The organism is uncultured Thiocystis sp. (assembly GCF_903866365.1).
Taxonomy (GTDB): domain Bacteria; phylum Pseudomonadota; class Gammaproteobacteria; order Chromatiales; family Chromatiaceae; genus Chromatium.
On record NZ_CAIPNF010000036.1, the window covers coordinates 1 to 50,435 of the forward strand.

General features: G+C 63.1%; 37 protein-coding genes and 1 tRNA gene. 14 read left to right on the forward strand and 24 right to left on the reverse strand.

Translation table 11 applies throughout. The features are described from left to right. The 4 genes from QZY07_RS02000 to bchF all read right to left on the reverse strand — a co-directional run. The coding region (locus QZY07_RS02000; protein ID WP_295399432.1) for a DUF3479 domain-containing protein at nt 1–1,172 on the reverse strand (1,172 nt) is incomplete at its 3' end. Continuing rightward, nucleotides 1,147–2,739, reverse strand: a complete 1,593-nt coding sequence (gene bchB / locus QZY07_RS02005) for a ferredoxin:protochlorophyllide reductase (ATP-dependent) subunit B (RefSeq protein ID WP_295399433.1) — start codon at nt 2,737–2,739, stop codon at nt 1,147–1,149. The genes bchB and QZY07_RS02000, both read right to left, overlap by 26 nt. Before the next feature lie 4 nt (nt 2,740–2,743). Continuing rightward, nucleotides 2,744–4,027 carry a ferredoxin:protochlorophyllide reductase (ATP-dependent) subunit N gene (locus QZY07_RS02010; RefSeq protein WP_295399466.1) on the reverse strand — a complete coding sequence of 428 codons (1,284 nt, stop codon included), beginning with the start codon at nt 4,025–4,027 and terminating at the stop codon, nt 2,744–2,746. Further along, the gene (gene bchF, locus QZY07_RS02015) at nt 4,027–4,539 is read right to left on the reverse strand and encodes a 2-vinyl bacteriochlorophyllide hydratase (RefSeq protein ID WP_295399434.1); all 513 of its coding nucleotides are present in this window, start codon (nt 4,537–4,539) and stop codon (nt 4,027–4,029) included. Before bchF ends, QZY07_RS02010 begins: the two co-directional genes overlap by 1 nt. A gap of 375 nt (nt 4,540–4,914) precedes the next feature. Here bchF and ppsR (QZY07_RS02020) point away from each other — a divergent pair, with 375 nt between their 5' ends. From ppsR (QZY07_RS02020) to QZY07_RS02035, 4 genes are all read left to right on the forward strand, one after another. After that, entirely contained in the window at nt 4,915–6,372 is a 1,458-nt protein-coding gene (gene ppsR, locus QZY07_RS02020; RefSeq protein ID WP_295399435.1) for a transcriptional regulator PpsR, read from the forward strand. A 182-nt stretch (nt 6,373–6,554) separates the two neighbouring features. Next, a complete protein-coding gene (gene chlG / locus QZY07_RS02025; protein ID WP_295399436.1) occupies nt 6,555–7,457 on the forward strand; it encodes a chlorophyll synthase ChlG in 903 nt (300 codons plus the stop codon). Nucleotides 7,458–7,646: 189 nt separating this feature from the next. Further along, a complete protein-coding gene (locus QZY07_RS02030) occupies nt 7,647–8,888 on the forward strand; it encodes a geranylgeranyl diphosphate reductase (RefSeq protein ID WP_295399437.1) in 1,242 nt (413 codons plus the stop codon). Then, nucleotides 8,881–9,153 (forward strand): hypothetical protein, encoded by a 273-nt coding sequence (locus QZY07_RS02035; protein WP_295399438.1) that lies wholly within the window; start codon nt 8,881–8,883, stop codon nt 9,151–9,153. Before QZY07_RS02030 ends, QZY07_RS02035 begins: the two co-directional genes overlap by 8 nt. Before the next feature lie 63 nt (nt 9,154–9,216). Here QZY07_RS02035 and QZY07_RS02040 read toward each other — a convergent pair whose 3' ends face one another. Both QZY07_RS02040 and ppsR (QZY07_RS02045) read right to left on the reverse strand, forming a co-directional pair. Continuing rightward, nucleotides 9,217–11,385: a GAF domain-containing protein gene (locus QZY07_RS02040; RefSeq protein WP_295399439.1), complete on the reverse strand. Its 2,169-nt coding sequence runs from the start codon at nt 11,383–11,385 to the stop codon at nt 9,217–9,219. A 16-nt stretch (nt 11,386–11,401) separates the two neighbouring features. Continuing rightward, on the reverse strand, nt 11,402–12,784 hold the full coding sequence (gene ppsR, locus QZY07_RS02045; RefSeq protein ID WP_295399440.1) for a transcriptional regulator PpsR: 1,383 nt from the start codon (nt 12,782–12,784) through the stop codon (nt 11,402–11,404). Nucleotides 12,785–12,988: 204 nt separating this feature from the next. Between ppsR (QZY07_RS02045) and QZY07_RS02050 the strand changes: the two genes are divergently transcribed. From QZY07_RS02050 to radC, 6 genes are all read left to right on the forward strand, one after another. Further along, nucleotides 12,989–13,065 (forward strand) — tRNA-Arg (locus QZY07_RS02050). A gap of 169 nt (nt 13,066–13,234) precedes the next feature. Continuing rightward, on the forward strand, nt 13,235–15,232 hold the full coding sequence (locus QZY07_RS02055) for a class I SAM-dependent DNA methyltransferase (protein WP_295399441.1): 1,998 nt from the start codon (nt 13,235–13,237) through the stop codon (nt 15,230–15,232). Continuing rightward, entirely contained in the window at nt 15,229–16,410 is a 1,182-nt protein-coding gene (locus QZY07_RS02060; protein ID WP_295399442.1) for a PDDEXK nuclease domain-containing protein, read from the forward strand. The genes QZY07_RS02055 and QZY07_RS02060 overlap by 4 nt, the downstream gene beginning before the upstream one ends. Then, nucleotides 16,407–17,699, forward strand: a complete 1,293-nt coding sequence (locus QZY07_RS02065; RefSeq protein ID WP_295399443.1) for a restriction endonuclease subunit S — start codon at nt 16,407–16,409, stop codon at nt 17,697–17,699. Before QZY07_RS02060 ends, QZY07_RS02065 begins: the two co-directional genes overlap by 4 nt. After that, entirely contained in the window at nt 17,692–20,613 is a 2,922-nt protein-coding gene (locus tag QZY07_RS02070; protein WP_295399444.1) for a DEAD/DEAH box helicase family protein, read from the forward strand. The genes QZY07_RS02065 and QZY07_RS02070 overlap by 8 nt, the downstream gene beginning before the upstream one ends. Before the next feature lie 3 nt (nt 20,614–20,616). Beyond that, the gene (gene radC / locus QZY07_RS02075) at nt 20,617–21,279 is read left to right on the forward strand and encodes a DNA repair protein RadC (RefSeq protein WP_295399445.1); all 663 of its coding nucleotides are present in this window, start codon (nt 20,617–20,619) and stop codon (nt 21,277–21,279) included. Nucleotides 21,280–21,413: 134 nt separating this feature from the next. On the opposite strand, the gene QZY07_RS02080 is transcribed toward radC, so the two are convergent. The 7 genes from QZY07_RS02080 to queA form a co-directional block, all read right to left on the reverse strand. Beyond that, nucleotides 21,414–22,175 (reverse strand): type III pantothenate kinase, encoded by a 762-nt coding sequence (locus tag QZY07_RS02080; protein WP_295399446.1) that lies wholly within the window; start codon nt 22,173–22,175, stop codon nt 21,414–21,416. 94 nt (nt 22,176–22,269) lie between these two features. After that, nucleotides 22,270–23,262, reverse strand: coding sequence for a bifunctional biotin--[acetyl-CoA-carboxylase] ligase/biotin operon repressor BirA (gene birA / locus QZY07_RS02085; RefSeq protein WP_295399467.1), 993 nt, complete (start codon nt 23,260–23,262; stop codon nt 22,270–22,272). A gap of 7 nt (nt 23,263–23,269) precedes the next feature. Then, the gene (locus QZY07_RS02090; protein ID WP_295399447.1) at nt 23,270–25,108 is read right to left on the reverse strand and encodes a peptidase M61; all 1,839 of its coding nucleotides are present in this window, start codon (nt 25,106–25,108) and stop codon (nt 23,270–23,272) included. A gap of 114 nt (nt 25,109–25,222) precedes the next feature. Further along, nucleotides 25,223–25,495, reverse strand: coding sequence for an RNA-binding protein (locus tag QZY07_RS02095; protein ID WP_014777231.1), 273 nt, complete (start codon nt 25,493–25,495; stop codon nt 25,223–25,225). Between the two features lie 203 nt (nt 25,496–25,698). Then, entirely contained in the window at nt 25,699–27,018 is a 1,320-nt protein-coding gene (locus tag QZY07_RS02100; protein WP_295399448.1) for a DEAD/DEAH box helicase, read from the reverse strand. Nucleotides 27,019–27,437: 419 nt separating this feature from the next. Then, nucleotides 27,438–27,842, reverse strand: a complete 405-nt coding sequence (locus tag QZY07_RS02105; RefSeq protein WP_295399449.1) for an H-NS histone family protein — start codon at nt 27,840–27,842, stop codon at nt 27,438–27,440. A 201-nt stretch (nt 27,843–28,043) separates the two neighbouring features. Further along, entirely contained in the window at nt 28,044–29,069 is a 1,026-nt protein-coding gene (queA, locus tag QZY07_RS02110) for a tRNA preQ1(34) S-adenosylmethionine ribosyltransferase-isomerase QueA (protein ID WP_295399450.1), read from the reverse strand. 165 nt (nt 29,070–29,234) lie between these two features. Here queA and QZY07_RS02115 point away from each other — a divergent pair, with 165 nt between their 5' ends. Continuing rightward, on the forward strand, nt 29,235–30,446 hold the full coding sequence (locus QZY07_RS02115; RefSeq protein ID WP_295399451.1) for a DUF1343 domain-containing protein: 1,212 nt from the start codon (nt 29,235–29,237) through the stop codon (nt 30,444–30,446). On the opposite strand, the gene QZY07_RS02120 is transcribed toward QZY07_RS02115, so the two are convergent. Together QZY07_RS02120 and QZY07_RS02125 are read right to left on the reverse strand one after the other, a co-directional pair. Beyond that, nucleotides 30,427–31,881: a HAMP domain-containing sensor histidine kinase gene (locus QZY07_RS02120; protein WP_295399452.1), complete on the reverse strand. Its 1,455-nt coding sequence runs from the start codon at nt 31,879–31,881 to the stop codon at nt 30,427–30,429. The two genes, QZY07_RS02115 and QZY07_RS02120, sit on opposite strands and share 20 nt — an antisense overlap. Continuing rightward, nucleotides 31,878–32,552 carry a winged helix-turn-helix domain-containing protein gene (locus QZY07_RS02125; protein ID WP_295399453.1) on the reverse strand — a complete coding sequence of 225 codons (675 nt, stop codon included), beginning with the start codon at nt 32,550–32,552 and terminating at the stop codon, nt 31,878–31,880. The genes QZY07_RS02120 and QZY07_RS02125 overlap by 4 nt, the downstream gene beginning before the upstream one ends. Nucleotides 32,553–32,880: 328 nt before the next feature. Here QZY07_RS02125 and QZY07_RS02130 point away from each other — a divergent pair, with 328 nt between their 5' ends. The 3 genes from QZY07_RS02130 (at nt 32,881) to QZY07_RS02140 (ending at nt 35,204) form a co-directional block, all read left to right on the forward strand. Next, nucleotides 32,881–33,456 carry a copper-binding protein gene (locus QZY07_RS02130; RefSeq protein WP_295399454.1) on the forward strand — a complete coding sequence of 192 codons (576 nt, stop codon included), beginning with the start codon at nt 32,881–32,883 and terminating at the stop codon, nt 33,454–33,456. Nucleotides 33,457–33,697: 241 nt separating this feature from the next. Beyond that, nucleotides 33,698–33,895 (forward strand): hypothetical protein, encoded by a 198-nt coding sequence (locus QZY07_RS02135; RefSeq protein WP_295399455.1) that lies wholly within the window; start codon nt 33,698–33,700, stop codon nt 33,893–33,895. Between the two features lie 442 nt (nt 33,896–34,337). Continuing rightward, a complete protein-coding gene (locus QZY07_RS02140; protein ID WP_295399456.1) occupies nt 34,338–35,204 on the forward strand; it encodes a crotonase/enoyl-CoA hydratase family protein in 867 nt (288 codons plus the stop codon). Nucleotides 35,205–35,322: 118 nt separating this feature from the next. On the opposite strand, the gene QZY07_RS02145 is transcribed toward QZY07_RS02140, so the two are convergent. The 9 genes from QZY07_RS02145 to ruvA form a co-directional block, all read right to left on the reverse strand. Then, nucleotides 35,323–37,887: an ATP-binding protein gene (locus tag QZY07_RS02145; RefSeq protein WP_295399457.1), complete on the reverse strand. Its 2,565-nt coding sequence runs from the start codon at nt 37,885–37,887 to the stop codon at nt 35,323–35,325. A gap of 2 nt (nt 37,888–37,889) precedes the next feature. After that, nucleotides 37,890–39,026 (reverse strand): HD domain-containing phosphohydrolase, encoded by a 1,137-nt coding sequence (locus tag QZY07_RS02150; RefSeq protein ID WP_295399458.1) that lies wholly within the window; start codon nt 39,024–39,026, stop codon nt 37,890–37,892. A gap of 206 nt (nt 39,027–39,232) precedes the next feature. Next, nucleotides 39,233–40,162 (reverse strand): 2-hydroxy-3-oxopropionate reductase, encoded by a 930-nt coding sequence (locus QZY07_RS02155; protein WP_295399459.1) that lies wholly within the window; start codon nt 40,160–40,162, stop codon nt 39,233–39,235. Then, a complete protein-coding gene (gene glcF, locus QZY07_RS02160; protein WP_295399460.1) occupies nt 40,159–41,385 on the reverse strand; it encodes a glycolate oxidase subunit GlcF in 1,227 nt (408 codons plus the stop codon). Before glcF ends, QZY07_RS02155 begins: the two co-directional genes overlap by 4 nt. A 9-nt stretch (nt 41,386–41,394) precedes the next feature. Continuing rightward, entirely contained in the window at nt 41,395–42,477 is a 1,083-nt protein-coding gene (gene glcE, locus QZY07_RS02165; protein ID WP_295399461.1) for a glycolate oxidase subunit GlcE, read from the reverse strand. A 119-nt stretch (nt 42,478–42,596) separates the two neighbouring features. After that, complete coding sequence (locus QZY07_RS02170; RefSeq protein ID WP_295399462.1) at nt 42,597–43,037, reverse strand: type II toxin-antitoxin system VapC family toxin; 441 nt, start codon at nt 43,035–43,037, stop codon at nt 42,597–42,599. After that, nucleotides 43,031–43,330, reverse strand: coding sequence for a type II toxin-antitoxin system VapB family antitoxin (locus tag QZY07_RS02175; protein WP_295399463.1), 300 nt, complete (start codon nt 43,328–43,330; stop codon nt 43,031–43,033). The genes QZY07_RS02170 and QZY07_RS02175 overlap by 7 nt, the downstream gene beginning before the upstream one ends. A gap of 82 nt (nt 43,331–43,412) precedes the next feature. Further along, nucleotides 43,413–49,592: a PAS domain S-box protein gene (locus tag QZY07_RS02180; protein WP_295399464.1), complete on the reverse strand. Its 6,180-nt coding sequence runs from the start codon at nt 49,590–49,592 to the stop codon at nt 43,413–43,415. 102 nt (nt 49,593–49,694) lie between these two features. Beyond that, the gene (ruvA, locus tag QZY07_RS02185; protein WP_295399465.1) at nt 49,695–50,306 is read right to left on the reverse strand and encodes a Holliday junction branch migration protein RuvA; all 612 of its coding nucleotides are present in this window, start codon (nt 50,304–50,306) and stop codon (nt 49,695–49,697) included. Nucleotides 50,307–50,435 lie beyond the last annotated feature (129 nt).

Below are 50,435 nucleotides of genomic sequence, written 5' to 3' on the forward strand. Positions count from 1 at the left end.
ACCATGGAGCCGGTCGCGCCGTCGAGTTCCGGGATCGCGACCATCATGGTCGCCTCGACCGGGAGCAGGCCCTGATTGGAGCCTTCCCACTGGTCGAGGGTCTGAAACTCCACCGCCAGGGTCGAGAGATAAGGCACGTCGAGACGAGCAAGAATCTCCTCGGCGGCCTTGGAATCGTTATAGGCGGGGCCGCCGACCAGCGAGAAACCGGTCAGCGAGACGACCGTATCCACGGTCGCCTGTCCGTCCTTCATGAAGAATTTTTCGATCGCCGGGCGCGCGTCCAGGCCGCTGGCGAAGGCCGGCACCACTTGCAGCCCGCGCGCTTCGAGCGACTCGATCACGCCATTGTAATGACCCGCGTTGCCCGCGAGCACATAGGAACGCATCAGCAGCAGGCCGACCCGCCCCTTGGGCTTGGCGTTCACGACCGGAAGCTGGGCGAGTTTGTCGGAGATATGGCCCTTCATGCGCGGGTGATAGATCCCGACCTCGGGATATTCGACCGGGGCGTCAACCTTCAGGGTGCCGCGCAGATGGCGGCGCGGACCGTCGGCATAGCGATCCACCAGGAAACGGACCATGTTGCCGAGGTTTTCGTCGGAACCGGCGAGCCAGTATTGCAGGGTCAGGAAATAGGCACGGACATCCTGGGCGGTGCCGGGGATGAAGCGCAGCAGCTTGGGGATGCGCCGCAGCATGGACATCTGCTGGGCGCCCGTGCTCTGCTTGCGCTCCTTGTTGCCGCGCAGCCGCTTGAGCAGGGCCATGGGGCCGCCCGGCGTGCCATCCATCGCGAACCCGCCCAGACGGGTCATCTTCATCAGCTCGGAGGCCGACATGCAGGCGATCATGGCGTCGCAGTGATCGCGACGGGCCGCCATCGCGGACAGGATCGGCTTGAAGTGATCTTCCATGACCAGCATGGTGGTCATGACGATGTCGCCCTCGGCGATATCGGCCAGACAGCGCTCCAGCGATTCGGGCGATTCGGCCCATTCGGTGGCGGCGTGCAGATTCAGGCGCAGACCCGGCAACTCGCGCTGCAGCGACGGCAGCGCGCGCTGCGTCGTCCCCGAGAGATGCCCGTCGAGATTGACGATGACGACGCGCACCGGCGTCGCATCGGAAGATTTGGCACGCATCTCAGCGACCGAAGTGCGCTTTGGCATCGTAGAGCGTCTCCACGGTAATGGTTAGGATCCCTCGTTCCTGGGCGAATCGCTCGGTGTTGCGACGCGCCTTCCCGCGCACGAAGAAGGGGATCTTTTTCAGTTCCTGCTCGGCTTCCGATGTCCAAGCCATGATGTTTTCGTCGGTCCCGACGGCCGTCTCCGCCGCTGCGGACCCGGTGTCCCGCGAGGGTTCCTGACTGGCCTGACCCGCCCTGGCGCCCGGCCCCAGATGTGATGGCGTCGCGCCATCGTGAAACTCGAAATCCTCCCGGAACATGGTGATCAGGTGCTCTTCAAGCCCCATCATCAAGGGATGGACCCAGGTATCGAAGATGACGTTCGCACCCTCGAACCCCATCTGCGGCGCATAGCGGGCCGGGAAGTCCTGAATATGCACCGGCGCCGAAATGACCGCGCAGGGAATGCCGAGCCGCTTGGCGATATGGCGCTCCATCTGGGTGCCCAGCACCAGCTCGGGGTGCGCCTCGGCGACCTTTGCCTCGACCTCCAGATAATCGTCGGTAATCAGCGGCTCCACGCCATAGCGCTTGGCCGCCTCACGCACCTCGCGGGCGAATTCGCGGGCATAGGTTCCCAGCCCCACGACCGTAAACCCGAGTTCCTCGGTCGCGATTCGCGCCGCGGCCACCGCGTGGGTCGCGTCGCCAAAGATAAACACGCGCTTGCCGGTCAGATAGGTCGAATCGACCGAGCGCGAGTACCAGGGCATTCTAGACCAGATCGGCTCCCGCGTGGCACTGACATCGATGTCGGCAACACGCCCGACCTCCGCGATGAAATCACGGGTCGCGCCAATCCCGATCGGCACCGTCTTGACCGTCCGTTGGCCGAACATGCGCTCCAACCAGAGACAGGCTTGATCGGCCAGTTCGGGATAGAGACAGACATTGAAGTCAGCCTCGGGAAGACGCAGCAGATCCTCCGGGGTCGCGCCGAGCGGGGCCACGACATTCACCTCGACGCCGAGCGAATCCAGCAGCCGGGTGACCTCCACGACATCGTCGCGACAGCGGAACCCTAGCGCCGACGGTCCGAGCAAATTCGCCAGCGGACGCGCGCCCGTCTTCCGCAGCTCGCGCTCGGCGCCCGGCGCGGGCACCCGACTCTTGAGCAAGCCGCGAACCAATTGATAGAAGGTCTCGTTGGCACCCCAGTTTTCCTTGCGCGCATAGGCCGGCAATTCCAGCGACAGGACCGGCACCGGTAACCCCATCCCCTGTGCGAGCGCACCCGGCTGATCCTGGATCAGTTCCGCCGTGCAGGACTCGCCGATCAAGATCACGCGGGGCGCGAAGCGATCAAAGGCCGCCTGGATCGTGCTCTTCACCAACCCGGCGGTATCGCCGCCCAATTCGCGCGCCTGAAAGCTGGTGTAACTGACCGGTGGGCGCTGTCCGCGCCGCTCGATCATGGTGAAGAGCAGATCGGCGTAGGTGTCGCCCTGAGGCGCGTGCAGGACGAGGTGGACCCCTTCCATCGAGGCGGCGATGCGCATCGCGCCGATATGCGGTGGTCCTTCATAGCTCCAGAGCGTCAACTGCATGAGATCAAACCCGCAACAAGGCGCCGCGCGCCAGCGGACGCGCGAAAAGTTCAGCCAGATCCGCCGCCTGATCGAAACCATGCACCGGCGTGAAGACCAGCTCGATCGACCATTTGGTCCGCAATCCCTCCGCTTCCAGCGGGTTGGCCAGACCGAGCCCGCAAACAGTGATGTCGGGTCGATCGGCCCGTACCCGGTCGAGCTGAAGATCGACATCCTGCCCCTCGGTCAGACGCACCCCAGCCGGTAACAGCGCAAGCTCGGACTCCATGAGCTGCCGGTCCAGGAAGGGCGTCGCCACTTCCACAAGCTCCATGCCGCATTCGCGGCTCAGGAAACGCGCGATCGGGATCTCAAGCTGCGAGTCCGGCAGGAAGGTGATCCGCTTGCCGGTCAGCGCCTCGCGTTGACGCACCAGACTGAGTTCGGCGCGGGCGACCGCCGGAGCGGTGACGGTTTCCAGCCGGGCTGCCGGAATCCCCCAGGCATCCGCCGCCGCCCGCAGCCAACCGAGCGTCCCCTCGATGCCGAAGGGATAGGGCGCGGTCAACAGGGTCGCGCCACGCCCCTGGAGCGCGCGCGCCGTCTCGCCCAGAAACGGCTGGGCCAGCAGGAGACGGGTTCCGCGACCCACGGGCGGGAATTCGCTCGCCCGGCGCGGCGGCAGGAAATGCACCGGGCCGATGCCGAGTTCGGCGAACAGTCGCAGGAACTGATCCTCGACCACGTCGGGCAGGGTTCCCACCACTAGCAGCGAGCGCTCGGTGTCCGCGAGCGCCGGGAGTTCAGGCACCAGCGACTTCAGACAGGCATCCTCGCCTTGGGTAAAGGTCGTCTCCAACCCGCTTGCGGAATAATCGAGCACCCGCACCCGGCCCCGATAGGCATCGGACAGACGCTCGGCGGCCTTGGCGAGGTCCAGCTTGATGACCTCGGACGGACAGGAACCGACGAGAAAGAGCGTTTTGATGTCGGGACGCCGCTCCAGAATCTCGGCGGCCACGCGATCCAGCTCCTGATTGCAATCGGCCAGACCGGCCAGATCGCGTTCCTGGAGAATGGCCGTGGCGAACCGCGGCTCGGCGAAGATCATGACGCCCGCCGCCGACTGCAACAGATGGGCGCAGGTGCGCGAACCGACGACCAGAAAGAAGGCGTCCTGGATCTTGCGATGCAGCCAGACGATCCCGGCCAGTCCGCAGAAAACCTGACGCTGACCGCGCTCGCGGGTGACCATGGACGCATCGCAGCCCTCGGTCGGTGTGCGTGGGGAGATGTCGGCGCCCATCATTCCGTCGCCTCGGCAAAAACGCCATCGCGGCGCGCCGCATCCAGCCGCGCGGCGCGCAGTTTGATCAGGAACTGACCCGCGTTGATCACATAGGTCGCATAGGCCGCCAGCGCCAGGAGCATCTGCCCCTGCACGTCGACCATCTGGGTGATCAGCGCCACCAGATAGGCCGTATGCAGCGCCAGCACCAGCATGCTGAAAACGTCCTCCCAGAAAAACGCCGGAGCAAACAGATAGCGACCGAAAACGACTTTTTCCCAGATCGAGCCCGTGATCATGATGGTGTACAGCACCAAGGTCTTGATCACGACCGAAATCGTGGCGATCCCTTCGCCCTCGCCGGTCACCAGGTAGCGAATCACCAGATAGAGGCTGACCAGAAAAACGATAAACTGGATCGGCGCCAGAATCCCCTGGACCAATGTCCATGGCGATTCGTCCCGCCGCCGACGCTCTTCTGGGGTGTAGAGTGGCTGGCGCGGGGTTGATTGAGGTTGGTGATGGGTCATCTCTAGGCCGGACTCGCTGGACATCCTTTAAATCTTCACTGAACCGTATGCAGAAATCTAGTCTGCTTTCAGGCATGCGTCAACCAAGCTTTACGTAAACCTGACTTGACAACTCCGCGCAAGCCATCACAATAGGCTATACGAAACTGATCACGGAGGTAATGCTCTCTTGTCGACGGCGGCCTGTCTCCGTTCTGGTTGGGCAGGCGAAACCGAAGTGAACAACTCGATGACGCGATACGGCCGCTCTGACAACAAGAGTCCGTTTCCAAGTTAGTTGGGTTTTTTTTAGGATTAATCCGGCAAATCTGCCGCTGCTGTCCCTGAGCTTGGGTCCACAGGGCACGCCTAGAGGCACTGGAGGGTCTGGTCGTCGTGAGTCCGTTCAGAGCCCCAAAGGAATCGATCGGCGTCCTTGACGCCGACACGGCGGCGGCCTTGGTCGAAGGCACGGCCGACATTGCCGTGATTGTCGATCATAAAGGCATTGTCAGCGATATTGCCTTTGGCAGCGACGACTTGTTGTCGGACATCAACGTGGACTGGGTTGGGCAGCCCTGGCTCTCCACCGTCTTGCCAGAAAGCCGTGCAAATCTTGAAGCGCTCCTCGAAGAATCCAATCATCAAAGCGTGACACGTTGGCGGCAGGTCAACCATCCGTCGTTGCGAGGAACCGATATCCCCGTTCAGTACCGAGCGCTACGCCTCGGGAAAAAAGGTTCCGTCGTGGCAGTGGGCAGGAATTTGCAAGGCATGGCGGCCCTTCAGCAGCAACTGGTCGACGCCCAGCAGGCGCTGGAACGCGACTATTGGCGCTTCCGTCAGGTCGAAACCCGTTACCGACTCCTGTTCCGGATGGTCTCGGAGGCTATCCTCATCATCGACGCACCCACGCAGCGCGTCGTTGAAGCGAATCCAGCCGCGGGGCAGCTCCTCGGCGAAACGCCCACCCGCGTGATCGGCCGGCCATTTCCCGAAGGATTCGATACCGAAAGCACGCAAGCCATCAATAGCCTGCTGGCGGGCGTTCGTGCCGCCGGTCGCGCCGACGATGTCAGGGCGCGCCTGATCGACAGCTTGCAGGAATTTCTGGTCTCGGCCTCTTTGCTGCGTCAGGAAAACGTGACTTTTCTGCTGGTGCGACTCTCGCCGCTGCTGGCCGACACGGCGTCAACCGCCATGCCCGAAGCCAAGGCCCGCTATCTGCGGGTGCTCGAAAACGCGCCCGATTGCGTGGTCATCACCGACGCGGACGGTCGGATTCTGACCGCCAACAGCACCTTTCTGAGCCTGGCTGAAATCGCCACCGAGCAACAGGCCAGGGGCGAATCGCTCGACCGCTGGCTGGGTCGGCCAGGAGTTGACCTTAACGTGCTGATGGCCAACCTGCGCCAGCACTCGACCGTGCGACTCTTCGCGACCATGCTCCGCGGAGAGTATGGATCCACGACCGAGGTCGAGATCTCCGCCGCCGCGGTCCGCAATGGCGAACGCCCCTACTTCGGCTTCTTCATCCGCGACGTGGGACGGCGCCTGAGCACCGAGCAGCCCCCAAGCCCCGAGCAGACCCGCTGGCTGGACCAGTTGACCGATCGGGTCGGACGGGTGCCGCTGAAAGAGCTGGTCCGCGAATCCACCGACACCATCGAGCGACTCTGTATCGAAGCGGCGCTGAAATTGACCGGCGACAATCGCGCCTCGGCCGCCGAGCTGCTGGGCTTGAGTCGGCAAAGCCTCTACGTCAAAATCGACCGCTATGGCATAGCGGCCGACCACACGACCGAGCTGCACGCGCCCGACAAAAAAATCGCGCACAAATCGCGTCCAGAGTGACATGCGCTACTGCGCATGTCACTCAGCCTCGTGGTGACTCACGGCGATCGGCGAGACGCGGTTTAACGGTTCAAAATAACCGATTGAAGCCGTGTCGGCTTAGACCCTGGTTGGATCGATTGCAACCGATCCGATGGATAAACAACGCAGACCGCGCCGGGCGCGGTTTAACAGGCTCCCGCATGAATCGACCGACGCCCGCAGTAACCGCCAGCTACCCGGCTCCATCGGCGATCTTCGAGGTGCTCCATCCCATCACCTGGTTTCCGCCCATGTGGGCCTTCAGTTGCGGCGTGGTCTCTTCCGGCCAGCCCATCCTGGCGCAGTGGCTGGTCGTCATCGCCGGCATCGTCCTCGCGGGGCCATTGATGTGCGCTACCAGTCAGGTCGTCAACGACTGGTACGACCGCGATGTCGACGCCATCAACGAACCGCATCGTCCGATCCCCTCGGGGCGCATCCCCGGACGCTGGGGGCTGTATCTCTCGCTGATCTGGACCACGGTCTCGCTGCTGCTCGCCTACGCCCTTGGCCCCTGGGTGTTCGGCATGGCCCTGATCGGCATGGCCATCGCCTGGGGCTACAGCGCCCCGCCCTTCCGCTTCAAGGGTAACGGCTGGTGGGGCAACCTGGCGGCTGGCATCTCCTACGAGGGACTGGCCTGGATCACCGGCGCGGCGGTCATGATCGGCGGCGCGCTGCCTGACGGGGAGATCCTCGCGCTCGCCCTGCTCTACAGCCTCGGCGCCCACGGCATCATGACCCTCAACGATTTCAAGGCGATCGAGGGCGACACCCAGATGAATGTCCGCTCGCTGCCGGTTCAGCTCGGCGTCGACGGCGCCGCCCGCGTGGCCTGTCTGGTGATGGGCCTGCCGCAGGCCGTGGTCATTGCCCTGCTCTACTCCTGGGACAAACCGGCCCACGCCATCGCCGTCGGCGTGGTGCTGCTGATCCAGATCGGACTCATGATCCGCTTTCTCGGCAGCCCCCGCGAACGGGCGACCTGGTTCAGCGGACTGGGCGTCAGCGTCTATGTCACCGGCATGATGATCAGCGCCTTTGCCGTGCGTTCGCTGGGCTAGACCATCATCCTGAATGACGATTTGAACCGCAAAGAACGCGAAGGCATCTCGGCAAGACCAACCGCATGGGCGAACCAATCGAGCTATCCGCCATGTTCACTCTTTGCGTCCTTTGCGCCTTTGCGGTTCCCAATATTCACTGTCGGTTTTCGCATCAACGCGCACATCTCTTCACCAACGGGATCTTCCATGGCAAACCTCGAAACCTTTGATGCCGTCGTGATTGGCGGCGGGCCGTCCGGCGCGACCGCGGCGACCGACCTGGCCAAACTCGGCCGTTCCGTGCTCCTGCTCGATCGCGCCGGACGCATCAAGCCCTGCGGCGGAGCCATCCCGCCACAGGCCATGCGGGATTTCGACATCCCCGAATCCATGCTGGCGAATCAGGTGAATTCGGCCCGCATGGTCTCGCCCACCGACCGCACTGTCGACATGCCCATCCACGGCGGCTATGTCGGCATGGTGGATCGCGAACACTTCGACGAATGGCTCCGGGAGCGCGCTGCCGCGGCCGGGGCCGTGCGCCGCGTCGGCACCTTCGAGCGCATCGAGCGCGACAGCGACGGCACCGCGCTGGTCTGTTATCGCCCCGGCCAGGGACGCAGCGACAGCCCCGCCGAACAGGTGCGCGCCCGTGCCGTGGTTGGCGCAGACGGGGCGCATTCGGCGGTCGCCAAGCAATGCATTCCCGGCTCGGAGGGCATGAAATTCGTCTCCGCCTACCACGAAATCGTTCGCACCCCGCCCAACGGCGGCGCGGCCGACTTCGACGGCACGCGCTGCGATGTCTACTATCAGGGCGACATCTCGCCGGACTTCTACGGCTGGGTCTTCCCGCACGGCGACACCACCAGCGTGGGCGTCGGCACCGCGGTCGAGGGCTTCTCGCTGCGCTCGGCCTGCACCGAACTGCGCCGTCGCGCAGGACTTGCCGAGGCCGAGACACTCCGTCGCGAAGGCGCGCCGATTCCGCTCGAACCGCTGCGCCGATGGGACAATGGACGCGACATCGTGCTGGCCGGCGACGCCTCGGGCGTGGTCGCCCCCGCCTCCGGCGAAGGCATTTATTACGCGCTGGTCGGCGGGCGCCTGGCCGCCGAAGCGGTCGCCGAGTTCCTGACCACCGGCAAGGCCAGCGCGCTCAAGAACGCCCGCAAACGCTTCATGAAGGCGCACGGCAAGGTGTTCTGGGTGTTGGGCATCCTGCAGCGTTTCTGGTACGCCAGCGACAAGCGGCGCGAGCGTTTCGTGAGCCTCTGCGCGGACCCGGATATCCAGTACCTGACCTGGGAGGCGTACATGAACAAGCGCCTGGTCAAGGCCCGGCCTGGCGCGCATCTGCGCATCTTCTTCAAGGACATGGCGCACCTGCTCGGCATCGTCTCGCCGATCTCCAGCCAGCCGTCCAAGAACGCCGCGCGCCATGGCTGAGTTCTTCGCCAGCGGCCGGGTGATCGATCTCATCCTGGTCCTGCTGCTGATCGAGGGTGCCGCGCTCGCCATCCTTCACCACCGAACCGGCCGCGGCATCGCGCCCGCCGATCTGGCGGGTTTCCTGCTCTCCGGATTCTTTCTGATGCTCGCGGTGCGCGCCGCGCTGGTCGGTGCCTGGTGGGGCTGGGTCAGCCTCTGTCTCACCGCCGCGCTCCTGACCCATCTAGCCGATCTTCGACATCGCTGGAAGCGGCCAGATTAGGCGATTACCAAGAAACGTCATCCCATTGACGTGTCTTGGGCGACCTCGCGTTTAACTGGAAAATCACCTTGCTTTCATCTGCCCCGCATACCACACGAGATGTTCCAGCAACTCGGTCGCCCGCGAGACCGAGGTCTGGACCCCATCGACCATCGCCGGCACACGGGCCGGATCGACGCCATCCGTGACTTCCAGCGCCGCAAGTTGGGCGTTGTTCACGAGGGCGGAGAGCAGGTTGCGATACACGGGATCGGCGGTCGAGTTCAAGGGCGTGCGCAGGATCTTCTGCTGCTCCAGGATGCCCGCCTGAAACCGTTGCCGCGCCGCTTCCGCCGCCTTGCGGGCGGTCAGATCGGTGAGCAGAAACACGAATCCCAACACCCGGCCGGGCGAGGAGAACACCGGATCGGCCCGCAGCAAAAACCGCTGCTCGCCCTGATCGCGGGTCGCCAGACAGACCTCGCCGCGCCAGGGACGATGGTGATGCAGCAGATCGCTGACCCGCTGCTCCCGGTCGAGCGGCTCCGTCAGGCGCTTTAACAGATCGTCGAGACAATCGGGCGGCGCCCGCTCCGACCCCAGAAGCCGCTCCAGCGACTCGGTCGCCAGCAGAATCACCCCATCGGGCGCGGCGATCAGAATCGGCTGATCCGCGACCCGGATCTGCGAACGGACCTGGGCAAGCTGCGCCTGGGCGATCAGCACCCGCACCGACCGAAACTGCTGGATGACATCCGCGACCGACTCGCCGATCAGACGCGCCGCGGTTCGATTGGCCGAGGTCCAGGGGCTGGAGGTGCCCTCGACCACCTGATGCCATTGGCTGAAGGAACGCCGGGGGGACAATTCGGCCGGATCGTCCCCGATGGCAAGCGGCTTGAACGGATTTCCCGCCCAGGTCACGGTGCGGATGCGCTCGGGACGGAACCAGAGCAGATACTCGCCGGGGCATGTCGAGATCGGGATGGCCAGCACCCCGCTCGCCACCGACTTCACGGCGGCCAGCCGCGGCGCCTCCCGCCCCAGCGCGGCCGTCGCCATCACCGGCGCGCTCGGCTGTCCATCCAGCCAGGCCGCGATCTCGCGCAGTTCCAGCGTCCCCGGCACCTCGCCGGTGGTGAGTACCCGGCCATCGTAGAAGAGCGCGGCGCCGGCGGCCTCCACCGGTTGCAGCAGCGACTGCGGATGATCGAAGAGGGCCGAGGTCCAATCGCCCTCGCGCGCAATCCCCTCGATCATGCGCTGTTCCAGACGCCGCACCGAGAGTTCGGCCTGCGCCTGGACGAAACTCTCCAAGGCCGCGATCCGGGTCGCAACCGCCTCCGCGAGCAACTCGCACGCGGCGCGGATCTCGTATTGCACGGTCCGGGACGTCCGGTGATGACAGGCCACCATCCCCCATAGCCGCCCCCCGACCAGCAGCGAAGCGACCAGGGTCGCCTTCACACCCATGTTGCGAAGGTATTGAAGATGGATCGGCGACAGACTGCGCAGCGCGCACAGCGACAGATCCAGATCCTCGCCCGTCAGGGGCGAGAGCCTCGGCAGGAGCGGAATCGGGGCGTCGTCTACATCAACCAGGAGACGGATGCGATTGCGCTCGTAGAGACGGCGCGCGATCTGGGGAATATCCGAGTCCGGATAGCGGTTCCCGAGATACGGCTCCTGCTCGGGCTCGCAGCATTCGGCAAAGACCTCGCCATGACCCTCATCGTCGAACCGATAGACCATGACCCGATCGTAACCGGCGATCTCCTTGAAGATCCGCGCGGTCTCGTCGCAGAGCGCGGGCAGCGTGGGGGCGTCCATGATGGTCTGCAACGCCGCCTGCACCGGTCCGAACAACGCCACCGCCGGCCCGGCGGGCTCGAACTCGACCACCAGTCCGCCGGTCGGCGGGCGATGCAGCAAAATGTCGAACGCCTGTCGCGAGCGCCCGACAACACCGCGCAACACCAAGGGAATGACGTTGAGCGGATCGTTGAGGTGCGGGCGGATGCGCTGTTCCAAACCGCCGCCCAGATCGTCGAGGGACCAGCCGAGCAGACTCTCCCCGACACCGAACGCCTCGCCCGCATTGGCGCTCGTCTGCACGATGTCCAGCCTGGGCTCGCGCACCACCAGCAACACGCCCCGCGGCTGGATGGAGGCGGCATGCTGAATCTGTTCGCGCTCGCAAGTCGACAGGCTGGCCTGCCCGAAGGCGGGAGAAGACGCGACACCGGGGTTCAAGTGGACTGGGCTCCCATCATGCGGCATTGCCATGCGCGGCGCGCGCGGATTCGGTATCCAACCCGTAACGGTTCAGCTTGACATAGAGGCTTTGACGGCTCAATCCAAGCAGTTCGGCGGTGGCGGTCCGGTTGCCTCGGGTCGCTTCCAGCGCCTCCTCGATATAGTAACGCTCCACCACGCCCACGGTCTCCTCCACCAGCGTGCGCAGCGAATGCTTGCCGATCTGCCCGGTCAACGCGCCCAGACGATCGCTCAGGCGATCGGCGTGGCGCGGCGGCGACAGCCGGCGGCCCACCGCGCGGATCAGGACGACGACGAACTCCGGATCGGTTTCCCGATTCCCCGCCGCGGAAATCTCGACATCCGTCTCCGTGCCCAGTTCGCCATGCAGGACGGTCGCGAACATCCGCACCGCGCCCAGGCGCTGCACATTCGCCATCAGCACCGTCAGATCGGCGCCCGGATGGCCGAGCCAGCGCCCGAGCGTCTCATGGATCACCGAACTCTCGGTCGGCATCTGCAGCAGATCGAGACAGCCTTGATTCGCGCGCTGGATCAAGCCCAGCCGATCGGTGATCGCGAAGCCATCCGGCAGGCGCTCCAGCAACTCCTCCAGCGGCAGCGTCCGCGCCAGTGTGACGCGCGCCTCCGCTACGCCCGCGACCGCCTCGGTCGGAGACAACTGCAAGAGATACACGGCACCGGACTCCGACGACAAAAGCGAGGCACGCACCATCCAGGCCACACGCGGCGTCCCGAGCTGAAGCAGAACCCCTGGCGCCTGCCCCTGCTCCGCCACCCGATTCAACATCGCTTGCAAGGCATCCCGCTCGGCGGGCAGCAGCGCCGCCAGAAACTCCTGCCCGGCGGCGGTCACTGGCGGCGTCAGGCCCAAGGCCGCGGCGGCGACCGGATTCGCCTCGACGATCCCGAGCGTACTGGCGCGCAGCAGCAACACGGCATCGGTCGAGGAGCGAAACAGCAGCCGATAGCGCGTCTCGACCTCGCGCAGCTTCCAGTAATCGCGCTCCATCGTCTGTTGCGCCTCGACGAGTCGCGACTGAAGCTCGGTCACGGCCTGCAGGCTGCGGCCGATCGCCACCAGACCGGCCTGCCCGCCGAGACGCACTGCGGTATATTCGATCGGCAACGCGCGCCCGCTCGGAAAGCGCTGCGTCACCTGGCGAAAGGCCGACACCCCGCTGACCGCGGCATCCTCGACCAATTGGCGCAGGCTCTCGCCGCCACCCGGCTCGACGGTCTCGGACCAGTGACGCCCCACCCAGGCATCCAATCCCTCGTCGGGGAAGCTCGTCGACAGCGCGGCGCGACGAATCACCCCCGCGCGATCAAGGAACAGCGTCACGTCAGGTTGCGGCAGGTTTCGGATCGTCATGGTCTCTCAAGGCTCGGCGTCAATGGATTGGATGGTGCGACGCACCAAATACCCTGACCGCTTGGAGTCGAACCCTGCCCAAATCGTTCACTCCGCAACGAATTTTATCGACTATCAATTCCGGTCGGGACATAGCCCTTGAGGACCGCCTGCGATAAACTGTCAATTCCAGGGTTCGACAGCGACCCAGGATCTTGTCACAACGCCCTCGTAGCTCAGTTGGATAGAGCGATCGCCTCCTAAGCGGTAGGTCACAGGTTCAATTCCTGTCGAGGGCACCAAATACCCATTCCAAGACGCTTCCAAGGCCGGCCTAAGTGCCGGTTTTTTCTTGCTTGTTTGTTTCATGGCGTCCAACGTTGTCGATTGACAGCCAAGACCAACTAAGCACAACATCCCGGCCGATACCGTACACTCAATTGGACGGCAACCATGAAGACAGGATAATGAATGGCGCTCTCGCTCAACAAGCCCAAGCTCGACAATCTCGCGTCCGACATCTGGAAATCCGCCGAGCGGCTGCGCGGCAAGTTCAAATCCTACGAGTATCAGGGCGTCATCCTGCCCATCATCGTCATCCGCCGCCTGGAGTGCGTGCTCATTGACTGGCGGGCGCAGAAGTCCGCCGAGGTGTTGAAGAACCGGCCCCAGCTCACCGGGAAGGAACTCGCCAGGCTGGTCAAGGAACTGGAATTGAATCCCAGACAGTGTCCCTTTTCAAACATCACCGACTGGACGCTCCGCTCGGTCCACGAAGAAGACCATGCCCTGCTGGAGGAAAATTTCCGCGCCTACATCAACGGCTTCTCGAAGAACGTCGATGACATCATCGAGCACTTCAACTACCACGCCACCATCGGCCAGATGGTGAAGCTCAACCGGCTGGCCCCGATCCTCAACCAATACAAGGAGCTTGCGCTCGGCCCCGACCAGCTCTCCGGCCTGGAGATGGGCTACATCTACGAGGAACTGCTGCGGCGCTTCTCGGAACAAAGCGGTGACGAGGCTGGGGAGCACTTCACCCCGCGCGAAGTCATCCGTCTGATGGTCGAGTTGCTGGAGATCCCCATCCCGGACCGGCACCTCTCCATCTACGATCCCGCTAGCGGTACGGGTGGCATGTTGTCCGTGGCGAAGGAGCACCTGCTGGAGCGCGCCGAGACGCCGGAGGAAAGGGCGCGGGTCGAGCAATTCGTCACCGTTCACGGACAGGAACTGTCACCCACCAACTACGCCGTCTGCCAGGCCGACCTCCTCATCAAGAACGACCGGCAGGCGACCGGTCAGCTCGGTAACTCGCTCATCCCGCACGATCCGCACGGCAGGGAGCCCGGCGACCAGTGGCCGGAACCCAAATGGCGTTTCCACCGGATGCTGAGCAATCCGCCCTTCGGCGTCACCTGGGGCGGCAAGGACGGCTACGAGCGGGAGGCCCGCAAGCTGGAGCGGACCCGCTACCAGGCCGGGATGCCGCGCGTGAACGACGGCGCCCTGCTCTTTCTGCAAACCATGCTGGCCAAGATGGCGCCGGTCGAGCAGGGCGGCAGCCGCATCGCCATCATCTTCAATGGCTCGCCGCTCTCCAATGGCGACTGCGGCTCGGGCGAGAGCGAGATCCGCCGCTGGATTCTGGAGCACGACTGGCTCGACGCCATCGTCATGCTGCCCGATCAGCTCTTCTACAACACCGGCATCTTCACCTACATCTGGCTGCTGCGAAACGACAAGCCCGCCAGCCACCAGGGCCGCGTCATGCTCATCGACGCCCGCCAGCAGTTCGAGAAGGAGCCGAAATCCTTTGGCAACAAGCGCCACCGCATCAGCGATGCCCACCGCGCCTGGATCGAGGCGCGCTACACCCAGGGCTGGGCCGAGGGCGACGCCGACGAACAGGTCCGGATCTTCCGGTGCCAGGACTTTGCCTACCACAAGGTCAGCGTCGTTTTCTGGCAGACCGATGAGCACGACCAGCCCGCCATCGTCACCGAGCCTTACGAGAAGGCGTTCACCGCCGCAAATCTGAAGAAGGAGCAGGACTTCCATGCGAGCGATTTGAGCTTTCGCGTGCGGGTGAAGGCGAAGGGCGAGGAAAAGACCGTCGCCTTCACCCTCAAACCCAGTGACAACGCCGCCAGGATCTTCAAGGCGGCCTTGGCCGACGCCGACGAGACGCTCGCCGTCGAATGGACGCACCGGCATTACGTGCGGGACGACGAATACATCCCGCACGGCGAGGATATCGCCGCCTTCCTGGAGCGCGAAATCGCCAAGCCGATCATCCGCTGGGAGGAGACGAAGAGAGACGGCAAACCCGTCCTCGGCTACGAAATCCTGCCGAACAAATACTTCTACCGCTACCAGCCGCCCACGCCCGCGAAGGACTTGCTGGCGGAGTTCTGGCGGCTGGAGAAGGAGGCCGAGAAACTATTGGAGGGACTTGCCCGATGAAACAGCCCGCCACCACCGCCCTGGCCATCAGCGCCGATTACCGGCGGTTTGTCGAGGAACTGAAGGCCCGGGTGCAATCCGCCCGCCTATCAGCAGCTCGGGCCATTACCCACGAGGCCATCCTGCTTTACTGGGACATTGGCCGGGGGATTGTGGAAAAACAGCAAACCCATAGTTGGGGCGATTCCGTGGTGGAAATGGTCGCCGCCGATCTGCGGCGGGCCTTCCCTGGGATGAGGGGCTTCTCGGCCAATAATTTGTGGCTGATGCGCCAGTTCTATTCGGAGTATTCGGCCGCTGGATTTCTTGAACAGCTTGTTCAAGAAATTGCGGAAGATAACCGCCATGACCCTCGGCAGACCAAGCCCGTCACGCAGCCGGACGATCGCTCAAGCAGACTTCCACTGTCGGCTAGAGTTCTTGAACAGCTTGTTCAAGAAATTCTGCCCGCCGTCCCTTGGGGTCATCACGTCGAAATCGTCAAGAAGGTCAAGACCCCCGCAGCCCGCCTCTGGTATCTCCGGGCTACATCCCGTTTCGGTTGGTCGCGCAACGTCCTGCTCAACCAGATCAAGGCCGGGGCCTACGAGCGCGCCGTCACCGAGAAGAAGACCCACAACTTTCCGCTGGCCCTGCCGGAGTACCTCGCCGAGCAGGCGGACGAGATGCTCAAGAGTTCCTATAACCTGGAGTTTCTCGGCATCCGTCGCGAGGTGAAAGAGCGGGAGCTGGAGGACCGCCTGGTCTCCCGCCTGCAAGCCTTCCTGCTTGAACTCGGCTACGGCTTCTGCTTCGTCGGGCGCCAATACCGGCTGGCGCTGGGCGAAAAGGAATATTTCATCGACCTGCTCTTCTACCATCGTTTCATCAAGGCCCTGATTGCCTTCGAGCTGAAGGTCGGCCCCTTCGAGCCGGAACACGCGGGGAAAATGGATTTCTATCTCAACCTGCTCAACGACCGGGAACGCGGCCCCGACGATCAGCCGTCCATCGGGATCATCCTCTGCGCGGAAAAGGACGACGTGGAAGTCGAATATGCCCTACGCAGCAAAGCCAATCCCATCGGCGTCGCCTCCTATGAGTTGCAGTCGAAACTGCCGGGGGAATTGAAAGGGAAGCTGCCGACCGCCAAACAGCTTGCGGATGTGGTGCGGATTGAGATGGAGGGTGAGGTATGAACACCGCTCACGACAGTTTTCTGAACGATTTACCGCAAGGATGGAAATTTGACCGGTTCAAAGATATTGTCTCGCTTCGTAACGAAAAGACGGATGAAGCGAGTGCGGAAGAGGATTACCTCGAACTTGAAGACATGGATTCCGGCTCTGGCCGAATCCTGAGCCGCCGGAACACGCTTGAGGTTGGCAGCGCCGTCACGCGGTTCAAGACGGGTGACGTGCTTTTTGGAAAGCTGCGCCCCTACTTGGAAAAATACTGGGTCGCCGAGTTTGACGGCAAATGCACGGGCGAGATTTTGGCGTTCGAGCCGCAGCGGATTGCAAGTCGCTTCCTGTTTTACTGCCTTGGGTCGCGGTGGTTCATTGAGCGATGTAACGCGCTCGCCTACGGCGCCAAGATGCCTCGTGTCAGTTGGCCGACTCAACTGGCACAGTTCAACTTCCCGCTCCCGCCGCTCTCAGAGCAACAGCGCATCGCGGCTTATCTGGATGCGAGTTGCGCGGCGATTGATGCGGCGGTGACAGCCAAACGCCGCCAAATCGAAACCCTCGGCGCGGTGAGGGAAAGCATCATCGAGACGGCGGTTACGAGGGGCCTTGATAGCAATTCCAAATTCCGGGTGATCAATCATGACTGGTTAGGGTCACTTCCGGAGCATTGGGCAGCGGTTCGCATCAAGCGGGTAATTTCACATCTTGACTACGGCATTTCAGTCAGCAGTCAACCAGAAGGCAAATATCCAGTGCTCAAGATGGGCAATATCCAATCTGGTGAGATCGTTTTCTCGAAGATGGAGTTTGTGGATGAAGTTGCCGAGGAACTCTTGCTGGAAAAGAACGACCTGCTCTACAACCGCACCAACAGCCCTGATCAGGTGGGTAAAGCCGCTCTGTTCCTTGGCTGTAAAGGGGACGAGGTGACTTTCGCCTCCTATTTGGTCAGGCTGCGGGTCAATCACCGTATTATTCCCGAGTTCCTCAACTATGCGGTGAATTGTGCTGGCTTCCTTGCCTTTGCACGTCGCTTGGCCATCCCGTCGGTACAGCAGTCGAATCTGAACTCAACCCGTTACGCGAGGATGTTCATCCCGTTGCCGCCTATCTCTGAACAACGCTCCATCTGTCAGCACCTTCGGGAAAAAGTCGGCGAGATGAAGTGTGTGGTGAACACCATCGAATCCCAAATCGCCACCCTCACCGCCTACCGTAAATCCCTGATCCACGAATGCGTCACCGGCCAGCGGCGGATCACGGAGGCGGACATCAACCGGGTCAAGGCGCATGGCTAAACGGACGAAGCCCCCGGAACTGACCTTTCAGCAACACCTCGCGGAGTACCTCGTCCGCGAGCACCAGTATGGCGTGCTGGAACAGTCCGACATCACGGATACCGAGCATGGCATCGCCGAAGATCAGCTCTGGGCCTTTCTCAACGCCAGCCAGGCCGATACCCTGAAGACGCTGGCGGACGATTACGGCACGGACGCGCGCGAGGAAGTTTTCAAGGCGCTGCGCCAGGCGCTGGAGCATACGCCGCTCTGGCTGTTGTTCCGCCAGGGCTTGCCGGTGCGCGGGCTCAGGTTCCAGCTCTATTACCCCAAGCCGCGGTCGGCGGAGAGCGCCGGCGCCAAGGGCTATGCCGAGAACCGCATCACCTTCCGCCCGCACTTCTACTTCGGCGAGGCCAACCAGGAGATCGATTTCGTCATCTATCTCAACGGTCTGCCCATCGTGGCGCTGGAGTTGAAGCACGAGGCCAATCAGAACGTGCATGACGCGGTGGCGCAGTTCGCCCGGCGCGACCAGGCGCACCGGATTTTCCAGCATCCCTTCCTCTACCTCGCCGCCGACACCAGCGACGCGATGGCCGCCACCGACCCTTGCCGCGAGGAGAACTTCCGCTGGCACAACATGGGGCTGACCAACACCCCGACGAATCCCGACGAGTATCCGGTCGAGTTCCTGTACCGCGAGGTGCTGTCGCGGGATCAGCTGCTGGAGGCGCTGTCGTTCTTCCTCCTGCGCGTGCCCGCGCGTGACGCCGAGGACGACAAGCCGGCGCGCCCGGCCTTCACCCTCTTCCCGCGCTATCACCAAAGCCGCCTGGTGCGACGGGTGGCGGAGGACATCGCGGCCCACTTCGCCACGGCGGGCGATATCGGCAAGAAGTATCTGGCCAACCATTCCGCCGGCAGCGGCAAGACGCTCTCCATCTGCTGGCTGGCCGACCGTCTGCACAGCCTCTTCAGGCCCGGCAGCAATGAGAAGCTGGTGGACATCACCTTCATCCTCACCGACCGCAAATCGCTCGATACCAACATCCGCGAGGATATCGACAAGTTCACCCACATCAAGGACGTGGTCGGCATCGCCAGGAAGGCCGACGACCTGCCGCGTTTCCTCAGGGAGCGGCGGTCCATCATCGTCACCACCCAGCAAAAAATGGCCTGGGTGCTGGAGGAGATCCAGCGCAACCCGGCATTGAAGACGCTGCGGGTGGCCTTCCTGATCGATGAGGCCCACCGCTCGCAGGACGGCCAGATGGGCGCGGCCATCCGCCTGCCGTTTCGCAGGGAGGGCGAGCCGGACCAGGACGCGCCCGAGGAAGATCCCGAAGAACGGATCGCCAGGGTCATCCGCGAGCATGACCTGAATCAGTTGTTCGTCGCCTTCACCGCCACTCCGGCACCGGCCACGGTGTCGATGTTCGGCCAGCCGTTCGACAGCTACACCGAGGCGGAGGCCATCGCGGAGGGCTACATCGTCGATGTGGCGGCGAGCATCATCTCCTACAGGACGCTCTACCACCTGCATTGCCCCATCGTCCCGCAACCGGACGAGGAGCGGCTCTACCCCAAGGGTGTGGTGTCCAAGGCGCTCCAGAATGTGGCCTTTCAGGACGACGGGCTGATCCAGTACAAGGCCGAGGTGATGCTGCGTCTCTTCGAGAAGGACGTGAAGCCGCTCATCGGCGGTCGCGCCAAGGCGATGATCGTTACCTCGTCGCGCGTCGCCGGTCTGCGGTATTTCCACATCCTCAAGGAGAAGCTCAGGGAGCGCGGCGCCGGCGACAAGGTGCTCTATGCCTTCTCGGATTTCGTCCATCCCGAGACCAACGCCGCCATCAGCGAGCACGCGGTGAATGAACTGGCGACGGGCGAGTTGATCGAAGACCGCTTCGAGGGCGACGACTACCGGCTCATGGTGGTGGCGAACAAATTTCAGACCGGCTTCGACCAGCCCCTGCTCGCGGGCATGTTCCTCGACAAGCCGGTGCTGGATCGCAACGCGGTGCAGACGGTCTCGCGGCTGAATCGCTGTCACCCCGGCAAGCAGACGGTCGTGGTCGTGGACTTCACCAACAACGCCAGGCAAATCCTCAAAGCCTTCGCCAAATATCGGCAGGGCACGCCCTTCGAGCCGGAGGAACCGGATCGAGAGACCTGCCTGAAACTGCATGCGGAGATTCTCGCCGCGGGCGTCTTCACCCAGCAGGACGCCGCTGACCTGCTCGCGCTGATCGGGAGCGGGACGGATGCGCGGGTGCAATTCCAGGTAAACGCGCTGCGGGTGCGCTTTCAGGCCAAACTCTCCGATTGGGAAGGGCGCAAGGCGTTCGTGTCACTGCTGGCCCGCTTCGCGAAGCGCTTCCATTTCCTCAGCTGCTTTTTCACTTATTCGCCGGCGATCAAAGAGTTCGTCGCCTTTGCCGAATGGGTCGGCCCGCAGCTCATCAAGACCGGAACGGTGTCCGAGTTGATGCAACAGATTCGCGCCACCCTGGTCACCAAGGCGGCGGTGCAGTATCAGGGCGTGATGACCGGCGGCGGTCCGGTGAAGCTCCAGCCGGGCAAGGGAAAAGGCGGCACGGGTCCGGTGCCGGTCAAGGCATCCGTGCGGGACGTGATCGAGCAGATTCGCGCCACCTTCGACATCACGGACGAGGAGGCGCTCTACATCAAAGAGGTGACGGCAGAGAAGATCGCCGACCCGGCGATCCGCGCCACCGTCCAAACGCATCGCGACAATCGTCTTTACCTCGACGGACCCTATCGCGGACAAGTCAACGGAGACATTCAGACGACCTACGATACGCGCGGGCGCTACGACGAACTCGCGGACCCGAAGTACACCGACACCGGCGGTATCTTCGACATCATGGCGGTGACCGTCATCCAAACCCACCTGGCCGAAGCCGCCTGACCCATGGGCAAGACCATCCAGGACATGCCCGCCGCCGACCGACCGCGCGAGAAGCTCTTGCGCAAAGGTGCTGCCGCGCTGAGCGACCAGGAATTGCTCGCCGTGCTTCTCGGCAAGGGCACGCCGGGAATGGATGTCATGACGCTGGCCGCCAAGCTGGCACGGCTCATCGACGAGAAAGGACTGAACGTGACAGCCGAAGAACTCTCGCGGTTCGCGGGGGTCGGCGATGCCAAGGCGACGTTGATTCTTGCCGCCATCGAATTCGCCCGCCGCCGCATCAAACCGGAAGGCGCGAAGATCGTGACCCCCGCCGACCTGTTACCCCATGTCCGCCACTACGCCGACCGTAAGCAGGAGCATTTCCTCTGCGCCAGCCTGAACGGCGCGAACGAAATCCTGAACATCCGCGTGGTGTCCATTGGACTGATCGATCGCAGCTCCGTGCATCCACGCGAAGTCTTCGCCGATGCCCTGTCCGACCGCGCCTGTGCCGTCATCGTCGCCCACAATCACCCCAGCGGTGGCGTGGAACCGTCGCACAGCGACATCGACATCACCGCCCAACTCAAGGCGACGGGTGAAATCGTCGGCATCGAGCTGCTGGACCACATCATCTTCAACAGGACCGGATACTTCAGTTTCCTGGAAAACGGAAAGCTGTAGGTCGATGTTCTGCCGCGCCTCTCGAAAGGGGCTGATCGAGCGCTTTCATCCTGAAAATGTAGAGCGCATTGCAAGCCCTTGTTTTCTTGGCGCCCTTTGCGCCTTTGCGGTTCAACCGGATTTAGGATCAACGCTCAAGTCTCGTTTTCGGCCACCTGGAGCAAGCCGCGCAGCACCAGATCCGGAATTTCCTGAAACGGCCGATCGAGAGCCGACCGCAGCCGTTGCGCATCGCCGCCCGTCAACAGCAGGCGGGGAGTCGCGCCGGCCAGTTCGACCAGACGATCCAATAAGCGCCCCGCAAGCGCGGCAATTGCCTGGACACTGCCGGCGGCCACTGCGGTGCCAGTATCCTGTGCCCAGGGATCGCCGGCTGGCTCGGACTCGATACGTGGAATCTGAGTACCCGCCAGAAGACTGTTGCGCATCATCTCGATGCCCGGAAGGATCAGACCGCCCAGATGGCGGCCATCGGCCAGCAGCAGGTCGAAGGTGGCCGCGGTTCCAGCATCGAGGATCAGCGTGGCCTGCCGTGGCGCTGTCCCGACGCCTTCGAGCACCGGCGCGTGGGCCGCGATCAGCGTCAGCCAGCGATCGACCCCGAAACGCGCTGGCTCGGCATAGGCGATCCGCACCCCGCCGAAGTCGGCGCGGGTATTAACGAACTCCGGATCCAGACCCCAGTAGGCGCGGGCCACCCGCCGCAGCGATTCCGCCACCGCCGCTCCGCCGACATTGCTGACGAGGATGCGCGCGGGCGCCCCGATCGCTTCCCAGTCGGCAAGCAGATCCAGCGGCACGCCGCCGCCATGGCGCAGAATCCGCACCTCTCCAAGCCGTCCGGCCTCCTGGGTGGTCCAGCGCAGATTCGTGTTTCCAATATCCAGCAATAACATTTAGGCGATTTCCGGAAAACCTTTTTCCCATTGAGACGCAGCGAATGTCACGAAATCCACCATGAACAACACCGCCGATCATGCCGGACGTAAATTACATTCGCAAACTCACCTCGCCGGCCTGAAACCGTTTGAGTCCTTCGGCGGTTTCCAATTGCAGGGAGCCATCGCTGGCGATTCCGGCATGAATGCCCTCGATCCCCCGATTTGCGCCCGTCTCGGCCCCGATCAGCAACCGGACCGGTTGGCCCAGAAAGGCATCGAAGTCGCGCCACTGGTCGAGAAAGGGTTCCAGCCCCTCGCGGTCGAAGGTCTCCAAGGCCGCCAGCAATGTCTCCAGCAGCCGCGCCGCCAGTTCATTGCGGCCGAGTGGACGCCCATCCAGCACCTGACGCAAATCCGTCCAGGGTTGATCGATGTCGCTCCCCTGCGCCGGATCCATGCGCAGATTGATGCCGACCCCAACCACCAGATGGCTCGGTCCCTGCGACTCGCCCGCCACTTCCAGCAGCAGACCCGCGAGCTTGCGGCCATGCCAGAGTAAATCGTTCGGCCACTTCAGGGCCAGATCCCTGGCCCCAGCGGTCCGCAGGACATCCGCCACCACGGCGCCGGCGGCCAGACTCGCCCCGCCGAGCGCCGAAGGGGCCAGGGGCGTGCGCCACAGCAGGGAGAGATAGAGATTGACGCCAAACGGCGAGACCCAGACGCGGCCCCGCCGTCCGCGACCGGCGCTCTGGCGCTCGGCCAGACAGGCGGTGCCGGATGGCGCGCCAGCGGCCGCCTCGCGCATCAAAAACGCATTGGTGGAATCGATCTGGTCATGGATGTCCAGGCGCGCCAGTCCGGCGTGTCCCGCCAGCGACAGGGACGCCAGAATGCGCTCGGCATCCAGGAGTTCGAGTGGCGCGGGCAGACGGTAGCCCCGTCCGCGCACGGACTCCAGCGCAAGTCCGTAGTGCGCGGCGGACTTGCGCAAGGCTTTCCAGACCGCGACGCGGCTGATCCCCAAATGCCGGGCAATCGCCTCGCCGGAATGATACCGACCGTCGGCGAGCAGGCGAATGAGCGCGAGATGACGTTCCACGGCAGGCTCACGCAAGGCTGGCAAGCCAGGCGGCGCGGACCTGCGCGACCCTGTCGGACACGGGATCCAGCAGCGTCAGTTCGCAGGTATCGGCGCTCGCGGGCTGGGGATCGGCGGTCAGGGTCAGCAATTCGTCGCGCCGGAACAGATGCAGCGGGACGCCGCCGGGCTGTCCGGCGGCGCGCGCGACCAATCGCTCCAGGTTGTCGGCGGTCGCGCGCAGGCCGTCGACCGCGATCAGCAGATCGCCCGGCGCCAGACCGGCGCGTTCGCCCGCGCCGCCCGAGATGACGTGCTGGATCGCCGCCTCGGAGCCGTTCGGGCGCAGACGCACATCGAGCGTCGGGGTGGGGTCGATGGGGTCAAAGCGTTCGACGCAGCCGCCGGTATCCTTCGGCCCCTGAGTCGGACGCAGACGCATCCCGACCCCGACGGTCGCGAGCAGCCCCGCCAGGTCGATGTCCTCGGTGGAGTCCAGCGCCTGGGCGAAGAATCCATCCAGGTCGAGAACGGAGACGGCGCCGGCGAGCGCTTCCACGCCACGCTCCGGCACGCCGATGCCGGTGCGCCCGTGGCAGCGCCAGAGTTCGCGCATGACCTCGTCGAGCGAATGGACGCCGCCGGTCTCGTGACGGATGGTCAGATCCAGGGCCAGCGCGATCAGCGCACCCTTGGCGTAATAGCTGACCAGCGCATTGGGCGCGTTTTCGTCCGGCTTGTAGAACTTGGTCCAGGCATCGAAGCTGGCTTCCGCCAGGGTCTGGACATGACGCCCCGGACTGCGCATGACGCGGGTGATGGTCGCGGCGAGCAGGCCGAGATAGGTCTTGTGGTCGATACAGCCGCTGCGCGCCAGCGCCAGCTCGTCGTAATAGGAGGTAATGCCCTCGAAGGCCCAGAGCTGACGGGTATGAACCTCGCGATCCAGAGCGCCGTCGATGAACACCTGGGGCCGGATGCGCTTGACCTGCCAGAGGTGAAAATATTCATGGCTACAGAGTCCGAGCAGACGCTGGTAGCCCTCGGACGGCTGGTCGTCACCTGGCAGGGGCAGGTTGTCGCGCGGGCAGAGCAGGCTGGTGGAAAAGCGATGCTCCAGACCGCCATAACCTTCGCCGACCACGGTCAACAGAAACAGATAGCGATCGATCGGCAGTTCGCCGAAGAGCGCCGACTGCTGGGTACAGATCCGTGTCAGATCCTGGAGCAGGCGTGACTCGTCAAGCTGGCCCCGGCCGCTGATCGCGATCCGGTGCGGTACCTCCTGGACCCTGAAGGACAGCAGCCGGAAACGGCCCATCTCGACCGGATGATCGATCAGATCGGCATAATCGTCGGCCTGATAGCTCCCGAACCCCAGCGGCGCGGCGTCCAGCGGGCGCAGGCTGGTCGCTACCCGCCAGTCCTGACAGTCGACATCGTCCGGTGGCGACAGTTCGACCCGGCAGGGGCGGTCTTCCAGACCATGGACGCGCAGCAGCAGACTCGCCCCATTGAAGTAGGCGTGGGTGGTATCCAGATGCGCCGCGCGGACCGACAGTTCCCAGGCAAAGACCTGATACGCAACCGTCACGGCACCCGTCACGCTTTCACAGAACCAGGTCTGTTTGTCCAGCTTCTCCAGCGCCAGGGCCTGACCGTCCGCGGTCCTCGCGGTGACGCCAAGGAGGTTGCGCGCGAAGTCGCGGATCAGATAGCTGCCCGGAATCCAGGCCGGCATGGAGAGCGTCAGCCGCCCGGCCGGCGGACGCGCAATAAGGATCTCGACGCGAAAGAGATGGGCTCGCGGAGCATCCGGCCGAATGCGGTAGGTCAGGTCGAAGGACCGGGGCAGAGGATCGGGCATGGCGGACATCCGGCTTGAGGAACGAGCCGATACGGTAACAAAAAAATGCCGTCGGATGCGCGGACGCATCCGACGGCATTCTCCGGGGCGCGGCGCCCCGGGGCTTGAGTCGGCTTACCAGCGCGGCCCGCGTGACGGACGTTCCCCACGCGGTTTGGCTTGGTTCACCTTCAGGTTGCGGCCTTTCAGCGGGGTCTCGTTCAGACCCTTGATCGCGGCATCGGCCTCGGCGTTGTTCGGCATCTCGACAAAGCCGAATCCCTTGGAGTCACCGGTAAATTTATCGGTGATCAAGTTCACGCTGGAGATTTCGCCATACGCACCAAAGGCGTCACGCAGTTCCTCTTGGGTCACGCCGTAGGCCAGGTTGCCAACATAAATATTCATTATTCAGATTCCATTGGAAAGGGCATTGAAGAGAAAGAGAGAACGGTCGAAAAATCAATGCGCAACTGATTCGACAGTCTATGTCTCCAACCGCTGGAGACGAAGCTTGTAAGGATGATCGCAGCGGAGGCGCGCTCGCGCGTGAACCTCCCCGAGCCAGACAATACTTGAAAAACCTGGCTCACAATATCCGTATCTCTACGCTAACGCGAGGGCTTGGCCTGAGAAGCCGCATGGGGTCGAGCACGACGCCCCGGTTTCGGTCCCTGCCCTACCCGCGGAGTCGCGTGCGCCCGCACCACCGGCCGATTCTGTCGACGCGCCGCGCCATTGGCATCGGCGCCGCCACGCCGCCCCCCCGGACCCGGCTCGGGATCGCAGGGCGGGGGCGTCAAGGATGGCTCGAAGCCCGCCACTGGATTCAGCGTAATCTGACGCCCCAGCAGGCGCTGGATGCCTTTGAGCAAACCCATCTCGTCATGGCTCACCAGCGAGAGCGCCTGGCCGCCGGCGCCCGCCCGACCCGTGCGGCCGATTCGGTGGACATAGTCCTCGGCGACGTTGGGCAGCTCGAAATTCACGACCTGAGGCAGATGCGCGATATCCAGTCCGCGCGCGGCAATATCGGTGGCGACCAGTGCGCGCACGGCCCCGCGCTTGAACTCATCCAGGGCGCGGGTTCGCGCGGATTGGCTTTTATTGCCATGAATGGCGGTCGCGGTAATTCCTTCCCGACCCAGATGCTCCGCGAGCCGATTCGCGCCGGCCTTGGTGCGGGTAAACACGAGCACCTGGTTCCAGCCTTCGCGTTGAAAGAGATGTGCCAGCAGATCGCGTTTGCGTGACTTATCGACCGGGTGCGCGGCCTGCACCACGGTCTCGGCGGCCGTATTGCGGCGCGCGACTTCGATCAATTTGGGACGCGTGAGCAGATTCTCTGAAAAACGCCGCATGTCGTCGGAATAGGTCGCGGAAAAGAGCAGGTTTTGACGCCGTTCCGGAAGCAGATTGATGATGCGCTTGACGTCATGAATGAAGCCCATATCGAGCATGCGGTCGGCTTCATCGAGCACCAGGATTTCGATGCGGGATAAATCCAGCGTGCGCTGACCGGCATGATCGAGCAAGCGGCCGGGCGTCGCCACCAGGATATCGACGCCACGATGTAATTGATTGACTTGCGGCTGCATTCCAACACCGCCGAAAATAACGGTTGAACGCAGTGACAAGTGAATTCCGTAGGCATGCACGCGTTCGCCAATTTGAGCGGCAAGCTCACGGGTCGGCGTCAGGATCAACGCGCGCGGCTGGCGCTGCGGATGTCCTTTTTCGGCGAGCAATTGCAACAGCGGCAAAACGAATGCGGCGGTCTTTCCGGTTCCGGTTTGAGCGCCGGCGAGCAAATCATGACCCGCCAGAATCACGGGGATAGCTTGTGCCTGAATTGGCGTGGGGCGGCCATAACGCTGCGACGCGACAGCGCGCAGCAAATCGGCCCGAAGACCGAGTGAATCGAATGACATGAAAACTCCTGAAACCAGCCTAACCCATTCATTAGTCATGGGGCCGGTCTAGGCGAAAAAGAGGGGGCGTTCGAGGTGATGCCTGAGAGAACGAGAGGATTCAGCCGCGAGACGACGCATCGACCGGATGATGCGAAGCCGTCAGTGTAATCGCTCGCTGGATGAAAAGCTAGTTGCCTGATCGATATTTGTTCTTTAGTAAGGATCCGCAACGTTCAAGCGGTCCGGAGACATGACGAAAACGTAATGACCGACAAGCATTCAAGCAAATGAGATTGTCCGTTCACCCGTCGGCAAGCCTGGAGCGAACGGAAAACCCTTACACATGAAAACTTTACGTGACGGATACCACCGCAACATTCACTGGTATCGTAGAGATAACTAATGATGAAGCGGCGTTTCAGCACACGCAAATAACATTAGCCTTCAATGGCCTGAAGCGAATTTGCCTTGAATGCCACACGATCCGCCTTGGACCCTGGATCGTAACCTTGTTCCTGCATCTTCTGCTTCATCCAGCCGGGTAAAACACCGCGCACATAAATATTATCGGCATTATCCGGATCGACATAACGGGTATACTGACGATCGCTGACGAGCTTCCGCGCCGCCCCCATGCCACGTCGGCGCTTCGGCGCCACCAACGGTAATATTTCTTCGAATCGATAGCCGTTCTTTTCGATGATATTCCTGATCTGTTGAATAACATCGTCTTTACCCTCCTGGCGACGAACTTCCAGGATTCGATTCAGCTCCGCCTGCTTGGTCTCGGCTTCCTCAAGCTGGCGTCTGATCTCATCAACGCTAAGGTCAGCGTACTCCACGTGCGATACCTCCAATACTTGCGATAAATCATGTTTCAACTGTACGCCGGCAGAAATGACCGCGCGTATTTATAATTTATGCAATTCTTAATAAATGTCAAGAAGCCTATTTCAATATTTTGAAGTCACAGGATCTGCGCGCCGGCTTGAAAGCCGTTTAATGAGCCAGGATTTCTGCTTTGTCAAATTGGCGAGCCGCCCTTAATCGGGATTCCGTTGTGTGAGGAACATCGCATCCCCATAGCTAAAGAAGCGATAACGCTCGGCAACCGCATGACGATAGGCGCTCATCATCGGCTCATAACCTGCAAACGCGGCAACCAGCATTAATAAGGTCGACTCGGGCAGATGAAAATTCGTCACCAAGGCATCGACGACCCGAAAGCGGTAGCCAGGACGAATGAATAGCCTGCTGTCGCCCCGGTAGGGCTTGAGTTGACCGCTGGCGGCGGCCGTTTCCAGACTTCGAACGCTCGTCGTTCCCACTGCCACGATCCGTCCACCCAACTGACGCGCCAACTCGACCCGCTCGCATAGCGTCTCATCCACCTCCAGCCATTCGGCATGCATTTCATGGTGGTCCAGATCATCCACTCGAACCGGCTGAAAGGTTCCCGCGCCAACGTGAAGCGTGACTTCTGCCCGGCCGATGCCGATTTCGCCCAATCCTTGCAACATGGCGGCATCGAAATGCAGCCCCGCGGTCGGGGCCGCGACCGCCCCCTCGCGACTGGCATACAGCGTTTGATACCGCGCCTCGTCGGCGACATCGTCCGGGCGCTGAATGTAGGGCGGCAGGGGAATATGGCCATCCTTGGCCATGATCTCGGCAAAGGTTGCGTCGCGCGCGCGCAGCCGGAAAAGTTCGCCTTCGCGCAGCATAACCGTCAGGCATGCCCCGCCGGTCAATGTGATCGATGAACCAGGTTGCGGCGACTTGCTCGCGCGGACATGAGCCAGCGCCTCGTCAGGCTCCAGCAAACGCTCGACCAGGATTTCCACCTGCCCGCCGGTCGCCTTGCGCCCGAACAGTCGGGCGCGCATGACACGGGTATTGTTGAAAACGAGCAGGTCGTTTGGCCGCAGCAGACGTGGCAGATCGGCGAATCTCCGGTCACATGGCTCCCCCCCCTCCAGGGTCAACAGTCGCGCTCCGCCGCGCTCGGCGAGCGGACGCTGGGCAATCAACTCGGGTGGGAGGTCATAGCGAAAATCGGAACGGCGCATCGAATTAAACCGCGCCCAGCATGGCATTCATGATTGATGCATCTTGAAATCGCTGATAACTCTGGATATGAACCGCGGTGACGCCCGACCTGGCATGCGGCTTCGCGACTGATTTCAGACTATCATGCCTGGCCTGCCGCACGCCCCGACTGAGGTTCGTTCCCTATGATAAAACTCGGCATTGACCGCCTGCTGGAAATTCCTGATCTGCGTAAACCCCTTTGGGGCCAGCGCGTTGCATTCCTGGGCCATCCCGCCTCGGTGACCGGGTCGGGCATGCACAGTCTGGATGCGCTCATGACCTTGGGCGAACTGAAAATCGTGGCGGCTTTTGGCCCACAACACGGCATGCGCGGCGACAAACAGGACAACATGGTCGAAACCCCCGATGCGTTCGACCGGCGCCATGGCATTCCCGTCTACAGTCTCTACGGCCATGTACGGTATCCGACCGCGGACATGCTCGACAGTTTCGACGTACTCCTAGTCGATCTCCAGGACATCGGTACCCGTATCTATACCTATGTGACGACGCTGGGCTATCTTATCGCGGCCTGCGCCGCGGCGGGCAAGAGTCTTTGGGTGCTTGATCGCCCTAACCCGGCCGGGCGCCCGATCGAGGGCAGTATCCTCCAGCCGGGCTGGGAAAGCTTCGTTGGCGCGGGCCCGCTGATCATGCGCCATGGCCTGACGTTCGGCGAATTGGCCAAATGGTTCGTCGCCGCGCGCGGTCACACGCTCGATCTCCATCTGGTCGCGATGGAGGGTTATCGCCCCGCCGAGGCCCCCGGTTTTGGCTGGCCGGTTATGGAACTGTCCTGGATCAATCCCAGCCCCAACGCCTCCAGCCTGAACATGGCCCGCTGTTTTCCGGGTACCGTCCTCCTGGAAGGCACCACCCTCTCCGAAGGCCGCGGCACCACGACAGCGCTGGAACTCGCTGGCGCGCCCGACTTGGATTTCGAGCGGATTCTCCAGCGGATGCGGAACCTGTGGCCAGCCTGGACCGAAGGCGCCTTGATCCGCCCCTGCTGGTTCGAGCCGACCTTCCACAAACATGCCGGTCAGCTTTGCTCGGGGCTCCAGATCCATACCGACAACGCGGGCTATCGACACGAGCGATTCCGCCCCTATCGACTGATTGCGCTGCTGCTCAAGTGCCTGCGCCTGGAGTACCCGGATTATCCGCTCTGGCGCGACTTTCACTACGAATACGAGACCGAGCGGCTGGCCATCGACCTGCTCGCCGGCGGCACCTTTCTGCGCGAGTGGATCGATGACCCGGAAGGCGGACCGGGCGACCTGGAGCGACGCCTGCTTGCCGACGAGGAACGCTGGACCGCGATCAGCGCGCCGCTCAGGATCTACGCGGGGTAATTCGCCCGTCCATCGCGGCTTTTCCCAGACTGAAGCTCAGCGTTACCCGCAGACCGGGTTGATTGTCAGACAGATCGATGGTCGCGTGATGAAGCTGCGCCACGGCATGCACCAGACTCAGCCCGAGTCCGTTGCCCAGTGTCGAACGGCTCCCGTCGCCCCGAAAAAAACGGCGGAAGACCAACTGGCGTAGCTGACTCGGAATGCCCGGGCCATTGTCGGCCACGACGACCCGAGCGCGCAGAAAATCGGAGCCAACCGATAGGATGATGTCGCCACGGGAGTGCGTATATTTGATGGCGTTATCCACCAGATTCGTGAGCGCCTGAAACAACAGGTCACGGTCGCCAACGATCCATGCCGTTCCGAACGCCCGGTACTCCAGACGTTGTTCCCGCTCGCTGGCAACTGGCTCGTAGAGTTCCGCCACGTCACCCACCAGCGCGGTCAGATCGAGCGGCGCGAAGGCGGCGCGGCGGCTACCGGATTCGATGCGGGCGATCCGCAGCAGGGCGTTGAAGGTAGCGAGCATCTCGTCGGCATCGGCGAGGGCCTCTTCCGCGAGCGTGCGCGCGGCCCCCGCGTCCGGCAATTCCACGCCCAGGATTTCGAGCTTGTTGCGCATCCGGGTGAGTGGCGTGCGCAGATCATGGGCGATATTGTCCGAGACTTGCCGGACTCCTGCCATGAGCGTCTCGATACGCTCCAGCATCCGGTTAAGACTGATCGCCAGCTGATCGAAATCGTCCCCGCTGCCGTTTAAGCGAATCCGCCGCGAGAGGTCGCCCTCCATGATCTCCCGACTGGTCTGATTGATCGCCTCCAGCCGCCGCACCAGGCTGGCACTCATCAGCCAACTCCCCAGCAATGCCATGGCGGCGGTGATGGCGAGACCCCAGGACAGCGCATTGATGATGAGCGCGCGGGTGGCCTCCAGATCCCGGACATCGCGCCCGACGAGCAGACGCAACCCTCCGCGCAGCAGAAAAACCTGCGCGCGCGCCTCGTGCTCCTCGGTTTGGTCGGGACCGCGCTCGCGCAGACGAAAACGCATCCAGCCCTCGGCATCCGGAAGTTCGGAAGGCCAGCGGTCCAGATTACCCAGGATGCGCTCGAGTTTGTCGTCCACCAGCAGATAGACGCTGGAACCTGCTGGATCGAGCGCCACCTGTTTAGCAATCAGCGTGGTGAGACCGTTCAAACCACGCTGGTGGTACTGTTCGGCGAGACCACGGATCTCGGCGTCAATGGTGGCCGTCGCCTGGCGATCCATATATCCCGCCGTCGACCAGTAGATGAACCCGAGCAGGATCGCCACCGAGACCCCAAGCAGGAAGACATAGAGCAGGGCCAGCCGGAAGGTCGAGCTACGGAGTGGAGGGGCGCGTCTGCACAGTTCGGCCCAGGCTCCGGAACCCAGCCCGGCCCACTTCATGGCACGCCAAGCAGATAGCCCGCGCCACGCACGGTCTGCAACAGCGAGGGGTCGAAATCCCTGTCGATCTTGCCACGCAGACGACTGATATGGACATCGATGACGTTGGTCTGGGGATCGAAGCGATAATCCCAAACCTGTTCGAGCAACATGGTGCGGGTGACCACCTGCCCGGTGTTGCGCATCAGATATTCGAGCAGGCGGAATTCGCGGGGCTGAAGCTGAATCGACGTTCCCGCGCGACTGACCTCGCGCTTGAGCAGATCCATCTCCAGATCGGCGACGCGCAGACGGGTCTCGGGTGCCTCGGCGGACCCACGACGCAGGAGCGCCTCAAGGCGGGCGTGGAGTTCGGAGAAGGCAAAGGGTTTGATCAGATAATCGTCGCCGCCCGCGTGCAGACCCTCGACCCGATCTTCCACCTCGCCGAGTGCGCTCAGAAACAACACCGGAGTTCGATTGCCCGCGGCGCGCAGAGTGCGGACGATACCGAGCCCATCCAGGCCCGGCAGCATCCGATCGACGATGAGAATGTCATAGTCGATGCTTGCGGCGGCCAGCAGGCCCTCGCGGCCATCCACGAGATGATCGACCACGAAGGCCACTTCCACCAGCGCTTTGCGCAAATAGTCCGCCAGCTTACGGTCATCTTCGATCAATAGAATGCGCATCTGCGTCTGCAGTTCCTCCTACCTCACGCCGCCAATGGCACGACCACCAGAAACAAGAGTCTGTTGAGGACGCAATTCAGGCGTCAACGGAACCAGATAAATTTTAACTGAGGTTGACCGTCATCATAGTCAAGCTCCCGCGGGACGATTGACCGTCATCAGGCATCCGGTCAACTTCTCAGACAGTATCGGGTGGCAATCCTTGCCGGAGGATTAACGGATCCTTACCGATTTGTCAGGGATCTTTCCGTGTTGCAGCCCACCGCGACGCAGAGTACCTTGATAACGCCTCGCGACCACTTAAACCCGTTGCAACGGAAACTACAACATGAAACGAAGCACCTCTGGATTGCCCCTTGCCTGCATGATGCTCTGTGCATCCGCGACCCTCGCACCCGCCGCCTTTGCCGAAACGGAGATGATCCCGGTCACGGGCTCCCTGGTGACCAGCGAACTCACGGGGACCGTGACGGTCGTCGACCTGGAGCGGCGCATGCTCACCATCCGAACGCCGGAAGGGCCGTTCGAGGTCATCCATGTCCCGGATCAGGTCACGCGCCTCGATCAGGTCAAGATCGGGAATAAACTGACCGTCAGCCAAACGGAAGCCGTCGTGGTCGACCTGCAGAAAGGCCCGAGCGCCGGATCCGTGAGCGTCACCAAGGAGACCGTCACCGAACGCGATCCAGGCCGCAAGCCTGGCGGCACGATCATCGACACGATGACCCGATCCGGACGTGTCGAGGCGGTCGACAAGGTCAATTCCAAGGTCACCGTACGCGGTCCCACACAGACGCAAACGTTCTCCGTGCGCGATCCCGCGCTGCTCAAGGAGGTCGCGGTCGGCGACGGCGTGGTCTTGACCTACATGCGCGTCATCCGTGGCGAGGTCACATTCAAGTAGGGAGCGACTTGGCAAAGCGCTGGTCGACCACCAAGATCCAGGCGCGGGAGTGCAATACTCCCCCGCTTTATCGTTCACCTTCGAGACACATACAAGGCCCAAGCCGCTGACCACCTCCTCCACGTTTGATCGGCAATCCCCGCGATGGGCGCCGACACTGCTGATCTTGACCATGACTTTCACGGGTTGTCAGTCAGGCCAAAGCAAACCGCAAGCCCCGCCCTGCCCCCTGGCACTAGGAATGACCACGGAACAACTGGCATCCTGCGGTTGTTTCACAATCAGTAACCCCGGCAACTATTCGAACTCGTTGACCCAGAGCGATTCTCGCCAACAGGGCCAGAGCGTCATCATCGAGAATTATCTCTGTCCACGCGGCTCCGCCGGGCTTGCCAAAGTGGTCGTCATCAACGGCATTGCCAATGATGTTTTTGAATAGTGGAAACTGAAAAAACATCTCCTTGAACAGTGTCTTTGCTGTTCGGAAAGACGACGTCAACCACCGGCCTCAGCGCCTTTCCCCCTATCGCTCCCCGGGACTCGTCCGCTGACCCAGCTCATACGCTCCCTGCCCATCCCCCCTGCTGTCCCCAACGATGATCAATGTGTGAACTCGTTTCAAGATGAACCATCAAGGCGCGGCGCGGGTTCACCAAAAATGAGCTATAGCGCACGATTTTATCGGCCATTAGTCACTAGACTTTCTCCAACGACGCTTCTTGACCACCGAGATTCCGACACAGAAATTCTTGGTAAATAATTGAATTATAATATATTTCCATGACTCGCCATGAATGACAGCGATCTGAACGCCAAAGAATGATGACAAAACAGTATCGACGCACAAGATAAACGAGCCCAATATAAATAAAGAGGCCATCATGAAGACGCACACATCAGCCGCAGTCACCAGCATTGATCCCATCAGTCGTAATTATGGCCAGATGACCACCTATTTCGACCGTAAGCATGAACTTGTGTGGTGCTATTTCAATCCAGAGGCGCGCGCTTGCTTTACACCAGAACTCTTAAAACAACTCAATGATTGGCGAACAAGGATGCAACAGATCGCCGATGATGACGGCATCAAATATCATGTGATCGCTTCAAGGGTACCTGGCGTCTTCAACCTCGGCGGCGATCTGGATCTGTTTAGGCGCTTGGCCATCAGCGGAGACCGTGAAGGTCTCCTAGGCTATGGGAATACCTGCATCGATGTCCTATACGCCAACATCTCTCACTTCGACCGGGATGTCACAACGATCTCTTTAGTGCAAGGCGAAGCCCTCGGCGGCGGTTTCGAGTCTGCGCTCTCCAGCGAGATCATCATCGCCGAAAAGAGCGCCCGCATGGGTTTCCCCGAAATCCTGTTCAACCTGTTCCCGGGGATGGGCGCCTACAACCTGCTGGTGCGTAAGCTCAACCCGAAGCAGGCCGAGCGCATGATACTCAGCGGAAAAATCTACACGGCCCAGGAACTCTTCGACATGGGGCTGGTGGACATACTTGTCGAGGATGGCGAGGGCGAGGAGGCCGTCTACAACTACATCAAGCGCGAAAACCACTCCCGCAATGGCTACCGCGCACTCCGCAAGGCGCGCGACGACCTCAATCCTGTGACTTACGAGGATCTGCGACATGTAGTCGAGATCTGGGTCGATGCTGTTTTGAAGATCGACCAGCGCGATCTGCGCATGATGGAGCGGTTAGTCTCGCGCCAAAATCATCAAGCGGCGGAGGCCGCCTGAACCGAAGCAGCCATCGTGCGTGCCTAAGGCGCAAGAGCGCGCAAACAAGCAGCCCTTCGCAACGATCTAATTTGGAAAATTTAAGCGTTTCCTTGGGCTTTTAGGCAGCCGAGCGCCTTCACTCGGCGGTTGTTTCGCGGTCTCTGTGCTGGAAATCAGTGAGTAAAGATGCAGTTGCTGAATAGGCATGCTGCATTGTGTCGAGCATTTCAACCGCTCGGGGTGTACCGAGTTCAAAGGGCTTTAAGGTCCTGAGCGTGGCGCACAGTGCGACAAGATGAGTGGCGCCAAGCTCTGAAGCGCTACCGCGCAGGGCGTGGATGGCCTCGCGAAGCATCGGATAATCCCGATCCTGAAGCGCGGCGGCCATCTTTTGTAGCGATCGCCGACTGTCGCGAAGAAAGCCGGCGACTAGATCCTCGAAGAAACTGGAATCTCCACCAAGATCCAACAGAGCACGTAGCTTCGCGACGTCGACCAGACTATCGACATCAAAACTTGTCGTGTTGGCTTCTTGATTCGCCGGGGCAGTCTCCTCGGTCGCGCACTCGGCTCGTTTGCTGAGCTGAGCAATCGTCGCCAGCAGCCTGTGGGTCTCCACCGGCTTGGTCAGGTAGGCGTCAACCCCTGCTTCCTTACAGGCAAGCAGGGCTTCTGGGGTTGCATCCGCGCTGAGTATGATTCCGGGTATCGGATTGCGCGGAACCATAAAGCGATAGGCGCGAAAGACATCCAGACCACTCCGCCCGGGCATGTTCTTGTCCAGTATCATGAGGTCGAAGTGCTGATCGGGGGATTCCAGCGCATCCAGTGCCGCCTCGCCATCGCCCACGATTGTCACCCGGTGACCCGCGCGTTCAAGGATACCCTGGAGGACGATGCGGTTCGTCTCATTGTCCTCGGCAATGAGGATACTCAACCCCTGATGCGGGGCTGCCACCAAATGACTGTAATAGTCGGCCAACGAGACCACGTTATCGGGTACATCCTGTGCGCTGCGAGCGACGTGGATGGCATTGAGCAGCAGAGTCTTGTCCAGAGGCGCACTCAATACCGCAGAGAAATCGGTGTCGCGCAAAGCCGGTGCAGAACCGAGCGATGGTGACGCGTCAAGGAGTACGAGACTCGTCTCCTGGAGCACGGACTCGCCCCGAATTCCCGCCGCAAACTGATCGGGTCGCAGATCGAGGTCGCCAGCCACCGCAAGTACGCCACTGAAGCGGCGACCTTGAGCCGCCTCCCCCAGTAGCTCAGCAAAGGCACGGGCACAGGTGGTAACGTTCTGGGATTCAACCCGCCAGTCGTCGAGTATCCGGCGTAACTTGCCATAAGCGTTGTGACTACCCACGACCAGCACGCGGACGTTGCCGAGACTCTCCGCTGGGTCGACGGGGGCCGTGCGCGAGACGGACAAGGACAACTCGACCCAAAACAGAGTGCCGCGTCCAACCTCGCTCTCGAGCCCGATCTGACCGCCCAGCAGATGCGTGAGCTCGCGGGCAATCGCGGTACCAAGCCCGGTACCGCCGAAGCGGCGGGTGATGGAACTGTCGGCCTGTCGAAAGCTCTCAAAGATGCGCCCTTGCTCCGCGACGGGGATGCCAATACCCGTATCCTCGATTTCGAAACGTACTTTGATCCAGCCATGATCGGCACGCACCAATCCGAGACGCAGATCTACCCTTCCCTGCTCGGTGAACTTCACTGCGTTGCTCAGGAGGTTCGTGAGGATCTGCCGTAAATGCAACGAATCGCCCCGGAGTTGGAAGGGAATCCGCGGATCGATGATCAGACCCAGGCGCAAACCTTTACGCAGCGCCTGTGGCTTGAACATCTGCACGATGTCAGCCGTCAACTGGTGGAGATCGAAGTCGATCTCCTCGATGAGAATCCGACCCGCCTCGATCTTCGAGAAATCAAGGATGTTTTCAATGATGCCGAGGAGTGTCCCGGCCGAGTTCTGTATGGTCCTCGCGAGTCCCTGCTGGCGCGCGTCAAGACCAGAGTCCATCAGCAGGTCGCTCATGCCGATGACGCCGTTCAGTGGCGTGCGCAGTTCGTGGCTCATCTTGGCGAGAAAGCGACTCTTGGCCTCATTGGCCTCTTTGAGACGCTCCATCGTGTCGTTGAGCTTGTTGAGCAAGCCAGCGACGTACCCTGGAATCACGAGGAGCACGATCAGCAGACTGATGCTGATGCTCCCGTGCCGCGCCCAGAAATCGGACACAAAGATGACGCAGACGAAGCCTGCCACGCCAACGGCCGTGGCAATCACCAGGTATTTGACGCCATAGCGAAAACCATTGCCGACGATGACCCAGAGATAAACCGCGAGCAACGGGGTGCCATTTTCCCCAGCGAGAATCATCGACGCGGAGGTTGCGGCCATATCCGTTAAGATGCCGAGCCAACGACGGAGCGGAGACTCCCGCGGATCGGCGATGACCGCCAGGAAGAGCAACAGCGAGGCTGCCGTGAAGATCCCAACGCCCCAATAAATGGCAAGGGAGCGGACGGGTTGGTCGCTGGAAAAGTCCAGGGTTAATAAATAGATTGATATCAGCCCCCCCAGAATCAGACGAATCGTTGCCTGCTGGTGCTCACTGTCAGGACGCTGACGCATCCGCTCGATCAGTGAGATGAGCGCCTGCTTCCACCGCGTGAGGCAGGTCGGAGCATCCATGATCAGCGGCGCTGGGAGGCCAACGTATCCGTCACCTCAATATCTTCTGTGATCAAAGAGATACGTGAGCGCTGCGCGTCTTGGAGATCCTCACCAACATAGCGGATGTCGTCGATTCGCTGGATAAAGGTATCGACGCAACGCGGATCGAAATGGGTACCGGACAGGTCGCGCAGATAGTCGATCGATTCCCGCACCGACCAGGATGGCTTGTAGGGTCGCTCCGAAACCAGTGCGTCGAAGACGTCAGCGACCGCGACGATGCGTGCCTCGATCGGTATATCATCGCCCTGCTGGCCCCGTGGATAGCCGGTACCATCGAACTTCTCGTGATGCGACAGGGCGATGGTTGCACCGAGCTGCAGGAAGTGGGACGGGCTATCCTTGAGTATCTCGTAACCGATACGTGGGTGCCCACGGATGACCGCGAACTCCGCGTCCGTCAGCCTGGCGGGCTTGAGCAGGATACTGTCGGGTATGCCAACCTTGCCGATGTCGTGCATCGGCGCGGCCAGCTCGATGTCCTCGCAATGCGCCAGCGGCAGACCCATGGTCTCGGCCATGATGCGGCAGTAGCGGGCGATGCGCAGAACGTGGTTACCGGTCCCCTCGTCCCGATACTCGCCCGCCTTGGCAAGCCGCAGCAGGGTTTCGCGCTCCCGCGCCAGTATCTCCTGCGTTGCAAGCGCCACTTGGTTTTCCAACAAGCGCGCGCGATCCTGAATGAGCTTTTGCTGGTGGCGCATGATCAGCAGGTTGCGGCAGCGCGCCCGGCACTCGTACTGATCGATCGGGCGGTTCAGGAAGTCAGTGGCCCCAGCGTCAAAAGCCTCGTAGCGAATTTGCCGATCCTCCACGACGGTGACGACCACGAGAGGAACATCCGCACAGGCAGGTATGTTGCGGACATGCTGGGTGAAGATGACACCGTCCATGCCCGGCATCATGTAGTCGGTCAGTATCAGGTCCGGCGTTTGGGCATTGATGCGCTGCAAGGCCGACACGGGATCGTCGAAGACGGCAATCTCCACCTCCAGACCGATGCTACGGATCACCTGTTCAAGGATCTTGCGTCCCGCGCTCTGGTCGTCGACGATGATGACCTGAGAGGTCTCTCCACCAAGTGTTGAGGCAATCACTCGGGATCTATCCTCTCGGGTTCAGCCCAGCTTGAAACAGACGAAAGTCGCGACGTCGAAAGGACGAGGCAACTCGAAGATTCCTTGCCGATAGGATGACATGTAAAAACACATGGGTACAACCAGTCTTTGGCCGTTCCTGGCAGATTCGAGGCAGAGTGAAACCCCCTCTCGCAGTCACCCACAGGGGTCCATGAAACGCGGTATCATCGGATTGATACGGGAATCTGGCTGTCCGACGCGGGCGGATGACCTCCCCCGGAGGCATTCATCTCCCGCAGCACCTGATAGATCGCCGCCGAATCCAGATCGCCAAGCCCCTGCTCAACCAGCGTGTTCAGATATTGAGAGACCAGGGCTGTCGACGGAAGGGCGAGACCCAGTGCTTGAGAGTTCTCGGTCACGATGCGCAAATCCTTTTGATGCAGTCGCACCTTGAATCCGGGCCTGAAATCCTCGTCGATCATCCGCTGACCATGGATTTCCAAGACGCGACTCCTGGCGAAACCGCCGAGCAGTGCCTCGCGTACCTTTGCGGGATCCACCCCGGATGACTTGGCCAGCAACAGGGCCTCAGCCACCCCGGCAATCGTGGCACCCACCAGTATCTGATTACAGCATTTACAAACCTGACCGGCTCCGTTCTCGCCGATGCGAACGATGTTCGTGCCCATCATCTCCAGCATGGGCAGCACCCGCGCGAAGGCCGAGACCGAACCGCCCACCATAATGGACAAGGTGCCGTTGATCGCACCCACTTCGCCTCCCGAGACCGGTGCATCCAGCATCTCGACACCCTGCCCAGCCAACCGTTTCGCGATGACGCGGGAGGCCAAGGGCGAAATGGTGCTCATATCCACCACCACCGCACCCGCTCGCGCACCCTCGACAAGACCGTTTGCACCCAGGATCACTGCCTCGACATCCGGAGTGTCAGACACCATCGTGAAGATCACATCCGTTTGACGGGCGACCTCCGCCGGGCTCGCGCAGGTCACGGCACCCGCCTCTGAGAGTGGCCGCATGGACTCTACCCGACGGGCATGCACCACCAGATCGACGCCTGCCCGTTGTAGGTTCAGAGCCATCGGGCGGCCCATGATCCCCAAGCCGATAAAGCCGACTCTGTCCGTCATGCGATTCCCGCCTCCTGTCGATCCAGTAACTCCAGCCAATGCACCACGGGGGTCGGCGTTCCCGCCTCCAGATGGAGCTGGCAGCCGATATTGGCGGTCGCGATCACCTCGGGCGTCTCGGACTCCAGCGCGGCGATCTTGTTGCGCCGCAACTGTTCGGACAACGCCGGCTGGGTAATGGAATAGGTACCAGCGGACCCGCAGCACAGATGGCCGTCCGGAACGCCGGTCAGGGTAAACCCGAGCCGCGTCAGAATCGGCTCGACCACCTGCTTGAGCTGCTGACCGTGTTGCAGGGTACAGGGCGAGTGGAAAGCGACCCGACGCCCCTGCCCCGGCGCGCCGAGGACCGACAGATCCTCCTGGCCCAGAATCTCGGCGGGATCGCGCGCCAACTCGGCGATCCGCGCCGCCTTCGCGGCATAGTCCGGGTCATGGGCGAGCGCCTCGCCATACTCCTTGACCATGGCGCCGCAACCGCTGGCGGCGATCAGAATCGCCTCGCAGCCGAACTCGATCTCGGGCCACCAGGCGTCGATGTTCCGGCGCATGGCGGCCAGCCCAGCCTCACGGGCGCTGAGATGATAGGCCGCCGCGCCGCAGCAGCCCGCCTCGGGCGTCACCCGCAGATCGATCCCGAGACGCGCCAGAATCCGCGCGGCGGCGGCATTGGTCAGCGGCGTGGACACCGACTGCACGCAGCCGGCGAGCGCCAGCATGCGCCGGCGACCGACCGGCACGGGCCAGTCGCCCGGCGGGCGCGGCGTCGCGATCTTGGCCCTGAGGGTCGCCGGCAGCAACGGCGCGACCAGACGCGCGAGCCGCATCAACGGACCGAACCGCGCCGGATAGGGGACGATGCCAATCAGCGCCTGACGCAACAGGCGCTCGGCGAAGGGCCGCTGGACCCGCTCCTCGACCAGATGCCGGCCGATCTCCGCCAGTCGCGCATAACGCACCCCCGAGGGACAGGTGGTCTCGCAGGCGCGGCAGGTCAGACAACGATCGAGATGCCGCTGGGTCACGCGGGTTGGCGTCTGACCTTCCAGCACCAGCTTGATCTGATAAATGCGTCCGCGCGGCCCGTCCAGTTCGTCGCCCAGCAATTGATAGGTCGGACAGGTCGCGGTGCAGAATCCGCAGTGAACGCAGCTCCGCAGGATGGCGTCGGCCTCGCGCCCCTCCGGGGTGCGCAGGAATTCGGGCAGGATCTCGGTTTGCATGGCGGAGTCTCACAGCCCCGCGTACAGCCGTCCGGGGTTCAGAATGCCCCCCGGATCGAAGGACTGTTTGAGTTGACGATGCAGCCGCATCAGCCCATCCGGCAGCGGGTGAAAGACCTCGCCGGTCCGATCCCCGCCCCGAAACAGGGTGGCGTGTCCGCCGACCGCCGCGACGCGCTCGCGGAGGGTTGCGCCGTCCGCCGCGTCGCCGCGCAGCCAGCGTTGCGACCCGCCCCATTCGATCATCTGCCGGCCCGGCAATGCCAGGTCTGGCGTCGCCGGGGGGAGCGAAAGCCGCCACAGCGGCCGCTCTCCCGCGAAAAAAGAATGCCCCTGCTCGCGCACCCGGTCGCGCCAGAAGGCGTCGGCCAGGGCGTCATCCATTTGTTCGCCGCCGAGGCGACCCGCCGCCTCGTCGACGCCCTGAGCGGTGCCGGACAGACGCACCCACAGCCGTTCGCCATCGCAGCAGGTCGCCGTGATCGGCAGCGGTTTCAAGGCCCAGGCAGTCATCCGGGCCAGAGCCTCCGCCAGCGAGCCGTCATGGACCAAGGTCCGCGTCGCGGGCGGCACCGGCATGACCTTGATGCTCACATCCAGCAGGATGCCGAGCGTCCCCAATGCGCCGACCATCAGCCGCGAGACATCGTAACCGGCGACGTTTTTCATCACCTCGCCACCGAAACGCAGCACCTCGCCGCGTCCGGTCAACACCCGCGCGCCCAGCACCAGATCCCGCGCCGCGCCCCCGCTGGGCCGCGCCGGGCCGGACAGACCGCAGGCGACGGTGCCGCCCAGGGTGGCGTCGCGTCCGTCGGTCGCGAAGTGTGGCGGCTCGAAGGGCAACGCCTGTCCGTGCTCGGCCAGCGCGGCTTCGATCTCGACGAGCGGCGTCCCGCCGCGCGCCGTGATGACCAGCTCTTGAGGTTGATAATTCAGGATGCCGGCATGGTCGGACAGCGCCAGCGGTTCTCCCGTACCGACGCGACCGAAAAATGATTTGGTGCCATGGCCAATCAGCGCCAGCCGCGTCCCGGCCGCCAGCGCGGCATGCACGCGGTCCTGTAATTCAGTCGTCAGATCGTGATTCACCGAGTGTCCTCAAAGCCGCCATGCGCCATGCGCCGATCAGAGAGGCTTAAGCTGCGATCCGCTGCGGGAAGATTCAAGCCGATATCGATTTAGCAATCAGCCTACTTGTTTTACGATGATCAGTCGGTTTTGTTTGATACCGTCGGCAAAAGCGACGCAGGCACATCGGTGAAAGCGAGTGCCGGCAGGTCCGTGCGAGGAAAATCCTCTCCTTTGTACAACAAAGGCTGTTCACGCACGGTTGCCAGGGCATAGGAACAGCAATCTCCCAGATTGAGTCCCGCGCGATGCACTCCCTTGCCGAAGCGCTCATACGCCGTCCGGGCGACACGGGACTGATTGGCATCGAAGGGAACGATCTCCACCCCGAGATCCGCCAGCATGTCATCCAACTCTTGAACCGCCTCGGCGCCCTTGCGCCGAAAGAGGACGACGGACGTTTCCAGCAAGGAAAAGGTGCTCATGCAACGGATCGGATTGGCGGCCAGGGCAGCGGTCAAGGCATCGGCCTCGGGCTCGTCAAACAGAATGGCGATCAACGCCGAGCTGTCGATCACCATAGGTCAAAGGTTCCGTCCGGTCCATAGCCCAGGATCGCGTCGACGGAATCCGTGTTGCGGTCCGGTAGCCGAGCACAGGATTGCCTGGCCCGCCGAATCCGGGCGATCGCTTGAACTTCGGCACGCGGCGTTTGAATGCGACGGGCACGTTCCCGCAAGGCTTCGAGGATGATCCGAGGGATGGGCTCGCCGGTTTGGCGCGCCAGTTCGTGAGCGAGTTGCTCGACCTCGTCGTTGACGATCATCAGGGTCATGGTTTGCAACCACTCCAGTCTGGTTGGCGTTGACAGCATCGTAACGCAATCAGGGATGGCATTACACAGAGGCGTGAGGTCGGATGCCTGACTCCAACCATCACACGCGTAACCGCCGCGATCAGGATTCACGCCAGTCCGGTCTGGCCGCCAGCAGGGCGTCGAGTGTCTGGAGCGCGGTTTCAAAGTCGAAGTCATCGATCCGCCGTTCCAACTCCGCGGCGGCCGGGCCGAGCCTGTGGTGCAGCAGATCGGCGTGGGCGCGCGCGACCTGGGTCGCGCGCGTGTTATTTTCGGCGCACAGTTCCCTGAGCTCGGACAGCACGGCACGCAGCCGATCCCCATCGGGCGCACTCTCGGCGGGCGGCGCGAGCCGCGCGAGATGACGCCGGATGCCATCCACCAGGACGGTGAGCGCGGTCTCCAGCGCCGCGATCGACGGCTCCAGATCCGCGCTCGGCGCGCCATCCCGAAGCGCGGTCTCCAGCGCCGCGGCCAGTGCCTGAACGCCGGTCGCGCCCAGGGTGCCGGAGACGCCCTTGAGGGTATGCGCGAGACGCCGCGCGGTTGCGCGGTCGCCGTTGGCGAGACCGGCACGCAGCTCGGCCATGTCGCCGCCGTGATGGTCCGCGAAGGTCGCCAGCAGACGGCGATAAATCTCCACCTTGCCGCGCACACCGCGCAGACCGCTCGCGGTCTCCAGACCGGGGATGGCGGCCAGATCGGCGAGAGCCAGCGCTGGCGATGTCGCCTGGCCGGGCGTCGCGCCGGCGGCTGGCTCGGACGGAGCAACCGGGGAGGCGCTGGAGCCGGCCGGAGGCAACCATTTCAGCAGCGCGGCGAACAGCGCGTCCGGTTCCACCGGTTTTCCGACATGGTCGTTCATGCCCGCCGCCAGACATTGCTCGCGATCCTCGGCGAAGGCGTTGGCGGTCATGGCGAGAATCGGGGTCTCGCTCCGGCCCGGCAGTTGGCGGATGGCGCGCGTGGCCTCCAGCCCGTCCATCGCCGGCATCTGCACGTCCATCAGGATCAGGTTATAGTCCCGGGCGCGCGCCATCTCGACCGCCCGCGCGCCGTCATCCGCCAGATCGACCTGGAGTCCGACCGCGCGCAGCAGTTCCAGGGCCACCTCCTGGTTGATCCGGTTGTCCTCGGCCAGCAGCAGCCGCGCCCCCCGGTGAGCGGCGGCCAGCGCGCGCTCGACCGCGGACGGCTGCGTCGACGCACCCGTGTCCGCCGCGACGCGCGACCCGCGCGGTCCGGCATTGAAGGCGTCCAGCGCCCGCATCAGTGCGTCGTTCAGGGCCGAGGGGGTCACGGGTTTCGCCAGACAGACGCGCACCCCGGCGGCCCGCGCCGCCGCGCACCGCGCGGCATCGTCGGCCTGCCGGTCGACCAGCAGCAGGGCCGGCGGCTGGATCAGCGGCAGATCGCGCAGACGGCGCGCGGTCTCCAGTCCATCCGGATCCGGTATGTCCCCATCCAGCAGCGCCAGCGCGAACGGATCCTGCGCCGCGTCGGCCTCGGCGACCGTCGCCAGCGCGGCCAGACCGTCCTCGACCGCCGTCACCCGCAGACCGAGATGGATCAGCATCTCGCGCAGTGCCGCGCGCGTCTCGGGTTGATGTTCGACCAGCAGCACGGACCTCCCGCGCAGGCGCATGACATCGGGCCGTTGCCTGGACGGATGCGCCTTGCCGAAACGGGCAGTGAACCAGAAGGTACTGCCCGCGCCGGGTTGGCTCTCGACGCCCACGTCCCCCCCCATCATCCGAGCCAGGCGCCGGTTGATGGCGAGCCCGAGCCCGGTTCCGCCGTAACGGCGGGTGGTCGAATTGTCGGCCTGACCGAACGCCTCGAACAACCGCGACCGATCCTCCTCGGCGATGCCGATCCCGCTATCCCGGACCTCGAACCGCAACCGCCAGTCGTCGCCCTCCTCCGCCTCGACCCAACCGCGCAGCGTCACCGCGCCGCGCTCGGTGAACTTCACCGCGTTGCCCAGATAGTTGAGCAGCATTTGGGTCAGACGGGTCGGGTCGCCGTGCAGGACGGGCGCGCCGGAGAGTCGTTCGTCGAGATCCAGGACCAGTTCCAGCCCCTTGGCCCGCGCCTGCTCGCCGACCAGGGCGCAGACCCGGTCCAGCACCTCGTCCAGTTCGAAATCGATCCGCTCCAGAGACAGTTTGCCGGCCTCGATCTTGGAGAAATCCAGGATGTCGTTGATGATCGCGAGCAGATGATCCGCCGCGGTCATCAGCTTGCCGAGCTTGTTGCGTTGTTCGGGATCCCGGATCTCGCGTTGCAGCAGATAGGCCAGCCCGACGATGGCATTCATCGGGGTGCGAATCTCGTGGCTCATGTTGGCCAGGAAGACGCTCTTGATCTGGGTCAGACGCTCGGCCAGCGCGCGCGCATCCTCCAGTCGCCGGTAGAGGCCCAGGTTGTCCAGCCCAACCGCCGTGGCATCGGCCAGCGCCTGTTGCAGCCCGAGTTCCTCCGCGCTGATCCGATAGGGCCGCGCCCAGTAACAGCCCAGGGCGCCCAACGGGTCGTGACGGCCGACGGGCACCAGACTGAGCCCCCTGACGAAGCCGCCAGGAGCGATCTTCGTCGGTGCGCCCGACCGCCCGCCCGCCTGGGCCGCCCCATCGCTCCGGCAATCTTCCATGACGAGCGGCTCTGCCTGCCGGATCGTCCAGCCCGAGACGCAGTCGGCCAGCGGGCCCTTCCAGAGCGGAGCGATGGCGTCCTCGTCGAGATAGTGGCATTCCTCCCCGTCGCGCAGCGCCAGGGTCGCCCCATCGGCCCCGGTCAACTGGCGCGCGGCGGCGCAAACGAGGGCCGCGAGACTGGCCAGGTCACGGACGCCGGCGATCCCCGCGACCGCCTCGGCCAGCCGTCGCAACTTCTCTTCCAGGCGTTTGCGCTCGGCGATATCCAGAAAGCTCACCACCGCGCCGACGATGCCGCCATCCCGCCGCATCGGTCGGATGGAATAGATCACCGGAATCGGTCGGTCGTTGGCGTTCCAGAACACTTCGTCGTCCACCGTGGCCGAGCGGCCCTCGCGCAGGGTCGCGCAGACGGGGCAATTCTCCGGCGGATAGGGGCTGCCGTCGGGTCGCCGGTTGTGGAACAGGGCGTGGCTATTGCGACCCAGGAGTCGGTCGGCGGGATAACCCAGCAGATCACAAGTGGCGGGGTTGACGAAGGTGATCCGCCCTTCCAAGTCCAGTCCATAAAGTCCGCCCGCGCTGGTTTCCAGGATCAGACGCAGGAATTCCTCCGAATCCCGTAGCTCGGCGGTGCGCCGCTCCACCGTTTTTTCGAGCCCGATTTTGTATTGCTCCAGCGCGAGTTGGGCGGCGTGCGTCTCGGTGATATCGCGCGCCGTGCAGATCATCCCGGCGAAGGTGTCCCGCTCGCTCGTCGGGATCAGCCAGCCGGCCTGCCAGCCATCCCGACCCGCGGGCGTCATCACCCGAATCTCGTAGGGGAGCGGCTGGCAGGACGCCAGCGCCTGCCGATAGAGCGGGCGAAACTCGTGCAGGGTCTCCTCCGGAAACTCCTCCAGCACGCACCGGCCGCGGATTTCCTCGACCGCAAGACCGGAGATTCTGGCGATGCCCGCATTCGCGTAACGGATGCGGTGCCCCTCATCCGTGACGAAGATGCCATCCTGAACCTTCTCCAGAATGCTCTCGTAGAAGCTGCGTTGCGTGGCGATCCGCTCCAGGGTTTCCCGCAAGGTCCGCGCCCGATCCAGATTGTCGAGCGCATAGGAAATATCCGACGCCATCTCGTGGAGCAGGCCCATGATTTCGTCATCGAAATAGCCGGTCTCGGTCGAACCGATCTCCAGCACCCCAACGGTCCGGTCGTGCCGGCACAGGGGCAAGCAGACGATGGCCGACAAGCCCTCCTTGAAGGGCAGGCGGCGCCCACGTTCATGTTCGCCGAAGGCGTGACAGTCGTTGCACAGAATCACCGTGCCGTCGCGGAAACAGTCCGCCGCGAGCGTCTGTCCTTCCGGGGCGTCGGGATCGAGCGAGAGTTCGAACCGCAGCAGAATCTCCGCGTCCTGGCCCTTGGCCGCTCGCGGGAGCAGTCGATTTCGAGCGGGATCGTGCAGCCCGATCCAGACCAGCCGAAAGCCGGCCAATTGCTGAACCAGGGCGCAGATCCGCTCGAACAGTTCGCCCTCGTCGGCGATGTGGACGATCGCCTGATTGGTATCGCTCAGGGTTTGATAGAGACGCGCCAGCCGCGCCAGCCGTTCCTCGGCTCGCTTCCGCTCGGTCAGATCCAGCATCGCGCCGATCATCCGCACCGGCTGCCCCTGGGCATCGCGCAGGATATAGCTGCGATCGAGGACCGGGGCGTAGTCGCCATCCTGGCGCCGCAAGCGGTATTCGTCCTGCCAGTGATCGCAGTCCGCATTCTCGACCACGGCATAAAACCCCGCGGCGATGCGTTGCAAGTCATCCGGATGGACGCGCTCCAGCCACCAGTCGGCGCTAACGGGATGCGCGACCGGCTCGGTCCAGCCGAACACCTGCGTCCCCGCCTCGCTCCAGCGTTGCTCGTCCCGAGGGATATCCCAGTCCCAGATGACATCGTTGGTCGCGCGGGTCGCCAGCCGCAGCCGCTCCTCGCTCTCGCGCAGCGCGTCGACGGCGGTCTTCTGTTCCGTCACATCATCGAAGGTGGCATAGACCTGATAGGGTCGCGCGTCGCCCGGCTGGAATTGAGGCGTCGCGTGGAGCCTTATCCAGCGGTAGTCCTTGCGCTCTGAATTGAAGACCCCCATGAGGACGCCGGAGACCTCCTGTCCGGTGCGCAGCGCCACCATGGCGGGGTGATCCACGCCGGGGAAGTCCGAACCGTCTTCCCGCACCGCGCGCCATTGCGGATCGAGCGAGGTCCGACCCTGCATTTGGTCCAGGGTCAGCCCAAGGATGCGCTGTGCCGCCGGGTTCGCCGACAGGATGTGGCCGTCGGCGGCCTGATAGACCACCCCCTGGGCCATGGTCTCGAAGAGGTTGCGATAGCGCGACTCGCTCGCGCGCAAGGACGCCTCGGCGCGGCGGGCGCGGAGCAGCGCGCCCCCCAGCACCAGCACCACGAACGCCAGGAGCAACAGTGCCGCCAGACTTCCCCACACCAGCCCCCGATTCAGGCTGTAAAAGGAAAGCGGGAGGTTGATGACCACGCTGCCGGGAAGCAGGGCGTCCTTGCCCAATCCAAAACGCTGGAGTTGCTCCGCATCGAAGGCGGGAAGCCCCCGGCTTTGCTCCACGGGAATTTGGTTGGGCTCCTCCCCCGCCAGCACCCGCAGGGCGAGCGCCGCCACCTGGGCGCCATGTTGACGGCCATCGAGCAGCAGACCGCCCACGATGCCGTGACCCAGGCGGATCTCGTGCATGGCATACACCGGCGCCGGGCTGGCCACGCTGATCCGGCGAGTGCTTTCCTCGCGACTGAAGACCTGACCGGCGCGATCGGTGACATAGGTGAGCAGTAGCACGATCCGGTCGGGCGGAAGGGCCGCGAGTTGCCGCGCCAGATCGGCAAAGGGAACATCCGCCGAGAATTCGATCCGCAGACGATCCTGGAAGGCGGAAAGCACGGACTCCATTTCACGGCGCACCGCAAGACCCGAGGCGGTGTAGTCGTGGATCACCAGCACCCCGGTGGTTCCGGGATGCAGGCGCAGCGCCAGTTCCAGCGTGCCCGCCATGTCCTGGACCTCCGCCACGCCGGTCACCCGGTCGCGCTCGCCCAGCAGCTCGGGCCGATAGCCGTTGATTCCGCCAAAGACGACCGGGACGCCCGCGAACAGTTCATCGGGATAGGCGCGCAACAGATCCAGCGCGGGATTGTCGAGCGCGATCACCAGATCGACGGGGCGGTCACGGTATTTGCGGACCAGAAAATCTTTGAGCAAAAGCAGATGCTCGGGAGCGGGGAAACGCTTGGCATCGAGGTATTCGATCGACGGCGGCCGTTCCGGGTAGACCTGCCGGAAGGCTTGCAGCAGACCGGCCAGTTCGTTATCGGACCAGCCTTCGCCGGGGTGGTAGGAGTTGAGGATCACCACCTCGGGGGGGGGATCCTGGACGGCGCGAGCGATCGGGACAGGCAGGGCCAGCACGAGCATCAGGAATGCAAGGAGCGGGCGACGCCAACCGCAGCCTAAATGCGCCATCCTCTCGCCCGACCGACGCAGCGACGCGGTCCGGTCCTCATACAGCCACTTCACGAACACGTTCATCGCCACCTCAGGCAGCGGCATCCCATCCGGGTTTCGATGGATCCTTGCGGATCCCATCGGTTTCTCGCCAGCGCAACGCCCTGCTCAAAGAGTAGACGCTTTCCAAGGCTCCGCCCGGCGCGCTCAGGCCGGATTGATCGACCGCAGGGCGGTGCGGATGATCTCCTCGGAGGTTCTGGCACCATCGTCGGCGGCGCGCGCCATGCGGCTGGCGTCCGGTGGCCGATAGCCGAGCGCCTCCAGCGCGCTCACCGCATCCGCGAGCGTCCGATCCCGCGCGTTGCCCGGCGTCGGAGCGGAACTGCCGGGAATCCTGACGACACCGCCGGCCAGACCGTCGAGCCGGTCGCGCATCTCGATCACCAGACGCTGGGCGGTCTTCTTGCCGATGCCGGGAATGCGCATCAGGGCATCGCTGTCATCCTGCTCGACGCATTGAGCGAAGCGCGCGGCATCCATCCCGGAGAGGATCGCCAGCGCCATACGCGCGCCCACCCCGGTGACCTTGAGCAGGGAGCGAAAGAGCGCGCGGTCGCGTTCATGGAGAAAGCCGTAGAGGATCTGCGCATCCTCGCGCACCACAAAATGGGTGATGAGCGTCACCGTCTCGCCCACCGCCGGCAGGTCGTAGAAGGTGGTCATGGGGGCGTCGACCTCATAGCCAACCCCGCCCACCTCCAGCAGCAATTGTGGGGGGTGCTTGGAGAGGATCACACCACGGAGTTGGCCGATCATTTTTCAGTTCTCAGTTGATAGGTGTCAGGTGTCAGGTGTCAGTTGGCAGTTGGCAGTTGCTGAAAACTGAAAACTTCTTCGTTAAGGCCGCCAGTCGCGCCAGGAGGCGGCGGCACGCTTGCGCGACGG

Excerpts from the sequence above, each read along its gene's own strand:
- bchB (WP_295399433.1), bottom strand. The coding sequence starts at position 2,739 with ATGCAGTTGACGCTCTGGAGCTATGAAGGACCACCGCATATCGGCGCG.
- QZY07_RS02010 (WP_295399466.1), bottom strand. The coding sequence starts at position 4,027 with ATGGGCGCCGACATCTCCCCACGCACACCGACCGAGGGCTGCGATGCG.
- bchF (WP_295399434.1), bottom strand. The coding sequence starts at position 4,539 with ATGACCCATCACCAACCTCAATCAACCCCGCGCCAGCCACTCTACACC.
- chlG (WP_295399436.1), top strand. The coding sequence starts at position 6,555 with ATGAATCGACCGACGCCCGCAGTAACCGCCAGCTACCCGGCTCCATCG.
- QZY07_RS02030 (WP_295399437.1), top strand. The coding sequence starts at position 7,647 with ATGGCAAACCTCGAAACCTTTGATGCCGTCGTGATTGGCGGCGGGCCG.
- QZY07_RS02035 (WP_295399438.1), top strand. The coding sequence starts at position 8,881 with ATGGCTGAGTTCTTCGCCAGCGGCCGGGTGATCGATCTCATCCTGGTC.
- ppsR (WP_295399440.1), bottom strand. The coding sequence starts at position 12,784 with ATGACGATCCGAAACCTGCCGCAACCTGACGTGACGCTGTTCCTTGAT.
- QZY07_RS02055 (WP_295399441.1), top strand. The coding sequence starts at position 13,235 with ATGGCGCTCTCGCTCAACAAGCCCAAGCTCGACAATCTCGCGTCCGAC.
- QZY07_RS02060 (WP_295399442.1), top strand. The coding sequence starts at position 15,229 with ATGAAACAGCCCGCCACCACCGCCCTGGCCATCAGCGCCGATTACCGG.
- QZY07_RS02065 (WP_295399443.1), top strand. The coding sequence starts at position 16,407 with ATGAACACCGCTCACGACAGTTTTCTGAACGATTTACCGCAAGGATGG.
- QZY07_RS02070 (WP_295399444.1), top strand. The coding sequence starts at position 17,692 with ATGGCTAAACGGACGAAGCCCCCGGAACTGACCTTTCAGCAACACCTC.
- radC (WP_295399445.1), top strand. The coding sequence starts at position 20,617 with ATGGGCAAGACCATCCAGGACATGCCCGCCGCCGACCGACCGCGCGAG.
- QZY07_RS02080 (WP_295399446.1), bottom strand. The coding sequence starts at position 22,175 with ATGTTATTGCTGGATATTGGAAACACGAATCTGCGCTGGACCACCCAG.
- QZY07_RS02090 (WP_295399447.1), bottom strand. The coding sequence starts at position 25,108 with ATGCCCGATCCTCTGCCCCGGTCCTTCGACCTGACCTACCGCATTCGG.
- QZY07_RS02095 (WP_014777231.1), bottom strand. The coding sequence starts at position 25,495 with ATGAATATTTATGTTGGCAACCTGGCCTACGGCGTGACCCAAGAGGAA.
- QZY07_RS02100 (WP_295399448.1), bottom strand. The coding sequence starts at position 27,018 with ATGTCATTCGATTCACTCGGTCTTCGGGCCGATTTGCTGCGCGCTGTC.
- queA (WP_295399450.1), bottom strand. The coding sequence starts at position 29,069 with ATGCGCCGTTCCGATTTTCGCTATGACCTCCCACCCGAGTTGATTGCC.
- QZY07_RS02115 (WP_295399451.1), top strand. The coding sequence starts at position 29,235 with ATGATAAAACTCGGCATTGACCGCCTGCTGGAAATTCCTGATCTGCGT.
- QZY07_RS02120 (WP_295399452.1), bottom strand. The coding sequence starts at position 31,881 with ATGAAGTGGGCCGGGCTGGGTTCCGGAGCCTGGGCCGAACTGTGCAGA.
- QZY07_RS02125 (WP_295399453.1), bottom strand. The coding sequence starts at position 32,552 with ATGCGCATTCTATTGATCGAAGATGACCGTAAGCTGGCGGACTATTTG.
- QZY07_RS02130 (WP_295399454.1), top strand. The coding sequence starts at position 32,881 with ATGAAACGAAGCACCTCTGGATTGCCCCTTGCCTGCATGATGCTCTGT.
- QZY07_RS02135 (WP_295399455.1), top strand. The coding sequence starts at position 33,698 with ATGACCACGGAACAACTGGCATCCTGCGGTTGTTTCACAATCAGTAAC.
- QZY07_RS02140 (WP_295399456.1), top strand. The coding sequence starts at position 34,338 with ATGAAGACGCACACATCAGCCGCAGTCACCAGCATTGATCCCATCAGT.
- QZY07_RS02145 (WP_295399457.1), bottom strand. The coding sequence starts at position 37,887 with ATGGATGCTCCGACCTGCCTCACGCGGTGGAAGCAGGCGCTCATCTCA.
- QZY07_RS02155 (WP_295399459.1), bottom strand. The coding sequence starts at position 40,162 with ATGACGGACAGAGTCGGCTTTATCGGCTTGGGGATCATGGGCCGCCCG.
- glcF (WP_295399460.1), bottom strand. The coding sequence starts at position 41,385 with ATGCAAACCGAGATCCTGCCCGAATTCCTGCGCACCCCGGAGGGGCGC.
- QZY07_RS02170 (WP_295399462.1), bottom strand. The coding sequence starts at position 43,037 with ATGGTGATCGACAGCTCGGCGTTGATCGCCATTCTGTTTGACGAGCCC.
- QZY07_RS02175 (WP_295399463.1), bottom strand. The coding sequence starts at position 43,330 with ATGCTGTCAACGCCAACCAGACTGGAGTGGTTGCAAACCATGACCCTG.
- QZY07_RS02180 (WP_295399464.1), bottom strand. The coding sequence starts at position 49,592 with ATGCCGCTGCCTGAGGTGGCGATGAACGTGTTCGTGAAGTGGCTGTAT.
- ruvA (WP_295399465.1), bottom strand. The coding sequence starts at position 50,306 with ATGATCGGCCAACTCCGTGGTGTGATCCTCTCCAAGCACCCCCCACAA.